At 67.6% G+C, this 55,193-nt stretch carries 58 protein-coding genes, 1 pseudogene and 1 riboswitch (2 of these 60 cut by a window edge); of the genes and pseudogenes, 28 read left to right on the forward strand and 31 right to left on the reverse strand.

Annotated features, from left to right (window positions below; genetic code table 11):
- A pseudogene (locus ACIG5A_RS31880) lies at positions 1-1,573 on the forward strand (thioredoxin domain-containing protein); it begins 482 nt to the left of the window's first position.
- Here the strand turns inward: ACIG5A_RS31880 and ACIG5A_RS31885 are convergent.
- The 4 genes from ACIG5A_RS31885 to ACIG5A_RS31900 form a co-directional block, all read right to left on the reverse strand.
- Positions 1,495-1,764, reverse strand: a complete 270-nt coding sequence (locus tag ACIG5A_RS31885; protein ID WP_397246853.1) for a hypothetical protein — start codon at positions 1,762-1,764, stop codon at positions 1,495-1,497. The pseudogene ACIG5A_RS31880 and the gene ACIG5A_RS31885 overlap by 79 nt on opposite strands.
- Before the next feature lie 53 nt (positions 1,765-1,817).
- Positions 1,818-3,428: an adenylate/guanylate cyclase domain-containing protein gene (locus tag ACIG5A_RS31890; protein ID WP_397246855.1), complete on the reverse strand. Its 1,611-nt coding sequence runs from the start codon at positions 3,426-3,428 to the stop codon at positions 1,818-1,820.
- Complete coding sequence (locus tag ACIG5A_RS31895; RefSeq protein ID WP_397246857.1) at positions 3,425-3,754, reverse strand: hypothetical protein; 330 nt, start codon at positions 3,752-3,754, stop codon at positions 3,425-3,427. Before ACIG5A_RS31895 ends, ACIG5A_RS31890 begins: the two co-directional genes overlap by 4 nt.
- Positions 3,755-3,834: 80 nt before the next feature.
- Positions 3,835-4,458 (reverse strand): hemolysin III family protein, encoded by a 624-nt coding sequence (locus tag ACIG5A_RS31900; RefSeq protein WP_397247967.1) that lies wholly within the window; start codon positions 4,456-4,458, stop codon positions 3,835-3,837.
- Positions 4,459-4,680: 222 nt separating this feature from the next.
- On the opposite strand from ACIG5A_RS31900, the gene ACIG5A_RS31905 reads away from it, so the two are divergent.
- Complete coding sequence (locus tag ACIG5A_RS31905; RefSeq protein ID WP_397246859.1) at positions 4,681-5,469, forward strand: isoprenyl transferase; 789 nt, start codon at positions 4,681-4,683, stop codon at positions 5,467-5,469.
- Between the two features lie 29 nt (positions 5,470-5,498).
- Positions 5,499-6,074, forward strand: coding sequence for a hypothetical protein (locus ACIG5A_RS31910; protein ID WP_397246861.1), 576 nt, complete (start codon positions 5,499-5,501; stop codon positions 6,072-6,074).
- Here ACIG5A_RS31910 and coaA read toward each other — a convergent pair.
- Positions 6,069-7,001, reverse strand: a complete 933-nt coding sequence (gene coaA / locus ACIG5A_RS31915) for a type I pantothenate kinase (RefSeq protein WP_397246863.1) — start codon at positions 6,999-7,001, stop codon at positions 6,069-6,071. The genes ACIG5A_RS31910 and coaA overlap by 6 nt on opposite strands.
- 171 nt (positions 7,002-7,172) lie before the next feature.
- Between coaA and ACIG5A_RS31920 the strand changes: the two genes are divergently transcribed.
- A complete protein-coding gene (locus ACIG5A_RS31920; protein WP_397246865.1) occupies positions 7,173-8,369 on the forward strand; it encodes a DUF885 domain-containing protein in 1,197 nt (398 codons plus the stop codon).
- Here the strand turns inward: ACIG5A_RS31920 and ACIG5A_RS31925 are convergent.
- Together ACIG5A_RS31925 and ACIG5A_RS31930 are read right to left on the reverse strand one after the other, a co-directional pair.
- Entirely contained in the window at positions 8,362-8,805 is a 444-nt protein-coding gene (locus ACIG5A_RS31925; protein WP_397246867.1) for a nitroreductase family deazaflavin-dependent oxidoreductase, read from the reverse strand. The two genes, ACIG5A_RS31920 and ACIG5A_RS31925, sit on opposite strands and share 8 nt — an antisense overlap.
- Positions 8,806-8,837: 32 nt before the next feature.
- A complete protein-coding gene (locus ACIG5A_RS31930; RefSeq protein ID WP_397246869.1) occupies positions 8,838-9,284 on the reverse strand; it encodes a PaaI family thioesterase in 447 nt (148 codons plus the stop codon).
- A gap of 97 nt (positions 9,285-9,381) precedes the next feature.
- On the opposite strand from ACIG5A_RS31930, the gene ACIG5A_RS31935 reads away from it, so the two are divergent.
- Entirely contained in the window at positions 9,382-9,939 is a 558-nt protein-coding gene (locus ACIG5A_RS31935) for a TetR/AcrR family transcriptional regulator (RefSeq protein ID WP_397246871.1), read from the forward strand.
- Between the two features lie 206 nt (positions 9,940-10,145).
- Positions 10,146-10,230, forward strand: a riboswitch (ZMP/ZTP riboswitch).
- Between the two features lie 106 nt (positions 10,231-10,336).
- Positions 10,337-11,632 (forward strand): serine hydroxymethyltransferase, encoded by a 1,296-nt coding sequence (gene glyA / locus ACIG5A_RS31940; RefSeq protein ID WP_397246873.1) that lies wholly within the window; start codon positions 10,337-10,339, stop codon positions 11,630-11,632.
- 84 nt (positions 11,633-11,716) lie between these two features.
- Here glyA and ACIG5A_RS31945 read toward each other — a convergent pair whose 3' ends face one another.
- Positions 11,717-12,373, reverse strand: coding sequence for a Uma2 family endonuclease (locus tag ACIG5A_RS31945; protein ID WP_397246875.1), 657 nt, complete (start codon positions 12,371-12,373; stop codon positions 11,717-11,719).
- Between the two features lie 284 nt (positions 12,374-12,657).
- Here ACIG5A_RS31945 and ACIG5A_RS31950 point away from each other — a divergent pair, with 284 nt between their 5' ends.
- Positions 12,658-13,404 carry an SGNH/GDSL hydrolase family protein gene (locus ACIG5A_RS31950; RefSeq protein ID WP_397246877.1) on the forward strand — a complete coding sequence of 249 codons (747 nt, stop codon included), beginning with the start codon at positions 12,658-12,660 and terminating at the stop codon, positions 13,402-13,404.
- A 143-nt stretch (positions 13,405-13,547) separates the two neighbouring features.
- Here the strand turns inward: ACIG5A_RS31950 and ACIG5A_RS31955 are convergent, their stop codons facing one another.
- From ACIG5A_RS31955 to ACIG5A_RS31965, 3 genes are all read right to left on the reverse strand, one after another.
- Positions 13,548-13,886, reverse strand: a complete 339-nt coding sequence (locus ACIG5A_RS31955; protein WP_397246879.1) for a hypothetical protein — start codon at positions 13,884-13,886, stop codon at positions 13,548-13,550.
- Positions 13,887-14,062: 176 nt separating this feature from the next.
- A complete protein-coding gene (locus tag ACIG5A_RS31960) occupies positions 14,063-14,821 on the reverse strand; it encodes an HNH endonuclease family protein (protein WP_397246881.1) in 759 nt (252 codons plus the stop codon).
- 67 nt (positions 14,822-14,888) lie between these two features.
- On the reverse strand, positions 14,889-15,311 hold the full coding sequence (locus tag ACIG5A_RS31965; protein WP_397246883.1) for a hypothetical protein: 423 nt from the start codon (positions 15,309-15,311) through the stop codon (positions 14,889-14,891).
- Between the two features lie 120 nt (positions 15,312-15,431).
- On the opposite strand from ACIG5A_RS31965, the gene ACIG5A_RS31970 reads away from it, so the two are divergent.
- On the forward strand, positions 15,432-16,109 hold the full coding sequence (locus ACIG5A_RS31970) for a TetR family transcriptional regulator (protein ID WP_397246885.1): 678 nt from the start codon (positions 15,432-15,434) through the stop codon (positions 16,107-16,109).
- Here ACIG5A_RS31970 and ACIG5A_RS31975 read toward each other — a convergent pair.
- Entirely contained in the window at positions 16,082-17,269 is a 1,188-nt protein-coding gene (locus ACIG5A_RS31975; RefSeq protein ID WP_397246887.1) for an FAD-dependent monooxygenase, read from the reverse strand. The two genes, ACIG5A_RS31970 and ACIG5A_RS31975, sit on opposite strands and share 28 nt — an antisense overlap.
- Before the next feature lie 109 nt (positions 17,270-17,378).
- On the opposite strand from ACIG5A_RS31975, the gene ACIG5A_RS31980 reads away from it, so the two are divergent.
- Together ACIG5A_RS31980 and ACIG5A_RS31985 are read left to right on the forward strand one after the other, a co-directional pair.
- The gene (locus tag ACIG5A_RS31980; protein ID WP_397246889.1) at positions 17,379-18,098 is read left to right on the forward strand and encodes a TetR/AcrR family transcriptional regulator; all 720 of its coding nucleotides are present in this window, start codon (positions 17,379-17,381) and stop codon (positions 18,096-18,098) included.
- A gap of 23 nt (positions 18,099-18,121) precedes the next feature.
- The gene (locus ACIG5A_RS31985; protein WP_397246891.1) at positions 18,122-18,544 is read left to right on the forward strand and encodes a limonene-1,2-epoxide hydrolase family protein; all 423 of its coding nucleotides are present in this window, start codon (positions 18,122-18,124) and stop codon (positions 18,542-18,544) included.
- Positions 18,545-18,547: 3 nt separating this feature from the next.
- On the opposite strand, the gene ACIG5A_RS31990 is transcribed toward ACIG5A_RS31985, so the two are convergent.
- Positions 18,548-19,240, reverse strand: coding sequence for a helix-turn-helix domain-containing protein (locus tag ACIG5A_RS31990; RefSeq protein ID WP_397246893.1), 693 nt, complete (start codon positions 19,238-19,240; stop codon positions 18,548-18,550).
- A gap of 367 nt (positions 19,241-19,607) precedes the next feature.
- On the opposite strand from ACIG5A_RS31990, the gene ACIG5A_RS31995 reads away from it, so the two are divergent.
- A complete protein-coding gene (locus tag ACIG5A_RS31995; RefSeq protein ID WP_397246895.1) occupies positions 19,608-19,808 on the forward strand; it encodes a ferredoxin in 201 nt (66 codons plus the stop codon).
- Between the two features lie 19 nt (positions 19,809-19,827).
- On the opposite strand, the gene ACIG5A_RS32000 is transcribed toward ACIG5A_RS31995, so the two are convergent.
- On the reverse strand, positions 19,828-20,100 hold the full coding sequence (locus ACIG5A_RS32000; protein WP_397246897.1) for a hypothetical protein: 273 nt from the start codon (positions 20,098-20,100) through the stop codon (positions 19,828-19,830).
- Positions 20,101-20,395: 295 nt separating this feature from the next.
- Here ACIG5A_RS32000 and ACIG5A_RS32005 point away from each other — a divergent pair, with 295 nt between their 5' ends.
- From ACIG5A_RS32005 to ACIG5A_RS32015, 3 genes are all read left to right on the forward strand, one after another.
- A complete protein-coding gene (locus tag ACIG5A_RS32005; RefSeq protein WP_397246899.1) occupies positions 20,396-21,796 on the forward strand; it encodes a PhoH family protein in 1,401 nt (466 codons plus the stop codon).
- Positions 21,797-22,078: 282 nt separating this feature from the next.
- Complete coding sequence (locus ACIG5A_RS32010; RefSeq protein WP_397246901.1) at positions 22,079-22,609, forward strand: LGFP repeat-containing protein; 531 nt, start codon at positions 22,079-22,081, stop codon at positions 22,607-22,609.
- A 106-nt stretch (positions 22,610-22,715) separates the two neighbouring features.
- Positions 22,716-23,570, forward strand: a complete 855-nt coding sequence (locus ACIG5A_RS32015) for an acyl-ACP desaturase (protein ID WP_397246903.1) — start codon at positions 22,716-22,718, stop codon at positions 23,568-23,570.
- A 319-nt stretch (positions 23,571-23,889) separates the two neighbouring features.
- On the opposite strand, the gene ACIG5A_RS32020 is transcribed toward ACIG5A_RS32015, so the two are convergent.
- Together ACIG5A_RS32020 and glpX are read right to left on the reverse strand one after the other, a co-directional pair.
- A complete protein-coding gene (locus ACIG5A_RS32020) occupies positions 23,890-25,293 on the reverse strand; it encodes a class II fumarate hydratase (RefSeq protein ID WP_397246905.1) in 1,404 nt (467 codons plus the stop codon).
- A 136-nt stretch (positions 25,294-25,429) separates the two neighbouring features.
- A complete protein-coding gene (glpX, locus tag ACIG5A_RS32025) occupies positions 25,430-26,473 on the reverse strand; it encodes a class II fructose-bisphosphatase (RefSeq protein WP_397246908.1) in 1,044 nt (347 codons plus the stop codon).
- 129 nt (positions 26,474-26,602) lie between these two features.
- Here glpX and ACIG5A_RS32030 point away from each other — a divergent pair, with 129 nt between their 5' ends.
- Complete coding sequence (locus ACIG5A_RS32030; protein ID WP_397246910.1) at positions 26,603-27,178, forward strand: DUF4245 domain-containing protein; 576 nt, start codon at positions 26,603-26,605, stop codon at positions 27,176-27,178.
- A 12-nt stretch (positions 27,179-27,190) separates the two neighbouring features.
- Here the strand turns inward: ACIG5A_RS32030 and ACIG5A_RS32035 are convergent, their stop codons facing one another.
- From ACIG5A_RS32035 to ACIG5A_RS32050, 4 genes are read right to left on the reverse strand one after another with little or no spacing between them, the layout of a single operon-like run.
- Entirely contained in the window at positions 27,191-27,535 is a 345-nt protein-coding gene (locus tag ACIG5A_RS32035) for a VOC family protein (protein WP_397246912.1), read from the reverse strand.
- The gene (locus ACIG5A_RS32040) at positions 27,535-27,774 is read right to left on the reverse strand and encodes an exodeoxyribonuclease VII small subunit (protein ID WP_397246914.1); all 240 of its coding nucleotides are present in this window, start codon (positions 27,772-27,774) and stop codon (positions 27,535-27,537) included. The genes ACIG5A_RS32035 and ACIG5A_RS32040 overlap by 1 nt, the downstream gene beginning before the upstream one ends.
- Positions 27,775-27,776: 2 nt before the next feature.
- Complete coding sequence (gene xseA / locus ACIG5A_RS32045) at positions 27,777-29,117, reverse strand: exodeoxyribonuclease VII large subunit (RefSeq protein WP_397247969.1); 1,341 nt, start codon at positions 29,115-29,117, stop codon at positions 27,777-27,779.
- 23 nt (positions 29,118-29,140) lie between these two features.
- A complete protein-coding gene (locus ACIG5A_RS32050; protein WP_397246916.1) occupies positions 29,141-29,764 on the reverse strand; it encodes a lipid droplet-associated protein in 624 nt (207 codons plus the stop codon).
- Between the two features lie 188 nt (positions 29,765-29,952).
- On the opposite strand from ACIG5A_RS32050, the gene ACIG5A_RS32055 reads away from it, so the two are divergent.
- Positions 29,953-30,957: a 4-hydroxy-3-methylbut-2-enyl diphosphate reductase gene (locus tag ACIG5A_RS32055; protein ID WP_397246918.1), complete on the forward strand. Its 1,005-nt coding sequence runs from the start codon at positions 29,953-29,955 to the stop codon at positions 30,955-30,957.
- 99 nt (positions 30,958-31,056) lie between these two features.
- Here ACIG5A_RS32055 and ACIG5A_RS32060 read toward each other — a convergent pair whose 3' ends face one another.
- Both ACIG5A_RS32060 and ACIG5A_RS32065 read right to left on the reverse strand, forming a co-directional pair.
- Positions 31,057-31,923 carry a DUF6542 domain-containing protein gene (locus tag ACIG5A_RS32060; protein WP_397246921.1) on the reverse strand — a complete coding sequence of 289 codons (867 nt, stop codon included), beginning with the start codon at positions 31,921-31,923 and terminating at the stop codon, positions 31,057-31,059.
- A gap of 57 nt (positions 31,924-31,980) precedes the next feature.
- Positions 31,981-33,168 carry a DNA recombination protein RmuC gene (locus ACIG5A_RS32065; protein WP_397246923.1) on the reverse strand — a complete coding sequence of 396 codons (1,188 nt, stop codon included), beginning with the start codon at positions 33,166-33,168 and terminating at the stop codon, positions 31,981-31,983.
- 272 nt (positions 33,169-33,440) lie between these two features.
- On the opposite strand from ACIG5A_RS32065, the gene ACIG5A_RS32070 reads away from it, so the two are divergent.
- Together ACIG5A_RS32070 and ACIG5A_RS32075 are read left to right on the forward strand one after the other, a co-directional pair.
- A complete protein-coding gene (locus tag ACIG5A_RS32070; protein ID WP_397246926.1) occupies positions 33,441-34,619 on the forward strand; it encodes an exonuclease SbcCD subunit D in 1,179 nt (392 codons plus the stop codon).
- 85 nt (positions 34,620-34,704) lie between these two features.
- A complete protein-coding gene (locus ACIG5A_RS32075; protein ID WP_397246928.1) occupies positions 34,705-37,899 on the forward strand; it encodes an AAA family ATPase in 3,195 nt (1,064 codons plus the stop codon).
- A gap of 48 nt (positions 37,900-37,947) precedes the next feature.
- Here ACIG5A_RS32075 and ACIG5A_RS32080 read toward each other — a convergent pair whose 3' ends face one another.
- Entirely contained in the window at positions 37,948-38,274 is a 327-nt protein-coding gene (locus ACIG5A_RS32080; RefSeq protein ID WP_397246930.1) for a hypothetical protein, read from the reverse strand.
- A gap of 337 nt (positions 38,275-38,611) precedes the next feature.
- On the opposite strand from ACIG5A_RS32080, the gene ACIG5A_RS32085 reads away from it, so the two are divergent.
- From ACIG5A_RS32085 to ACIG5A_RS32100, 4 genes are all read left to right on the forward strand, one after another.
- Positions 38,612-38,938 carry a hypothetical protein gene (locus ACIG5A_RS32085; RefSeq protein WP_397246932.1) on the forward strand — a complete coding sequence of 109 codons (327 nt, stop codon included), beginning with the start codon at positions 38,612-38,614 and terminating at the stop codon, positions 38,936-38,938.
- Complete coding sequence (locus ACIG5A_RS32090; protein ID WP_397246935.1) at positions 38,919-39,464, forward strand: DUF6879 family protein; 546 nt, start codon at positions 38,919-38,921, stop codon at positions 39,462-39,464. The genes ACIG5A_RS32085 and ACIG5A_RS32090 overlap by 20 nt, the downstream gene beginning before the upstream one ends.
- Positions 39,461-40,306 (forward strand): helix-turn-helix domain-containing protein, encoded by an 846-nt coding sequence (locus ACIG5A_RS32095; RefSeq protein WP_397246937.1) that lies wholly within the window; start codon positions 39,461-39,463, stop codon positions 40,304-40,306. Before ACIG5A_RS32090 ends, ACIG5A_RS32095 begins: the two co-directional genes overlap by 4 nt.
- Positions 40,307-40,418: 112 nt before the next feature.
- Positions 40,419-40,913, forward strand: a complete 495-nt coding sequence (locus ACIG5A_RS32100; RefSeq protein ID WP_397246939.1) for an SMI1/KNR4 family protein — start codon at positions 40,419-40,421, stop codon at positions 40,911-40,913.
- A 231-nt stretch (positions 40,914-41,144) separates the two neighbouring features.
- Here the strand turns inward: ACIG5A_RS32100 and ACIG5A_RS32105 are convergent, their stop codons facing one another.
- Positions 41,145-41,537 carry a hypothetical protein gene (locus tag ACIG5A_RS32105; protein WP_397246941.1) on the reverse strand — a complete coding sequence of 131 codons (393 nt, stop codon included), beginning with the start codon at positions 41,535-41,537 and terminating at the stop codon, positions 41,145-41,147.
- Positions 41,534-41,818: a hypothetical protein gene (locus tag ACIG5A_RS32110; RefSeq protein WP_397246943.1), complete on the reverse strand. Its 285-nt coding sequence runs from the start codon at positions 41,816-41,818 to the stop codon at positions 41,534-41,536. The genes ACIG5A_RS32105 and ACIG5A_RS32110 overlap by 4 nt, the downstream gene beginning before the upstream one ends.
- A gap of 180 nt (positions 41,819-41,998) precedes the next feature.
- Between ACIG5A_RS32110 and ACIG5A_RS32115 the strand changes: the two genes are divergently transcribed.
- Positions 41,999-42,703, forward strand: coding sequence for a hypothetical protein (locus ACIG5A_RS32115; protein ID WP_397246946.1), 705 nt, complete (start codon positions 41,999-42,001; stop codon positions 42,701-42,703).
- A 340-nt stretch (positions 42,704-43,043) separates the two neighbouring features.
- Here the strand turns inward: ACIG5A_RS32115 and ACIG5A_RS32120 are convergent, their stop codons facing one another.
- The gene (locus ACIG5A_RS32120; RefSeq protein ID WP_397246948.1) at positions 43,044-43,829 is read right to left on the reverse strand and encodes a DUF899 domain-containing protein; all 786 of its coding nucleotides are present in this window, start codon (positions 43,827-43,829) and stop codon (positions 43,044-43,046) included.
- A gap of 117 nt (positions 43,830-43,946) precedes the next feature.
- Positions 43,947-44,579 carry an HD domain-containing protein gene (locus tag ACIG5A_RS32125; RefSeq protein WP_397246950.1) on the reverse strand — a complete coding sequence of 211 codons (633 nt, stop codon included), beginning with the start codon at positions 44,577-44,579 and terminating at the stop codon, positions 43,947-43,949.
- A gap of 71 nt (positions 44,580-44,650) precedes the next feature.
- Between ACIG5A_RS32125 and ACIG5A_RS32130 the strand changes: the two genes are divergently transcribed.
- Positions 44,651-45,637 (forward strand): GlxA family transcriptional regulator, encoded by a 987-nt coding sequence (locus ACIG5A_RS32130; RefSeq protein WP_397246952.1) that lies wholly within the window; start codon positions 44,651-44,653, stop codon positions 45,635-45,637.
- Here the strand turns inward: ACIG5A_RS32130 and ACIG5A_RS32135 are convergent.
- The 4 genes from ACIG5A_RS32135 to ACIG5A_RS32150 form a co-directional block, all read right to left on the reverse strand.
- Entirely contained in the window at positions 45,634-46,179 is a 546-nt protein-coding gene (locus tag ACIG5A_RS32135) for a methylated-DNA--[protein]-cysteine S-methyltransferase (RefSeq protein ID WP_397246954.1), read from the reverse strand. The genes ACIG5A_RS32130 and ACIG5A_RS32135 overlap by 4 nt on opposite strands.
- Before the next feature lie 86 nt (positions 46,180-46,265).
- Positions 46,266-47,936, reverse strand: a complete 1,671-nt coding sequence (locus tag ACIG5A_RS32140) for a DNA-3-methyladenine glycosylase 2 family protein (RefSeq protein WP_397246957.1) — start codon at positions 47,934-47,936, stop codon at positions 46,266-46,268.
- A 67-nt stretch (positions 47,937-48,003) separates the two neighbouring features.
- Complete coding sequence (locus ACIG5A_RS32145; protein WP_397247971.1) at positions 48,004-48,195, reverse strand: YbdD/YjiX family protein; 192 nt, start codon at positions 48,193-48,195, stop codon at positions 48,004-48,006.
- A gap of 53 nt (positions 48,196-48,248) precedes the next feature.
- A complete protein-coding gene (locus tag ACIG5A_RS32150) occupies positions 48,249-50,570 on the reverse strand; it encodes a carbon starvation CstA family protein (protein WP_397246959.1) in 2,322 nt (773 codons plus the stop codon).
- 376 nt (positions 50,571-50,946) lie between these two features.
- On the opposite strand from ACIG5A_RS32150, the gene ACIG5A_RS32155 reads away from it, so the two are divergent.
- The 4 genes from ACIG5A_RS32155 to ACIG5A_RS32170 form a co-directional block, all read left to right on the forward strand.
- On the forward strand, positions 50,947-52,251 hold the full coding sequence (locus ACIG5A_RS32155) for an ABC transporter substrate-binding protein (protein WP_397246961.1): 1,305 nt from the start codon (positions 50,947-50,949) through the stop codon (positions 52,249-52,251).
- A gap of 125 nt (positions 52,252-52,376) precedes the next feature.
- Positions 52,377-53,255 (forward strand): carbohydrate ABC transporter permease, encoded by an 879-nt coding sequence (locus tag ACIG5A_RS32160; protein WP_397247973.1) that lies wholly within the window; start codon positions 52,377-52,379, stop codon positions 53,253-53,255.
- A gap of 146 nt (positions 53,256-53,401) precedes the next feature.
- Positions 53,402-54,226: a carbohydrate ABC transporter permease gene (locus tag ACIG5A_RS32165; RefSeq protein ID WP_397247975.1), complete on the forward strand. Its 825-nt coding sequence runs from the start codon at positions 53,402-53,404 to the stop codon at positions 54,224-54,226.
- Between the two features lie 119 nt (positions 54,227-54,345).
- Positions 54,346-55,193, forward strand: the 5' portion of a protein-coding gene (locus ACIG5A_RS32170) for a serine/threonine-protein kinase (RefSeq protein ID WP_397247977.1). Its footprint extends 664 nt past the window's final position; only the first 848 of its 1,512 coding nucleotides appear in the window; it begins with the start codon at positions 54,346-54,348; its stop codon lies beyond the right edge, outside the window.

Raw genomic sequence — 55,193 nt, forward strand, 5'->3', positions numbered from 1 at the left:
CTCGGCTCAGGTGACGGAGGCGCTGCGGGCGCAGGCGGCGGGGCTGCCGGATGCGGACCTGACGATTACCGCCGAGCTGCTCGATCACGCTGCGGCCGCGGTGCTGGGGGATGAGGACAAGCAGTACGGCGGTTTCGGTGGTGCGCCGAAGTTTCCGCCGTCGGCGCTGATGGAGGGGTTGCTGCGCGGGTACGAGCGGACCGGCGATCATGCGGTGCTCGATGTGGTTTCGCGTACAGCGGCGGCGATGGGGCGTGGCGGTATCTACGACCAGCTGCGTGGTGGGTTCGCGCGATACTCGGTCGACGCGGGCTGGGTGGTGCCGCACTTCGAGAAGATGCTCTACGACAACGCGCTGCTGTTGCGCGCCTACGGCCATCTGGCGCGGCGCACCGGATCCGAGCTCGCGCACCGGATCGCCAGGGAGACAGCGGAATTCCTGCTCGACGATCTGGGCACCACCGAGGGCGGGTTCGCCTCCGCGCTCGATGCCGATACCCATGTCGAACCGGGACAGCCCGGTATCGAAGGCGCTACCTACGTGTGGACGCCGGGTGAACTGATCGGTGAGCTCGGGCCGCTCGACGGCGCCTGGGCCGCGGAACTTTTCGGCGTGACGACGGCGGGTACCTTCGAACACGGCACCTCAGTGCTCACGCTCTACCGCGACCCCGACGACGTCGCCCGCTATGAGCGGATCCGATCGGCGCTGCGGGCGATTCGCGACAAGCGCCCGCAGCCCGCCCGCGACGACAAGGTGGTCACCGCATGGAACGGCATGGCCATCACCGCGCTGGCCGAGGCGGGAGCCGCACTCGGACAGGATGATTGGGTATCCGCCGCGGCCCGCTGCGCGCATTTCCTGCTGACCGAGCACGTGGTCGACGACCGCGTCCGCCGCGCCTCGCTCGGCGGCGCGGTCGGCGCATCGACCGGGGTCCTGGAGGATTACGCCTGGTTGGTCACCGGCCTGCTCGCACTGCACCAGGCGACCGGTGAGCTCACCTGGCTGCACAACGCACAACGCCTGCTGGACAAGGCGATTCAGCATTTCGCCGATCCTGATGCCTCCGGCAGCTGGTTCGACACCGCCGACGACGCCGAAGCGCTGGTCACCCGGCCACGCGACCCCGTCGACGGCGCAACCCCTTCCGGTACCTCGGCCCTCGCCGAGGCCTTGCTCACCGCCGCGGCGCTCAGCGGCACCGACCAGGCGATCCGCTACCGCGACCTCGCCGACCGCACCCTCGACCGCGGCGCGGTGGTCCTCGCCCGTGCCCCGCGCTCGGCGGGCCACTGGCTCACGGTCGCGGAAGCGGCGCTGCGCGGCCCCTTGCAGGTCGCCATCGCCACCCCGCCCGGCGACGAGGACGGCGCCCACCTGCTCGCCACCGCCCGTGCCGTCGCCCCCGGTGGGTCGGTAATCCTCGCCGCCGCACCGGATTCCGCTCCCTTACTCACCGACCGCCCCCTCCACGACAACACCCCAGCCGCCTACGTCTGCCGAGGCTCCGTCTGCGACCTTCCCGTCACCAGTACCCCCGATCTCCGCATCTCCCTCGACCGCCGCTGAACGGTGGTGCGGTCGAGCAGGATCAGTGGAGCGGCGGCTGCGGCGAGGCCCGCGCCGATCAAGTAGACCGAGGTGAGGGCCGCGCCGTTGGTGAGCATTGCGGCCGCCGGCACCGGGGTGATGCTGAACGAGATCATGTACGCCGCGGTGGTCAGGATGGTGATCGCGAAGATGCCCCACAGCATGCCCATGATGTGCCGGAGCTCGTCCGGTAGCGCGGCCGGGCAACCAACGAATGAGCGGGCTATTCGGTTGCGGCAGTGCGGATTTCGGTGACACCACTGCGTGGGGTGTCGGGGGTCGCGATGGTGATGGCCGGTTCGGCGGTGGCGCCGTTGGCGGCGGCACTCGGTCCGGTGTCGCCGACGTCGGTCCAGCACGGGGTGGGTTCCGGCATACCGCGGAGTCGAATGGTGTCGTAGAGGGTCCATTTGGCGCGCTCGTGGACGGCGGCGGCGTCGATGACGGCCCCGCTCACCAGGATTCGGCGTGGCACCTCCTTGGCCTCGGTGGTCAGGCGCGCCGCTTCGTTCACCGCGTCGCCGATGACGGTGAATTCGAGTCTGGTGTCGGCGCCGACATCGCCGGCGAACACCAGGCCGTGCGCGACGCCGATGCCGATATCGAGCTCACCCACCGCCACCACCTCGTCGCGGATGCGGCGGGCGGCGCGCAGGGCGGGGGTCGCGTTGTCGCGCAAGGCGATCGGCGCGCCGAAGATGCACAGCGCCGCATCGCCCTCGAACTTGTTGACCAGCCCGTTGTTCTCCTCGGTGGCCGCGACGACGGTGGCGAGTAGCCGGTTCAGCTTGGCGACGAACTCCTGCGGCGACATGGCGGTGGACAGCTCGACCGATCCGGTCACGTCGACGAACAGCGCCGAAACCGTCCGGACATCACCGGTCAGGTCGACGCCACCGGCCAGCGCCCGCTCTGCCACCTCGTTGCCGACGTGCCTGCCGAATACATCGCGCATCCGCTCGCGCTCCTGCAGATTCGCCGCCAATTCGTTGACCGAGTTCTCCAGCCGTCCGATCTCGCTGGTACTGCCGACCGGTACGCGTACGTCCAACTCGCCCTTGGTGATCCGGTCGAGCGCCCGGCGCAGCGTGCGCATCGGCGCGGCGACGGCGCGGGCCAGGAACGAGGTGGCGAGCGCGCCGACCGCGATGCCGACGACGGCGAGGTAGATACCGGTGCGAATGCGGTCGTGCTCCTCCGCCGCCGGATCGGCGAGTACCACGATCAGCATGAGCAGTGGCATCGCCCCGGAGACGGCCCAGGTGACCACGACTCGGACGAGCACCGAAGAACTCCAGTGCATGGTCGGGCCGAGCACGCCCGCCACCACGGGAATGGTCGGCCGGATGAGCCGATCGACGATCAGGAAGGTCAGCGCCGCCGATTCCAGTGCGCCGAGGGTGAACAGCGCCGTCGTCACCGCCGGATCGTTCTCGCGGGCCAGGTGCGAGAACACCGCGGCCGCGATGATCACACCGGGAATCCACAGCGCCAGTGCGCGCGCGGTGATGGCGATCGGCAGCCGCAGCAGCCTGCGCGCCTCGTCAGGGGTAGGCCTGCGTCCGTCGTCGAGCCAGCCGAAATAGCCCTTGCGGTCGCGGACCGCGAGCAGTACTCCGGCGAGCAGGCCGAGCATCGGATAGATGCCGACCACCGCCATGGCGCGCAGCCAGTGGGGACCGAGCCTGCCGAGGAATCCGTTGAGCCACAGCTGAGTGACGATCACGGCGAGGCCGCTGAAGTTGGCGGTGATCACCACCGCGGCCAGTCCGCTGCGGGCCCGCAGCGCCCAGACAACCATCCGGGTGATGGTGAAGTTGGTCCACTCGATCACGATGCTCGCCACCGGTTCCGGCGCACCGACCGCGGCGGGCGCGGCAGCGAGTGCCGTGCCTTCGCCGGGTTCGGCAGCGCGGTGCTGCCGAACGCAGCGATGAGGAACACGAACGAGCAGCTTAGAACCCACGCGTGCGTCGACATCGCTTTCGCGTCGATCCGATGGTGCATGTCGGCGAATTCACCGTCCGCCGAGGCGCCGTGTCCGGCACGGCCGAACTGCATAGCGGCTACGCCGACGTCGGCGGTCGGGCGGCCGCGAACGGCGTGATCGACCCGTGGCGGTGCGAGATGCGGCCGGTCGCGGATCGTCGTGTGTGTCATCGGATGTCGCCCTACTTCGCGAAACAGCTGGTCTGTCGACTCTATTGCCGACAGCGGCGAAATGCGGGCCGACCGGTTCGCTAGCGCAGCACGACCAGCCAGATCGCGACGTAGTGACAGAGCGCGGCCACTACCGTCGCGGCGTGGAAGAACTCGTGGTGCCCGAAGACGGTCGGCCACGGGTTCGGCCACTTCGTCGCGTAGAGGATGGCGCCGACGCTGTACATCAGCCCGCCGATGACGAGCAGGATGAGCGGCGCGATACCGACCTGCGCGTGCAGCTGTCCGGCCACCGGCACGATGGCCCACCCGAGCAGCAGGTACAGCGGCACCCCGACCCAGCGAGGCGCGGTGGGCCACAACAGTTTCAGCGCGACCCCGGCCAGCGCACCGGCCCAGACCACCGCGAGCAGCGTCTGTCCGGTGCGCCCGGGTAGGCCGAGCAGCGCGAACGGCGTGTAGCTGCCCGCGATGAACAGGAAGATCATCGAGTGGTCGGCCCGCTTCATCCTGATCCTGGCCTGCGCCGTGGCCCAGGTGACCCGGTGATAGATCGCGCTGATCCCGAACAGCAGGCAGACGGTGAGTCCGTAGACCAGGGTGGACCATCCGGCGGTCTTGGAATGCGTGCTCGCCGTGGCGACCAGCACCAGCACCGCGATCGCCGAGACGCCGACCGCCCAGGTGTGGATCCAGCCCCGCATGCGCGGTTTGATGCCCGCGACCAGGGCGCGACCGGATTCGACCGGGTTGCCCGGTTCGATCGGGTCGTCCGCGAGGGCCGCGTCCGCGGCGCCGGCCGATTCGGGCACGAGCAACCTCCCAGTGAAACTCTCCAGTAACCTACGGAACCGTAGGTTGGGCTCCGTCGACCACTGTACCGGCAATCGCGGCAGCTGCCTGGATCGTGCTTCTCGAGCGTAGGGTTGGTCGCCGTGGAGTTTCCCCGTCCGGTGCGTGGTCTGCCCTATCGCATCTACGAGGCCAGGCTGTCCAAGCAGCTGGCAGGCAAACAACATCCCCGCCACGTCGCGGTGATGTGCGATGGCAATCGCCGCTGGGCGCGGGAGAACGGTTTCACCGATGTGAGCCACGGACATCGGGTCGGTGCGCTGAAGATCGCCGAACTGGTCGGCTGGTGCCAGGCCGCGGGCATCGAGATGGTCACCGTCTATTTGCTGTCCACCGAGAACCTGCAGCGCGACCCGGACGAGCTGGAAACGCTGTTCGAGGTGATCACCGATGTCGTCGAGGAACTCTCGGCGCCGGAACAGAATTGGAGTGTGCGCATCGTCGGCACGCTCGACGGTTTTCCGGAGCTGATCGCCAAGCGCCTACGCACGGCCGCCGAGCGCACCGAGGGGCGCGACGGCGTGCACGTCAACGTGGCGGTCGGCTACGGCGGCAGGCAGGAGATCACCGACGCGGTGCGTTCGCTGGTGCGCCAGGAGATCGCCGCGGGGGAGACCGGCGAGGATCTGGTGCAGTCGATCACCGTGAATGCGATCGGTCAGCATCTCTACACCTCCGGTCAGCCGGATCCCGATCTGGTCATCAGAACCTCCGGCGAGCAACGGCTTTCGGGCTTCCTGCTCTGGCAGAGCGCATACTCGGAAATATGGTTCACCGAGGCATATTGGCCGGAATTCCGCCGGGTGGATTTTCTGCGCGCCTTGCGCGACTTCGCCGCACGCCATCGGCGTTTCGGCATCTGAATCACGACCATTCGCGTACCTTCCGGTCTGTGGACCAGACACCACCGCCGGACAGTGAGTACATCAGCTACGAGGAGTTCGGGAAGCGCTTCCTGGCGTACGCGGCCACCGAGGAGCGGATCGCCGGCGCCTTCGGTCAATTGACCGGCACCGCCTTCGATTTCGGCCCGATCGGGGTCGGGCCCGGCAAGCTCGCCAAGGCCGGCGCGCAGGTGCGGTTGGGCGCGCCGAGCGTGCGCCGCTACGTCGACGAGTTGATCTCGTTCGAGCTGATCATTCCGCTCGACGTGGACATGCTGATCGACCTGCTCATCGATCAGCACCGGTTCGACGTCGACGGCACCATCCATCTGCACCTCACCGCGCGGACCGCGGAACCGCTGCGCGTGGTCATCGATATCGCCGAACCGCGCCCGAGCGATGTCCGGATCAATGTCGCGACCGACACCGTGCGCGGTCAGTTGCTACGCATCCTGGCCAGCGTCGATCAGGAGATCCGCCGCTTCGTCGCGCGCTATATCGCCAAGGAGATCCGCAAACCGCATATCGCCGCGGCGCGCGATATCGATGTGGCGACCCGCCTCGACGCGGCCTGGCAGCTATAGCTTGCGCAGGCGCAGCCGGTTGATGCTGTGGTCGGCGTCCTTGCGCAGCACCAGGGTGGCGCGCGGCCGGGTCGGCAGGATGTTGTCGACCAGGTTGGGGCGGTTGGTGTTGTTCCAGATCTCCCTGGCCGCGGTGACCGCTTCCTCGTCGGTGAACCGGGAGTAGTGGTGGAAGTGCGCGTTCGGATCGGCGAAGGCGGTCGAGCGCAGTGCCAGAAACCGCTGCACGTACCAGTTTTCGATGTCCTCGATGCGCGCGTCGACGTAGATGGAGAAGTCGAACAGGTCCGAGACCATCAGCCGCGGCCCGGTCTGCAGCACGTTGAGACCTTCGACGATGAGAATGTCGGGCTGGCGCACGCAGTGCAGCTTGTCGGGCACGATGTCGTAGGAGATATGCGAATACACCGGCGCGCATACTTCGGCCGCGCCGGATTTCACCTCGGTGACGAAGCGCAACAACTTGCGCCGGTCATAACTTTCCGGAAAGCCTTTCCGGTGCATGATGCCGCGCCGGGTGAGTTCCGCGGTGGGATACAGGAATCCGTCGGTTGTGACCAAATCCACACGCGGATGGTGATCCCAGCGCGCGAGCAAGGCCTGCAGAACGCGCGCCGTCGTGGATTTCCCGACCGCGACACTGCCCGCGACGCCGATCACGAATGGCACCTGCTGATCGGGATGTTTCTCGCCGAGGAACGTCGCCGTCGCGGCGAAAAGCCGCTGGCGGGCGGCGACTTGCAGGTGGATGAGCCTGGCGAGCGGGAGGTAGACCTCGGCGACCTCCTCGAGATCGATCTGTTCGCCCAGGCCACGCAGGCCGATCAGTTCTTCCTCGGTGAGTACCAGGGGAGTCGACTTGCGCAGTGTCCGCCACTGCTTACGGTCGAATTCCACATAGGGACTCGGCTCGCTCATTCGTGCCACTTACCCGACGCTCCCTCGAGGCAAACACGGACATAGGTCTGACGTGTACAGGTCTGACTGAGGCCGCATGGCTGAATTCTGCTCTGCCCCATCATCGTGTGAAACGCGGGGTACCTCTACCGGTTGGTAACCGATCACAGGCAAGCCCCGTACCGACTAGTCTCGGCGATCATGCAAGCGCATCAACTCGTCACCGAGTACCTGCGGCTCGGATTGGCTTTCGACCGGCTCGAAGAAGGTTTTGTCGACGCATATACCGGTGATCCCGCGCTGCGTCGCGACGTACAGAACGCGCCGGCTCCCCAGCCGAGAGACCTGGCGCGCCGCGCCGCCGACCTGCGCAGCGGACTGGCCGAGGCCGGGCTGGCGCCCCAGCGCACCGAATTCCTGGACGTGCACCTGCGCGCGCTCGAGACCTCGGCGCGCAAGTTCGCCGGTGACGACATCGGTTTCGTCGACGAGGTGCGCGCCTACTTCGATGTGGACATCGCACCCGGCGACGAGCAGGACTACCGCGACGCGCACCGGCAGATGGACGAGGTGCTCGCGGGTGACGGCTCGCTGGCCGAGCGGGTGGCCGCGCACCGCAGGACCGACGAGATCCCGCCGGAGCGGCTCTCGGCCTGCGTGGAGGCGTTCTCCGGCGCGCTGCGGGAACTGGTGCGCGACAAGTACCCGCTGCCCGATCACGAGCACGTCACCTACGAGGTAGTCGGCGACAAGCCGTGGTCCGGGTTCAACTACTACCTGGGCAACTTCCACTCCAGGGTCGCCATCAACTCCGATCTCAAGCAGCACATGGCGCAGCTGCCGCACCTGATCGCGCACGAGTCCTATCCGGGCCATCACACCGAGCACTGCCGCAAAGAGGCCGGGCTGGTCGCGGCCGGACAGGCCGAGCAGACGCTGTTCCTGGTGAACACGCCGCAGTGCCTGATGGCGGAGGGGCTGGCGGATCTGGCGCTGCGTTCGATCGTCGGACCTGGCTGGGGCAAGTGGGCGCAGGAGATCTACGCCGATCTCGGCCTGCGCTTCGATGGTGAACGCGCGGAACGGCTTTCCACCGCATCGGCCGGACTGCTCGGCGTGCGCCAGGACGCGGCGCTGCTGCTGCACGACCGGCACCGCGACGCCGACGAGGTCGCCGAGTTCCTGCAGCGCTGGAGCCTGGTCACGCCGGATCGCGCCCGGCAGTCGCTGCGCTTCCTGTCCTCGCCGCTGTGGCGGGCCTACATCAGCACCTACGTCGAGGGCTACCGCCTGCTCGGCGGCTGGCTCGATCGCGCACCCGACGCCGACGACCGTGCCGACCGCTTCCGCCGCCTGCTCGACGAGCCGCTCACCCCCGGCGCGGTCCGCGCTATGTGAAGGTGATGCGAACCGAGATCGGGTCGCTCTCCAGCGCTTTGGCGACCCGGGCCGCGGTGGATTCGCTGACGCGACCCGCGGCCATGGCCTTGGCGCGGGCGACCACGTCGTCGTCGGGGACGAATGCGGCGGTGCCGGTGTACCAGCGATCGCCCTGGCGCAGCCGGACGTTCGGGTCGGCGCCGATGTTGCGTGCCCAGCCGGACCGGTGTCCGTGCTGGGAGATGAGCCATGCGCCCTCGTCGTCGATGGAGACGGTGACCGGAACCCGGCGCGGCTGACCGGATTTCGCGCCGACGGTCTCCAATTCGGCGATCAGCGAGGACCGGATGCCGATCCGGTCCAGTGCGGCCACGGCCGGGTTGGCGAAGTACCGGCCGAAGAAACGCTCGCGGCGGAACTTCTTCACCGCCGCTGCAGTGTTGCGTTCACCCATGGAAATGCTCCTTCGTCAGCGGTTTTCGGGTTTCAGCGGAAGATGACGCAGGTGGTGGTCGCGTGGGCGACCAGGCGTCCCTGTTCGTCGACGACGCGGCCCTCGGCGGTCGCGGTGGTGCGGCCGACGTGGATGGTGGTGCCGGTGGCGACGAGGCGCTGGCCGTCGGTGGGCACCGCGCGGATGTAGTTGATCTTCAGTTCCAGCGTCGTATAGCCGACGCCCGCGTCGAGGGTGGTGTGCACGGCGCAGCCCATCACCGAATCGAGCAGGGTCGCGCAGATGCCGCCGTGCGTGGTGCCGAGCGGGTTGGCGAATTCGGGGCGGGTCGTGAGCGAGAACACCACCTTGCCGTGCTCGAGCTCGTCGACCTCCATGCCGAGCAGGTCGCCGATCACCGGCGGGCGCTCCTCCAGCGTCATCGCGGCTCTGAGTAGTTCCAGGCCGGACATCTTGGTGGGGTCGATGGTCGAGGTCATGGATTTCCGTCCTTTCGATGAACCGATCGGTCCACATCTGTCATGATTGCAACATGAACCGATCGGTTCACACAAGGGTTGGCGAGGAGATGCACCCATGACCGAGGGGCCACGCGCTCGGCTGATCGAGAGCGCCATCGAACTGATCCGCGAACAAGGCGTGCACGCGGCGGGACTCTCCGCGCTGCTCGAACGCGGCAAAGCCTCGCGCAATTCGCTGTACCAGCACTTTCCGTCCGGCAAGAGCGAGCTGGTCGAGGCGGCGACCGAGGTCGCGGGTGCGCGCATGAGTCTGGTCATCGATCAGGTCACCGCCACCGGCAAGCCGGAACAGTGGCTCGGCGGGCTGGTCGGCTGGTGGCGGAAGGTGCTGGACAGGAGCCATTTCACGGCGGGCTGCCCGATCGTCGGCGCCGCGCTCGCCGAACACGAACCCGCGGTGCAAGCCGCGGCGGGCGCCGCCTTCGTCGATTGGAATCAGCGTCTCGCCCACGCCCTGTCCGAGCAGGGGATGCCTGCCGAGCGGGCGAAATCGCTCGCCAGCTTCGTGATCAGCGCGCTCGAGGGGGCGATCGTGCAGTCCCGCGCGCTGAAATCCACCGAGCCACTCGACGACGTGCTCGCGAACCTCACTGTGCTGCTGCGCGCCGGATAAGGCGTACCTCTGCATCCGCTCCGGCCGTGCGCAGGTCTGCGGGCGGGCTGCGCCCGGCAGTGTCGTTGGGGCGTACTTCCGCATCCGCTCCGGCCATGCGCAGGTCTGCGGGCGGGCTGCGCCCGGCAGCGTTGTTGGGGCGTACCTCCGCATTCGCTCCGGCCATGCGTGGCCTGCGACGGCGAAGTCGGCAGCGCCCGATAGGATGGTGGGACCGCGACTGGCGCACTCGAGGTGGAAGTAACCACCGGGAAGCACCCTCGCCCCGCACCGCGCGCCTGGGTGCCGGGCTCGAAGGCCTTGGGGTGCGTGCACTCGGGTCACGGAGGTTGCGATGCATACCGACACACAGAACCCCCTGATCGGCGCTGCGCCCGCGGTCAATAGACTCGATGACGTGACGCAGACGACCGCCTCTGTCAATACTCAGTCTCTCGGTGAGCTCGATCCGGAGCTCGCCACCGCGATGGCAGGCGAACTCGCCCGCGAACGCGACACCCTCGAGATGATCGCCTCGGAAAACTTCGTGCCGCGCGCGGTGTTGCAGGCACAGGGCAGCGTGCTCACCAACAAGTACGCCGAGGGCTACCCCGGCCGCCGCTACTACGGCGGTTGCGAGCACGTCGACGTGGTCGAGACGCTCGCCCGCGACCGGGCCAAGGAACTGTTCGGCGCCGAATTCGCCAATGTGCAGCCGCATTCCGGCGCGCAGGCCAATGCCGCGGTGCTGATGGCGCTGATGAACCCGGGCGACAAGCTGCTCGGCCTCGACCTCGCGCACGGCGGCCACCTGACCCACGGCATGCGCCTGAACTTCTCCGGCAAGCTGTACGAGGTGCACTCGTACGGTGTCAGCAAGGAAGATCACCGCATCGATATGGACGAGGTGCGCAAGACCGCACTCGCCGCCAGGCCGAAGGTGATCGTCGCGGGCTGGTCCGCCTACCCGCGGCACCAGGATTTCGCCGCGTTCCGTGAGATCGCCGACGAGGTCGGCGCCTACCTGTGGGTGGACATGGCGCACTTCGCCGGTCTGGTCGCGGCGGGCCTGCACCCCTCCCCGGTGCCGCACGCGGATGTGGTGTCCTCCACCGTGCACAAGACCCTCGGTGGTCCGCGCTCCGGCCTGATCCTGGCCAAGCAGGACTTCGCGAAGAAGCTCAACAGCGCGGTGTTCCCGGGCCAGCAGGGCGGTCCGCTCATGCACGCGATCGCCGCTAAGGCCGTCGCGTTCAAGATCGCCGCGGGCGAAGAGTTCAAGGATCGTCAGCAGCGCACGCTGTCGGGCGCGAAGATCCTGGCCGAGCGCCTCACCGGCGCCGACGTCAAGGACAAGGGCATCACCGTGCTCACCGGCGGCACCGATGTGCACCTGGTGCTCGTCGACCTGCGCGACTCGCAGCTCGATGGCCAGCAGGGCGAGGATCTGCTGCACGAGATCGGAATCACGGTGAACCGCAACGCCGTTCCGTTCGACCCGCGCCCGCCGATGGTCACCTCCGGCCTGCGCATCGGCACCGCCGCCCTGGCCACTCGTGGCTTCGGCGATGCCGAGTTCACCGAGGTCGCCGACATCATCGCCACCGCACTGGCCGGCACCTCCGACGTCGAAACCCTCAGCGTCCGAGTCACCAAGCTCGCCCAGAGCGTCCCCCTCTACCAGGGCCTCGAAGACTGGCGCCTGCTCGGCTGAGGTTCGCCCAGCACAACGAACGGCCGGTGCGCATGGTGCGCACCGGCCGTTATGTTTTCGAATCCGCTTGCCGCGGCACGGATTTCAGTCTTCGCGCCAACCCGTCCAGGTATCGGTCGGTATCGTCAGGCCGAACGGTTCAGGCAGGACGATCGGTTCGCCGAACTTCCAGCAGCGATGGCGCTCATAGCGCCCCACCTTGCGATCGGGCTCCGAGAACAAGGTTGCCGTGCAGACCCGAGGATCACGGTCGATCAGCAAGTCAAAGGGAACTCCCGTGGCGGCGTAGCCATTCCATTTCGTACGGCGGCGACGACGCAGGCCCGGTGGGCGGTCGTCGGCGGCGTTCGACGGTGAGGTCACCTCGACGGCGAGGCCGATCTGATCCGGGCGGATGAAGTCGGCATCCGCCGCCGTCAATTCGGCGTCGATGTCGCGGTCGATCAGGAACAGATCCGGGATGTATCCGTCCTCGATCTCGGCGAGACTCAGGTCTGAGTTCTGCCCTGATCGCCAGCGGAACGCTGGATCAAGCTTTGCCGCGAACAGCGATTCCTGAATGTCGCCGACCACCCGCCCGTGGCCGTATCGAGCACTCGGTGACACGACGATCTCCCCCCCGATGATCTCCACCCTGCTGTCGTCCGGAACATGCAAGTACTCGTCGAGCTCACCACGGACCCACATGGCAAACGCTGAGTCGGGCATCTTCAGAGGTCCGTGTACCACTGCGATCGTCATGATTGCCGCCCACCCTTTCGTCGAGTTCAGCATAGCCAACCGGAGGCCGCCTTCAACCGCCGAATTTCTCGGATGTGGACACCGATTGAGTCGGATTTTGTGAGGTCGAGGCCTTCTCGCATGATCTGTGCCACCCCCGTGCTCAACGGGCTCGCATCGGATAGCGAGAAAATTGCCGTCGCTGCGGCGAGTGGCGGCGGCAATCGGTAGGGCGTGTTCAGTACGGTAAGCGAAACCTGGAACGGGAGGGCTTGCTGGTGGGTCGGAGATGGTTGTGGGCGGGCGTGGCGATCGGGTTGATCGGCGGAGCGTTGGTTGAGGCGCCGACGGTCGGGGCCGAGCCGGTGGCGGGGGTGTATGTGGCGCTGGGGGAGTCGGGGGCGGCGGGGCCGCTGATTCCGGATCAGGTTGCGCCGCTGGGGTGTTTGCGGTCGGATCACAATTATCCGCATCTCACGGCCGCGGCGCTCGGGCTTACGCTGCGCGATGTCACGTGTTCGGGGGCGAAGATCGCGGATTTCTTTGCGCCGCAACAGATCATCGGTGGGGTGAATGTGCCGCAGCTGGATGCGGTGACGGCGGACGCGACCATCGTGACGGTGGATATCGGGATCAACGACTATGTCGCCGATGGTGGGACCGTTGCGATGATGACGCCGAAATACGGTGCACTGCTGGATGACATCCATCGGCGGGCGCCCCGGGCGAAGGTGATCGTGGTGAGCAAGATCGAGCGGATGCGCCCCGGTGGGTGCTTTCCCCGGGTGCCGATCGTGCCCGAGGAGGCGGACCGGATCGCCACGCGCGTACTGGAAGTGAACGAGATGGCCCGCGACCGGGCCGCCGCGCACGACGCGATCTATGTCGACACCTACACCGAAAGCGTCGGCCACGACCCCTGCGCCCCCGAACCCGAGCGCTGGGCCGAGGGGCCCATCCCCGAATCCCTCTCGGCCCCACTACACCCCAACGCACTGGGCCACCGCAACCAGGCCCGCATCCTCGAAGCCGCCCTCCGCGATCTGGTCTAATGATCATCAGGAACTGAGGTAAGTGACGGCCGAGAGCCGACTTACGTCAGTTCCTGATGATCTTCCGTCCAGATCCGACGCGGCGTGTCGAGGTCGGACAGCCGGGCACGGGTCGGGTGCCGCGCCCGGCGGGAAACGGTGGGTCAGGCGCCGGGGAACTGGATGCCCTTCTCGGCGGCCAACTTCGCCAGTTTCTCCATCTCGTCGATGGCCACCGCGACGTAGGCGCGCAGTGCGCCGTCGTCATCGCGGCGCAGCAGGTATTCGTAGTCGCATTCGGTCAGCCGAACGCCGTTGGCGTCGAAGAAATGCCAGCGCACGTGGACGCGGGTGAGGCGGGCGGTGAGATCGACCTGCTCGAGCAGCGTGTGATCGACGGTGGCCAAACCGAGTTGCTGGTAGAGCGGATAGGACGCGCGCAGCCCCTGCGCCATCTCCGCGGTGGTCGCTACGGTGCCGACGAACGCGTCGGTGACCATCATGCCCGGCGCACCCCACTGCGCGATCGAGCGATCGGCGTCGAACGAGCCGAGTGCCTCCTGGTACTCGACTAGATACGACTCGATCTCATCCCTCGTTGTCGTGCCATCAACTTATCGAGACCGCCGGATACGGATACACCGCATAGCGAATTCCGCTGCGCCTATTCACCATCCATTCAGCCGGGCGGGCACGCGTCGAGCAATTGGGCGAGCGCGTCGCGCTCCGGCGGCGTGACATGCAGCCCGTAGCGCGCCTTCACCCCGATCCACCGAGTGCCGTACTGACACCAATATTCCGGCCGCGGCCGCCACTGGTCGGGCGTCTTGCTGCCCTTGTCCTGGTTGGCCTGCTTGCCGACTACGAGCAGGTTGTCCACATCGTTGGCGATCCGCTCGCGCCGCTCCTGCGGCCAATCCCACGCGCCCGATCGCCAGGCGTCGCCGAGCGGAACCAGATGGTCGATCTCGATTTCCGAGGCCTTGAATCGGTTGTAGGGCAGCGGCATTCCGGTATACGGATCGTCGGTCACGCCGGACAGCACCAGGCACGGGTTGCGGTCGGCCATCCGCACCTCGCGCAGGTCGCGGCGCAGTACCGCGTCGCGGGCCGTGCAGCCGTTCGCCAGTGCCGGCTCGCCGCCGCGCCCCGACCACCCCGGACCGAACGCGTTGCGCGCGTAGGACTCCCAATGCTCGTTCCATGCGACGGTGAGTGTGTTCAGTAGGTCCCGCGCCTGGACGGCCGCGGGCGGAAACGGGGCCGACGGACTCGGCGGTGCGCTGCTCGCCTGCCGTTCGGACGCCGCGTCCCGGTGGTTGATCCACAGCGCGAACACGGCACCGGCGACGCAGGCCGCCAGCACCAGCGTCGCGGCGACCTTCCGCAGCAACCGCCGCCCCCGTGATGCGCGGCGCACCGGCCGACGTGTCGCCATCCGGGCAGGATATCGACCGGTGCGCCGCGCGGCGGGCAGGACGCGCGAACGATCGGCAACTCTGCGGTCAGAGCCGCGTCAGCTCGTCGCGCATCCGCTCGGTGATGACGCTCAGCACCCGGGCGGCCGTGGCCAGATCGGCTTCGGGGATATCGCCGTAGGCCCGGCCGACGACGGAACCCGTTGTGCCGCGCACCTTTCCGATGAGCGCATGGCCCGAGTCGGTGACGGCGACGCCGGAGTCCAGCGGGGTCAGCAACTCGGCGGCGAGCAGTGCGGTCACCGCGGCGTCGATGAGTGCCGCGTCCACCTGGGTGGCATGGGTAACCCGAGCAACCAGCTCGGCACGCTCGACGGCCTCGCCCGCGGCCACGTTCAGGGTGATCCATTGCTTCTCGTCGACGCCGGTGCCGCCGAGCGCGCGCAGCAGTAGCGCGGTGTGCGCCTTCTCCACCTGGCCGATGATCGACGGGTTGAGGGTGGTTGTCATGTCGAGCTCCTTACGTTCAGCTGCTGTACCTCATTCTGGTACTCAGTCTCATTTGATGTTAAGTGCAGTTTGAGTGTGAAGACTCTTCGTGTATGAGTCCGACTCGGATAAGATTGATTCGTGCCCGCCTCATCCAGCGCCGATCGCTCGCTGCCGCTGCGCGAGCGCAAGAAGCTGCGCACCCGCAGGACGCTCGCCGACGTCGCACTCCGGATGTTCACCGAAAAGGGTTTCGACGCAACGACTCTGGATGAGGTCGTGGATGAGGCGGAGGTCTCGCGCAGTACGTTCTTCCGTGTCTTTCCGGCCAAGGAGGCGGTGGCCATCGAGGCCGAGACCGAACTCTGGTCGAGCTATCTGACGGCGCTGGCCGAGCGCGAGCTATCGGGTCTGATCCTCACCGAGCTATGCGACACGCTGATCGAAACCGCCGAGGGCTTGGCCGTGGACTGGACCGGTCGCTACATCGCGACCAGGAAGCTGGCGCTCGCGGCGCCCGCCGTACTCGCCTATATCGAGCACTACCGCACGGGAGTGGAGAAGCAGGTCGCCGCGTGCCTGGCCGAGAAACTCGGCCTCGAGCCCGGTGACCTGCGATTACAGGTGCTCGCCGAACTCACGACCACCGCGTGGAGTGTGACCGGCCGTGAGTGGATCCAGCGGGAGGGTGCCGGCGGTCGCCCCGCGTTCGTCGACCGCCTGCGCGAGGCCTTCGTCGCCATCCCGGCCAGCCTCGATCTGTCGGCCGGGGGCCGCGCGCCATCGGGCGCTCAGTTCGCGCCGACCAGTGCCGGGTAGTCCCGCAGATCGATGTTGTTCTTGGCGTCCACGCTGGCCTTGAACATCATGTCGAACAGGAACGAGCCGAGGAACCAGTTGCGGAACTTCAAGCCCCACGCGGTTTTCGGCGCGAGGAACCGTCCGGCGTTGGCGCTGCCCGCCATCTTGGCATAGCGGCGCATGATCTCGCTGTAGCGGGCGAAGGCGACGGTGTGATCGCCCCCGGCGAGCGCGAGTTCGCCCGCGATGACGTAGGCGCCGACCATCGCGGCTCCGCTGCCGAAGCCGCCGAGCGTATTTCCGTAACCCGCGTCGCCGACCAGTGCGATCCGGCCCTTGCTGTAGCTCTTCATCTTTCGCACCATGCTGACCGAGTCCAGGTACAGATCGTCGAGCTCGTCGATGTCGGCGAGCATGTTGGGTACTTCCCAGCCCATTCCGGCGAAGGTCTCCTTGACGATCCGCCGCTGGGCCTCGACATCGCCACGGGCATAGTCGAGTTCGGGTGCGGCGAAGATGAACCAGTGCTGCGCCTTCTGGCCGCCGGAGCTGGCGAACCGGCCCGGGGTGTTGTGCGCGTGGGCGGTGATGCGCTGCGGCGCGCCTTCCGGCTTCACCGCCCACGGGCTCGCCCCCGCGACGCAGTAGTAGTGGCCGAGGTACTTGACCATTTCGCGTTCCGGCCCGAATGCCAAACGCCGTACCCGCGAATGGATTCCGTCGGCACCGAAGACCAGATCGAACTGCCGTGGCGCGCCCTTCTCGAATTCGACCCACACGCCGTCGTCGGTCTCGGTGAGCCCGCTGATCGAATCGCCGAAGATGTATTCGCAACTGCCGACGGTCTTTTCATACATGATCCGGGCCAGATCGCCGCGCAGGATCTCCACATCGCCACCCGTGAAGTCGCCGGACATGAAGGCGACCTGTTCGCCCTTGTCGTCGACGAACACGGTGTCGGTGGTGCCGGTGCGGTGCGCGTAGATGTCGTCGACGATGCCCATCCGCTCCAGCACCGTCCGGTGGGTCTCGCCCTTGAAGTCGACGGCCTGGCCGCCGGTGCGCAGTGCCGGTGCGCGCTCGATGACGGTGACGGCGTACCCGTAGCGGTTCAGCCAGTAGGCCAGGGCGGGCCCGGCGATGCTCGCGCCGGAGATGAGAACGGTGTTGGTGCGCATGATGACTCCTCCAATTCTGCGTCCGATGGATTCTGTTTCCATCGGACACGAATCAGAGTATGGTAGACACAGTTACGAGTCAAGTCGTCGTTCAGAAAGGATTTCGCCCATGCCGTCACCGACGACCGTCGAACTGCTCTGGGGCACACAGCAGCGCCCCAAGCGCGGGCCCAAACCCGCGCTCACGCTGGAGGGGATCGTCGCCGAGGCCATCGCGCTCGCCGACGCAGAAGGGCTGGCCAACCTGTCCATGCAGCGCCTGGCCGAGCGGCTCGGTTTCACGAAGATGTCGCTCTATCGCTATGTGCCTGGCAAGGAGCAGCTCACCGCGCTGATGCTGGATACCGCGCTCGGCGGGCCGCCGGAACTGCCGACCGCGCGGTCGAAGTCCGGCGAGGCCCCGTGGCGGATGGCGCTGCGCCGCTGGACCGAAACGCTGTACGAGCGGTTCACCGCCCATCCGTGGTCGCTGGAGGTGGCGGTCGGCGCGCGTCCGCTCGGCCCCAACGAGATGGCCTGGATGGAGGCCGCGCTCGTCGCGCTGAGCGATTCCGGCCTGACCGCCGCCGAGCGGCTCGACACCATCGTGCTGCTGACCGGGCATTCGCGCAGCCTGGTCGCGCAGGTGAAGATCGACGACTCGGTGGCGTTCGAACAGCAGATCGCGAGCCAGCTCGCCGACATGATGACCGCCGCCGGTGATCGCTATCCGGCGGTGCGCGCGGCCTTCGCCGAGCCCGGCGCGGTGACCGGCGGCGACGGTGCACTGACATTCGGTATCGACCGCATTCTGGACGGCCTCGCGGTGCTCATCGACAGCCGCCGCTGAGCTCGGCGGAATACCCTCGATACATGACCGAGGAACTCGAACTGCAACAGGATTCGATCACCACGGTGCGGGAGTTCTTCGCCGCGCTCGAGATCGGCGCCGTCGACGAGGCGCTGGAACTGCTCGACCCCGACATCATCTGGAAGAACACCTCGCTGCCCGATGTCGGCGGCGGGCTGGCGCGGCGCATCCTGCGCGGGCTGAACCGGGACTGGCTCGGTTTCGCGGCCGAGATGCACCACATCGCCGCCGACGGTGACGTGGTGCTCACCGACCGCACCGACTACCTGCGGCTCGGCCCGCTGCGCATCGCGTTCTGGGTGCAGGGCACCTTCGAGCTGCGCGACGGCCGAATCGTGTTGTGGCATGACCACTTCAGCTGGGAGAACTTCCTGCGCGGCACGGTGGTCGGCGTGGTCCGCGCCGCCATATCGCGGGGCAAGTAGCGGTCAGGGCCGGGCCGAGAGCTGCTGCCAGCGCTCGACCGAGTCCACCATGTCGCGGCCGATGAACTCGAGAAATTCGCTCATCGGTCGCAGGCGCGCCGCCGCGGGCGAGGTGGCGCCGAGCAGCTCGAGTGCGCGCCTGGCCGCCGCGGCGAGCGAGTCGACCTGCCGCGCGCTGGCCAAACTGGCTCGGACCCAAGCATCTTCGTCGAAGACGTAGCGATCGCGGCGGCTTCCCGCGTCGCGCTCGCGGCGGATCAGCCCCTGCGGTTCCAGCATGCCGACGGCCGCCGAGACGGTGGCCGGGCTGACCTGAAGGCGCTGCGCGAGTTCGGCCGCCGTGAGACTGCCTGCGTCGCAGGTGTACAGCGCGGTCAGCAGGCTCGCGGCGGTGCGCGGCATGCCGGTCCGCATGATCTCCGTGGTGAACTGCTCGAGACAGTCGCGCATCGCCGCGTCGCCGATCTCGGTCACCGGTGCGGCGGCCGCGAGCCTGCGCCTGCGGGCGCGCCGCTCGGTCGCCTGGTGCGCGCGCTCCGGATGGTAGCGATTCGGGCCGCCGTTGCGGCTCACCTCCCGGCTGACGGTCGAGGTCGGCCGATCCAATTGCCTGGCTATTTCGGCATATCCGACGCCCTGTGCCAGTTTGTTCGCGATGTGCTGGCGATCTTGCTGGGTCAGCCTGCCACCTGGCATCCGGCCTGTCTCCTTCGGTTCGTAGCGCGGTCTGTCGTGCGCTGTGCACGCAGTATGCGTTCGCCGCCGATCTCATTGCAACCGGATAGTGGTCCGTGCGTTCGGCGGCAGTGTCATTGCAATGAAGATTCGAATTCGAGCTGCAAGAACCTACAGGAGAGATGATTCCGCGTTGACCCCTTGTCGAATGCAACGTAGCGTTCGGTCGAGGCCGAAGCCTGCTCGATCGGCGGCGGTCGGCGGCAGGCTCGCGTCGAGACGCGAGTTATGTTGCCCGCCTTGGTGAATCGCGTTTCGGCGCTACGCTTGGCGGTACCGTTCGAAAGGGCGCCGACGTGGCGCCGAGTCACCCGGTAGGAGGGTCCGGATGGAGATCACTGTCGACCGCCAGATGTGCATCGGCGCTGGCATGTGCACGCTGACCGCGCCGGAGGTGTTCGATCAGGACGACGACGGCACGGTCGTGCTGCTCGACGGCGCGCCGCCCGCGCAGCACGAGGCGGCCGCGCAGGAGGCGGAGCAGGTGTGCCCGTCCGGCGCGATCACACTGCTGCGACGGAAGTCCTAGCGCCGCAGCGGCGTTCGAATCAGGAGTGGGCGACGAGGTAGTCCAGGTAGTACGGCCGCAGCTGCTCGGCCAGCTCGCCGTCGCCCGCGTGGATGTAGTCGTCGATCAGCGTGCCGATGTACTTGATATCGGCTTGGCTCTCGCCGAGATTGCCCGCCTCGACCTCGGCGACCGGAATCCGCTCCATCAGTTGCCACAGGTACTTCAGGTCGCCGCGGCGCACGGCCAGCTTCACCGCGCGGTCGTGCAGCTCCTTGGACGACAGCTTCTCGAGTTCCTCGTTGACGGCCATATCGGCGACTCTATCCGTTCGGCTCGCCGCTGCCGCGGGGCCCGGGTTTACGACAAATTCACGGACACGCCTCCCGGTGCGAGAGCGCGGACTCCGGTTCGCCGGTAGCGTCGGGTGTGCGGGCCGCGTCGGTGTGGCTCGTACGGGAGGTCCTGACCGTGACTGAGCTATTCAGTACGAGAGGGCCGGCACCCGGCCCTCGTGGCATCTGACGGCAACGTCGGATCCCACTCAGGACGGACCGGTCCAGCGAGATGGTCTGTGCGGGTGCCGCGCGGACGCAAAGGAGCCCACCGTGACTGCTGCACGCTCCGTTTCCGCTCCCTCGGTGAAATCCCGCTCTACCAAGAAAGGGACCACCGCTGTCGATTCCGACAACAAGGGGGCCCGCCCCTCGCACGCTGATCTGAAGTCCTTCGTCATCGATACCTCGGTGCTCCTGTCCGACCCGTGGGCCGTCACCCGGTTCGGCGAAAACCATGTGGTGCTACCGCTGGTGGTCATCAGCGAACTCGAAGGTAAACGTCATCACCACGAACTCGGCTGGTTCGCGCGTGAGGCATTGCGCATGCTGGACGATCTCAGGCTGCAGCACGGCAGGCTGGATCAGCAGGTGCCGATCGGCACCGAGGGCGGAACGCTGCAGGTAGAACTGAATCACACCGATCCAGCGGTCCTTCCGGTCGGGTTCCGCACCGACACCAATGATTCCCGCATCCTGGCCTGTGCGCTCAATCTCGCGGCCGAGGGCCGCCAGGTGGTGCTGGTGTCCAAGGACATTCCGCTGCGCGTCAAGGCGAGCGCGGTGGGTTTGCACGCCGACGAGTACCACGCACAGGACGTGGTCACTTCGGGCTGGTCCGGCATGGTGGAGCTGGACGTGAGCTCGGCGCAGATCGATCAGCTGTACTCCGAGAACGTGCTCGACCTCGACGAGGCCCGAGAACTACCGTGCCACACCGGCATCCGGTTGCTCGGCGCCAGCTCCAGCGCACTCGGCCGGGTCACCCCGGACAAGCGGGTGCAGCTGGTGCGCGAACGGGAGGCGTTCGGCCTGCACGGCCGCTCCGCCGAACAGCGCATCGCGCTCGACCTGCTGCTCGACGAGAGCGTCGGCATCGTCTCGCTCGGCGGCCGGGCAGGCACCGGTAAATCCGCGCTGGCGCTCACGGCAGGCCTCGAAGCGGTGCTCGAGCGCCGCACCCAGCGAAAGGTGGTGGTGTTCCGTCCGCTGTACGCGGTCGGCGGCCAGGAGCTCGGCTATCTGCCCGGCTCCGAGAGCGAGAAGATGGGCCCGTGGGCGCAGGCGGTCTTCGACACCCTCGACGGGCTGGCCAGCCGCGAGGTGCTGGAGGAGGTGCTCAGCCGCGACATGCTCGAGGTCTTGCCGCTCACCCACATTCGCGGGCGCTCGCTGCACGATTCGTTCGTCATCGTCGATGAGGCGCAGTCGCTGGAACGCAATGTGCTGCTGACGGTGCTCAGCCGTCTCGGCACCGGTTCGCGGGTGGTGCTCACCCACGATGTGGCCCAGCGCGACAATCTGCGGGTCGGCAGGCACGACGGTGTCGCCGCGGTGATCGAAAAGCTCAAGGGGCACCCGCTTTTCGCGCATATCACGCTCACCCGCAGCGAGCGCTCGCCGATCGCGGCACTGGTCACCGAGATGCTGGAGGAATACGGGCCCAACGCCTGATCGCGAACCGCGGCGCGAGCTCAGGGCCCGGAGGCGGTAGCGCAGCGTGACCACGCAGGGCCCAGGGAGTGCCGCCAATTCAATACAGCCCGGGGATGAGCTAATACCCAGGGTGTGTTTCACCTCACAGCAGGCCGGGTAGTATCCGCCGCGATACCTGTTAGGCGCCGCCCCGGCGAGTCGTTGTCCGATTCGCCGGGGCGTTGCCGAACGACGGCCTAGGCTACGCGCGACGCCTCGCGTCCGGGGGCGCTTTCGGTAGCCACTTTCGAGAGGATGGAAATGCACCACGCTCTTCGATCGGCTGGATTCATCGCCGCGGCCGCGGCGGCCTCGCTGCTGCTCGTCACCGGCTGCAGCAAGAAGGATGACGACAAGAACACCTCCTCCGCTTCCATGACCACCACCGCGGCGAGCCACGGTGAGGAGCACATGTCCGGCGGCGCCGGCGAGGAGACGAAGATCGCCACGCAGGGCGGCGAGATCGCCGTCGCCGGCAACATCTTCGACAAGTACGTCCAGGCGGGCGGCCCGACCGGCCCGCTCGGCCTGCCGACCAAGATGGCCGAGAGTGGCCCGAATGACGGCAAGTGGCAGGAGTTCACCGGCGGCACCATCGCCTGGAGCAAGGACGGCGGCGCCCACATCGTGTGGGGCGCGATCGGCGAGACGTGGGAGCAGAACGGTGGTCCTGCGGGCAAGTGCGGCTACCCGACCAGCGACGAGAAGGACATCACGGGCGGCAAGGAGAGCGACTTCACCGGCTGCACCATCTCGTGGAAAGACGGCCAGACCACCGTCACCCCGAAGTAGGGACTCGTCACGGCGTCCGGGATGGCACACTTGCGATCCCGGACGCCGGTTCACAATTCCTGTTCGTAGATCCCCGCTTCGCGGGCCCAGCCGCTAGGTTGTGTGAGTGCAAAATCTCTTGACCGACCGTGAGTTGTTGCAGTCGCTCGCGGATGAGGTGGAACTGAACCTGCGTCGGCACACCGCCGTCGCCGACGGGTGGCAGCCGCACGACTACGTCCCGTGGGACGACGGCCGCAACTTCGCTTTCCTCGGCGGAACCGACTGGGCGCCGGAACAATCCGAGCTCGGCGAGGTCGCCAAGCTGGCGCTCACCGTCAGCGTGCTCGTCGCCGACAACCTGCCCTCGTATCACCGCGAGATCGGCAAGTATCTGCGCACCGGCGCGTGGTGGCGCTGGGTCGGCCGGTGGACGGCCGAGGAGAACCGGCACGAGATCATGATCCGCAATTACCTGATGACCACCCGCTCGGTGGATCCGGTCGAGCTGGAGCGGATGCGGATGGCGCATATGACCACCGGCTTCCGCCGCCCGGCCATGCATCTGCTCGATGTGCTCGCCACCTGCGCGTTCGAGGAGGCCGCCGCCGCGATCCGGCATCGCAACACCGCGGCGCTCGAGGAGAACTCGATGGTCACCGCGATGGCGAACGTGATCGCGGCCGACGACGAACTGCAGGCGGTGTTCTTCGCCAACCTGGTCGCCGCCGGACTGGACCTGGCACCCGATCAGGCCATGCGCGCCATCGCCGATCGCGTCGCCGACTTCAAAGTGCCCTCGGTGCTGCTCGCCGACGGCCGCACCAGCGACGAGGTGCTCGCCGCGGCGGGCATCTACGACCGGGCCGACGAGGCCGAACTGGTCTTCAAGCCGCTGCTCGAGCGGTGGGGCGTCTTCACCCGCACCGATTTCGGTGAGGAAGGCGAGAAGGCGCGCGCCGAACTCGCCCATTTGCGCTGAGTTGTAGCTTCCAGCTCTTCCGGATGACCGGTGCGTCGAACGATGCGCCGGTCATCCGCCTTTTTCGCGGTCGCACCCACATTCAGTGAAACGCATCACATTTTGCTGCCGATTAACTGGATGTCCGCAACTTGCGGCTGCAAGAAAGGAAAGAACAATGGTCACTGCAATCTTGCTCGGTCTCCTTGCTCTGGGAGGCGTCGGTGTGTCGGCCTTTTTGACCGCACTTGGCATCTTTATTTGATGCATTCACGGCGGGTGTGGCGGCGATAGCGCCGCCACACCCGCGTTCAGGTGTAATCCATTGGCAGTCAGGTGATTACTTGCCGTCTTCCACCTTTGCCATGGACAGCACGTCCAAGCGGCGGTCGAGTTCTTCCACTGTGAGCTTTTCGTCGATCAACCCGCGGTCGATAACCGTCTGGCGAATCGTCTTCTTCTGCTTCAGCGCCTCCTTCGCGACGGCCGCCGCTTCCTCGTAGCCGATCGCGGAATTCAGCGGGGTCACGATGGAGGGGGAGGATTCGGCAAGTGTGCGCAGGTGGTCGACATTGGCGACCAGGCCGTGCACGCACTTATCGGCGAACAGGCGGGAGACGTTGGCCAGCAGTCGAATCGACTCGAGCAGGTTGCGCGCCATCACCGGGATGTAGACGTTGAGCTCGAAGGCGCCGCCCGCACCGGCGAAGGCCACCGTCGCGTCGTTGCCGATCACCTGGGCGGCGACCTGGGTAACCGCCTCGGGCAGTACGGGATTCACCTTGCCCGGCATGATCGAGCTGCCCGGCTGCAGGTCGGGCAGCTGGAGTTCGCCGAGGCCGGTCAGCGGGCCCGAACCCATCCAGCGGATATCGTTGGCGATCTTGGTGAGGCTCACCGCGATCGTGCGCAGCGCACCGGACGCCTCGACGAGGCCGTCGCGCGCGGCCTGCGCCTCGAAGTGGTCCTTCGCCTCGGACAGCGCGTCGATGCCGGTCGACTTCACCAGTTCCGCAACGACTTTCGTGCCGAAACCGGCGGGCGCGTTGAGCCCGGTGCCGACCGCGGTGCCGCCGATCGGCAGCTCGCCGAGGCGGGGCAGGGTGGCGAGCACGCGCTCGATGCTCGCGCTCAGCTGACGGGTGTAGCCGCCGAACTCCTGGCCGAGTGTCACCGGCACCGCGTCCATCAGATGGGTGCGGCCGGACTTCACCACGGTGCGCCATTCGGTGGACTTGTCCAGCAGCGCGAGCCGCAGGTGCTCCAGTGCGGGAATGAGATCCTTGACGGCGGCCTCGGTGGCGGCCAGATGCGTTGCGGTGGGGAAGGTGTCGTTGGACGACTGTGACATGTTCACGTCGTCGTTCGGGTGCACGGTGACGCCGTTCGCCTTGGCGATGGACGCGATCACCTCGTTGGCGTTCATATTCGAGCTGGTGCCGGATCCGGTCTGGAACACATCGATCGGGAACTGATCGTCGTGCAGGCCGTCGGCGATCTCGGTGGCCGCCGCGACGATCGCGTCCGCCTTCACCGGATCGAGTAGTCCCAGATCCTTGTTCACCTTGGCACACGCCGCCTTGAGCAGGCCGAGCGCGCGAATCTGCGCGCGCTCCAGGCCGCGTCCACTGATCGGGAAGTTCTCCACGGCCCGCTGCGTCTGCGCCCGCCAGAGCGCGTTCACCGGAACCCGAACTTCTCCCATCGTGTCGTGCTCGATCCGGTACTCCGTCTCCTCCGTCATATTTCCGACCCTATGCCCGCGAGCAGCGTGATGGGGCTGCCACGCCTGAGGTCCTTCGCACACCGGCAGCGCGGAATAAGAAGAGCCGCACAGGCGAACGCCTGTGCGGCTCGATCAGCACGCAGGGGTTGTCAGGTCAGGGCAGCGGCGGGTTCGCGTCCTCGTCGCCGATGAAGTCGACCGACGAGTATTCGCGGAGCTTGGTGAGGCGGTGGTACGCGTCGATCATGCGGACGGTGCCGGACTTGGAGCGCATGACGATCGACTGGGTGGAGGCGCCGCCGCCGTAGTAGCGGACGCCGCGCAGCAGGTCGCCGTCGGTGACGCCGGTGGCACAGAAGAAGACGTTGTCGCCGGAGACCAGGTCCTCGGTGCCGAGCACGCGGTCCAGGTCGTGGCCCGCGTCGATCGCCTTCTGCCGCTCCTCGTCGTCCTTGGGCGCGAGCATGGCCTGTAGTTCGCCACCCATGCAGCGCATGGCGGCGGCGGCGATAATGCCCTCGGGGGTGCCGCCGATGCCGACCAGGATGTCGGTGCCGGAATCGGGGCGTGCCGCGGCGATCGCGCCCGCGACGTCACCGTCGGAGATCAGCCGGATCCGCGAGCCCGCGTCACGCACCTGCTGGATCAGGTCGGCATGCCGCGGCCGATCCAGGATGCAGACGGTGAGATCGGACTTCGACAGGTTCTTCGCCTTGGCGACGCGGCGGATGTTCTCCGCGATCGGGACCGAGATATCGATCACGTGCGCGGCGTCGGGGCCGACCGCGATCTTGTGCATGTAGAACACCGCCGACGGATCGAACATCGCGCCGCGCTCGGCGACCGCGAGCACCGCGATCGCGCCGGGCGAGCCCTTCGACATCAGGGTGGTGCCGTCGATCGGATCGACCGCGAAATCGACCTCGGGACCGGTGCCGTCGCCGACGAGTTCGCCGTTGTACAGCATGGGCGCCTCGTCCTTCTCGCCCTCACCGATCACCACGATGCCGCGCATGGAGACCGAGCTGACCAGTTGGCGCATGGCGTCGACGGCCGCGCCGTCGCCACCCTCTTTGTCGCCGCGGCCGACCCAGCGCCCGGCGGCCATCGCACCGGCCTCGGTGACGCGGACGAGTTCGAGCGCGAGGTTGCGGTCCGGCGCCTCGCGGCGGCTGGCTGCGGGCGAAGATGCCGTCATTACGGTGTGCCTCCTACGGTCGTTGCTACTGGTGATTGTCTCAGAAGCGCGACCGTTCCCGTTCATGCACTGCCGTTCCAGATCGGCCGCCATCAAGGGACCGTCAAGACCGTGGTGGATACTGAGTTCGTGCCGAACCAAAAGCCACGGATCCTCAACGACTACCGCGATCTGCTCTGGTCGCTGCTCCCGTTGGTGCTGATCGCGGTGGTATTCGCGGGACTGGCCAGCCAGTGCAGCTTTTCCGCGAGCGGCCCGACGCAGGGGCAGATTCCGCACTTCGACGTGAACGCGGCGCTGAAGGACGACGCGCGCACCATGCCGTTCCCGGTGCGCAATCCGGCTGTCCCCGCCGACTGGACGCCGAACTCCGGCAGCCGCAACACCATCACCGGTCCCGGCGGCGGCCCGATCAGCACTGTCGGCTTCATCACCCCGCAGAGCAACTACATGCAGCTCACCCAGACCAGCGCCACCGAGGAAGCGCTCGCGCGCTTCCTGCTCGGCTCGCGCTACGGCAGCGGCACCGAACTGATCGCGGACCAGAAGTGGATCGTCTACGCCGAGCAGGGCGAGGAGACGGCGTGGATCGCCGACTTCGGCCAGTCCCGGGTGTTGATCAAGGGTGCGGGCAACGAGGCCGCGTTCAAAACCCTTGCCCAGGCGGTCACTTCGGTCCAGCCACTGCCGGGTAAGGCCAAGTAGGCGACCGCCGATTCACCGGTGGCTCACCACGTTGACGATGGTGCCGCTGGGGTCGCGCGCGAAAAACCGGCGCACGCCCCATGGTTCGTCACGCAGGGGATAGACGATGTCGGCGCCCGCCGCGGTCATCGCCGCGTGCACCGCGTCGACGTCCGCCACCTCGACGCTGATATCCGGTTGCGGCGCTTCGGTATCCGCGTCGACGAGGAGCACCTGGGCGGTGGGATTGGACGGCGAGGCCATCGTCACCACCCAGCCCAGATCCATCGCCTCGGTGAAGCCGAGCAGCTGATAGAACTCGCGGCTGCGCGCCATATCGGCGGTGCGGATATCCGGGGTCGCGCGGCGGATGGTCACTACTGATCCAGGTCCGTGCGGGACAGCGCGTCCTCGACGCGCTTGCGCGCACCCGCGAGATGTTCCTCACAGCGGGTGGCCAGCGCCTCGCCGCGCTCCCACAGGGCGAGCGATTCGTCCAGGTCGAGGCCGCCTTGCTCGAGCATCTTTACGACATTCACCAGTTCGTCGCGGGCACGCTCGTAGCCGAAGGTCGCGATCTCGGCCAGTTGGTCGGCGTCCTTGCCGGGGTCGGCCAAGGTCAGTTCCCTCCTGATTCGGTGGTGGTCAGCTTGTGCGTACCCAGCTGCTGGGTACCGAGCGCGGCGGCGGTGATCGCGCCGTCGGCCACCCTGATCCGCAGCTGGCTGCCCGCGGGGGCGTCCTCGATGGTGCGCACCACATGCCGTTCCTGACCGTTGACGCGCTGCACGACAGCGTAGCCACGGGCCAGCGTCGCGGCCGGGCCCACCGCCGTCAGTTTCTCGCGCAGATGCGTGGTCGCGGTGGATTCGGTGCGGATGAGCTGCTCGGCGGTCCGGCGCGCCGCGGCCCGCAGCCGCTCGACTTCCTCGGTGCGCCGGTCGATTTCGCGCAGCGGATCGGCGAGTACCGGGCGCGAGCGCAATTGGCTCAGCGCCCGGGTCTCACGGTCGACCCAGCCGCGCAGTGCGGCGGCGGCGCGTTCGCGCAGGTCGCGCACGCCGGCCAGTTCGGCGGCGGCGTCGGGCACCACGCGCTTTGCGGCATCGGTGGGGGTGGCGGCGCGCAGGTCGGCGACGAGATCGCAGAGCGGGTTATCGGGTTCGTGGCCGATCGCGCTGACGATCGGGGTGGTCGCGGCGACGATCGCGCGGCACAGCGCCTCGTCGGAGAAGGGCAGCAGATCCTCGACGCTGCCGCCGCCGCGGGCGAGCACGATCACGTCGACCTTCGGGTCGCGGTCGAGTTCGGCGATGGCGTCCAGGATCTGGGGAACCGCGGTCGGGCCCTGCACGGCGGTATTGCGGATCTCGAAGCGCACCGCGGGCCAGCGGTTCGTGGCGACGCTGAGCACATCGCGTTCGGCGGCGCTCGCGCGGCCGGTGATGAGCCCGATGGTCTTGGGCAGGAACGGAATCGGGCGCTTGAGCCGGGGATCGAAGAGTCCCTCGGCGGCGAGCAGCGCCTTCAGCCGCTCGATGCGGGCGAGTAGTTCGCCGATGCCGACCGGGCGAATCTCGGTGACGCGCAACGAGATCGTGCCGCGACCGGTGAAGAAGGTGAGTTTGCCGTAGACCACCACCCTGCTGCCTTCCTGCAGCGGGACAGCGGATTTGCGGATCAGGTCCGGATCGCAGGTCACCGAGAGCGACATGTCCGCGGACGGATCGCGCAGCACAAGAAACGCGGTGCGGGTGCCGGGCCGCAGATTGATCTGGGTGATCTGGCCCTCCACCCAGATGCTGCCGAGCCGATCGATCCACTGCATGACCTTGACGGCCACGGAGCGCACGGGCCACGGCTGCTCGGGGGAGCTGGCCGGGGAGCCGGGCTTGGGTTGGCCAGAGGTCTCCCGGCCGGCCGTCGACGGCGAAGCCTCGGGCTCGGGCCCGCCCCCCATCGAATCGCTGCGCGATGCTGGACTCATTGAGCCTGCACAGTAGCGATCCGATTCGTCAGCATGGTCACGAACGCCGCCCGGTCGCGGGTCTGCCGCTCGTAATCCAGCAGCGCGGTCAGATCATCGACGGTCAGCATGCGCAGCCTGGCGCGCAACTGGGCCAGGGTCATATTCGCGTAGTCGTAGCGGGTGGCGACCTCGGGCTCGGTGATTTCCGGTGCGGCGGTGGCGCTGTCGGCGTCGTCGGCCGAGGTGTCGGCTGCTGGCGCTACCGGCTCGGTCTTGACCTGCGCGTGGCCGTTGGTTTCGGTGGCGCGGTCGGTGTCGTCGGCGGTGTACAGGTCGAAACGGCTGGTCCGGCCCGCCGTCGGGTAGTCGGCGCCCGTGGTGTGCTCGACGTCGATGTCTTCGTCGAAGGTGGCCCACTCCGGCTGTTCGACCGGGGTGTTGGACAACTTGTCGAATACGGCGTCGCCCTTGAGCGCGAGGCTGGTCACGAACTGCTGGACGTGCATGGTGGTCTGCAGCATCTGGCTGATCGCGGTGATCGGGAGATTCATTGCCGCCGTGGGTAACCGGCGGGTTTCTTCGAGGGCATACACGGCGGCGCCTGCGGCGACGCGGGCCAGGAACGGTGGTCGAAACATGGTCCTAGCCTGCCCGAAACGAGGTGTTATGCAAAGACGAGTTGTCACGCGAGTGATTCTCGCGCGGATATCCGCGCGAATACTACTGCGGCACGAGCTCAGGCCCCGGAGGCGGTAGCGCAGCGTAACCACGCAGGGGGCAGGGAGTGCCGCCATTGGATATTGCTCGCGCACGTATTCTTGTCTTCATGTCTTCGGCCATCCCCTTGAACGTCGGAATCGCCCGCTCGGCCGGTTCCGGAACCGCCGACGCACGCAAGCGGGTACTGCTAGCCGAACCGCGCGGCTACTGCGCGGGCGTCGACCGTGCCGTGGAGACCGTGGAGAAGGCGCTCGACAAGCACGGCGCACCCATCTACGTGCGCAAAGAGATCGTGCACAACCGGCACGTGGTGGAGACGCTGCGCGAGCGCGGGGTCGTGTTCGTCGACGAGACCGACGAGGTGCCCGAGGGCGCGGTGGTGGTGTTCTCCGCGCACGGCGTCTCGCCCGCGGTGCACGAGTCGGCGGCCGCGCGCAATCTGCACACCATCGACGCCACCTGCCCGCTGGTCACCAAGGTGCACCAGGAGGCGAAGCGGTTCGCCCGTGACGACTACGACATCCTGCTGATCGGCCACGAGGGCCACGAGGAGGTCGAGGGTACCGCCGGTGAGGCGCCCGATCACGTGCAGCTGGTCGACGGTCCCGATTCGGTGGACCGGGTGAGCGTGCGCGACGAGTCCAAGGTGATCTGGCTGTCGCAGACCACGCTCTCGGTCGACGAGACGATGGAGACGGTGAAGCGGCTGCGCGAGCGTTTCCCGAATCTGCAGGATCCGCCGAGCGACGACATCTGCTACGCCACCCAGAACCGTCAGGTCGCGGTGAAGGCGATGGCGCCGGAATGCGATCTGGTGATCGTGGTCGGCTCGCGCAACTCGTCGAATTCGGTGCGGCTGGTCGAGGTCGCGCTGAACGCGGGCGCGAAGGCCTCGTACCTGGTCGATTTCGCGCGCGAGGTGGATCCGGCCTGGCTGGACGGCGTGCGCACGGTCGGCATCACCTCCGGCGCCTCGGTGCCGGAGATCCTGGTGCGCGGTGTGCTCGACATGCTGGCCGAGCACGGATTCGGTGAGGTGCAGCCGGTGACGACCGCCAACGAGACGCTGGTGTTCGCGTTGCCGAGGGAGCTGCGCACCACCAGCCGCTGAGGGGTTGGTGCGTCGGCAAGCGTGGGCCGCGTCGGCAATCAGCTGCGTCAGTGATCGTCCGCGCCGGTGATCGGCAGCGGCGATGAGTTGTCGTCGGTATCAGTAGTCGTCGACGTCGCGGCGCTGTGTGCGGCTCGAATCGCGGTCGCGGTAGCGGACATTCGGCCGGGGATGCGGCGGCATCTCGCCGCCGCGGGCGCGCGTCGCGGTGCCGCGCGGCTGATCGCCCTCGGTGCGGGGCGACGCCGCGGCGGGCCTGGCGGCGCGGCTGCGGCCCTCGCGCGGGTAGCCCCCCTTGGCCACGCGCGGCGGCGCGTCGGCGACCTGTGCCGCGGGGCGCCGGTTCATCCGAGGCAGATGCTGTTCGGTGGGCGGGTCGTCCAATTCCGGTGTCGACGGCCGTGGCCTGCGGCGGGGTGGCTGCTCGGACGCGGTATCGGCGTCGGCGCGACCGGCGCGCGCGCGTTTCGGTGCTGTGCGGCCCCAGCTGTCCCGGCGGCGCGTCTGCTTCGCGCGCTCGGCCGAGTCGCCGCGCCGATGTAGCAGGATCCGGACGGCGCCGATGAGGCCGACGAGCACGGTGGCGATCGCCATCCACGGGAACCGGTGCACCAGCGGGATCGCCAGGTTCAGCAGGATGTCCTTGGGCGCGAGCGAGGTACGTCCGGTCAGCTGCATATAGGCCAGTGGCACCGCGAAGAGCAGCAGCAGCGGCGGCAGCACCATCGTGGTGAACAGCCCTCGATAGCGCACCGCCAGCACGGCGAGCACGCAGCCGAGGATATACAGCGTGGCGAAGGTGAGGGTCAGATCCTCACCTTCGCCGCTGGCATCGATGACGAAGCCCAGAACCGTGCAGGCAACCGCGATCAAGACCGCCGCGCCGGCCGGGACACCCGGGACCGACGGCAGGATCGAACGATGCGGCGCGGGCACCCGGGATCGCACACGTTGGGAAGCAGCCACGATATGAACACTAACCGCCGCCGCGCCCGTCGGTGTTATGGCACGGCGGTGCCTGGGCTAATCGCCGGCGTCGGCGAAGCCGACGGCGCGCGGCCACGAATCGACCCGATGGATTGCTGGCACCTCCTGTTCAGCTATTTCCAGATCGTGCAGTTTGCGCGCGGTGACCATCACCCGCGATTCCACCGAGGCCACCGTGTAGTTGAAAGCGTCCACCGCCTTGCCGAGTTGAGCGCCGAGCCGGTCCAGGTGCCTGCCGGTCATACCGAGCCGCGCGTACAGCTCGCGGCCCAGTTGCTGGACGGTAGCCATATCGCGGGACAGTGCCTCCTGCCGCCAGCCGAACGCGATCGTGCGCAGTAGCGCGATCAACGTGGTCGGCGTCGCGAGGATCACGTTTCGGCCGAATGCGTACTCGAGCAGTCCAGCGTCGGTGGTGAGCGCCGCGTCCAGGAACGGGTCGCCCGGCACGAAAAGCACCACGAACTCCGGCGCCGGATCGAAGGCCGCCCAGTAGGCCTTGTCGGCCAATTGATCGATATGCGAGCGCAGGTGTTTGGCGTGGCGGGTGAGCGATTCGGCGCGCACGTCGGGATCGTCGGCGGTGCTCGCGTCCAGGTAGGCGGTGAACGGCACCTTGGCGTCCACCACGATCTGCCGGTCGCCCGCCAGATGCACCACCAGATCGGGGCGGACCGTTTTCACCCGCCCCGTCGGCTCCGCCTCCTGCCATCCCCCTCGGCCGTCGCCGTCGCCGCGCGCCGCTCTGGTCACCTGGGTGTCGAAATCGCAATGCCTGGTCATACCGGCCAATTCGACGACCCGCTCCAGTTGGATCTCGCCCCACCGCCCGCGCACCTGTGGCGCGCGCAGCGCGGCGACCAGCTGGCTGGTCTGGCTGGTGAGCTGATGGGAGGTGCGCTGCATGCCCGCGACCTGTTCGCGCAGACTCGAATACGCGTTGATGCGGTGATGCTCGACCTGCTGGATGTGCTGGTTCAGCGCGCCGACCGCCTCGCGCAGCGGTTCGACCATCGCCCCGATCGCGTGCGAATGCCTGCGCGCCGAGTCTTCGCTCGCGGCGCTGAGCGATTGCCGGAGCAGGTGCTCGTTGTCGGCGGCGGCGGCCAATCTCGCCTCGGCGGCCGTCGCCCGATGTCCCGCGCGGGCGGCATGCCCTAGCCAGCCGAGACCGATCCCGGCGGCGAATACCAGCACAAGCGCGAACAGCATCGGTGCGGTCATGGCAGAGATGCTGCCGCACCCCACCGACAAGAACGCGACGCCGAGCAACCACGCAGCGCCGTGTCGAGCAAACTCGACCGACCGGCACCCTTTGTCGGATATGCGAATTGCTCCACCCCGAGGTCGCAACGGGTGCAACACCGTTGACGAACGGACGCGATGCGAAACACAGTGGAGGCCGCAGCGAACACGCCGGGCGGAAGTGCGGCAAACCCAACACGAACGGCCGGGCGATTGATACGTGTCGGTCCTGTGGCCTACGGTTTCGCGACATGCGGATGCTGCACACCTCGGACTGGCACATCGGGCGCACATTCCACGGGGTCGATCTGCTCGCCGACCAGGCCGGTGCGCTCGCCGCGATCGCGGAGCTGGTCGCCGCGGCCGCGGTGGACGTCGTCGTGCTGCCCGGCGATGTGTACGACAGGTCCATCCCGAGCTCCGACGCGATCGCGGTGTGCAACCGGGGGTTCGAGGCGATCAGGGCCGCCGGTGCGGTGATCGTCGCCACCTCGGGTAACCACGATTCACCCGCGCGGCTCGGCGCGGGCGCCAGCTTCGCCGCGGCGGGCGGGCTGCATCTGCGCACCACCGTCGCCGACTGCGCGCGGCCGGTACTGCTCGCCGACGACCACGGCGAGGTGGCCTGCTACGGCATTCCGTATCTGGAACCGGAGATCACCCGCGCCGAACTCGGTGTGCCGCAGGCGCGTTCGCACGCCGAAATCCTCGCCGCGGCGATGGACCGGATACGGGCCGATATCGCGGACCGGCCCGGTGCGCGCACGGTGGTGCTCGCGCACGCGTTCGTCGTCGGCGGCGAGGCGACCGGATCGGAGCGATCCATCTCGGTGGGCGGGGTGGAGACGGTGCCGATGTCCGCGTTCGACGGCATCGACTATGTGGCGCTCGGACATCTGCACTCGCCGCAGACGCTGTCGGAATCGGTGCGGTACTCCGGCTCGCCGCTGCCGTATTCGTTCGCCGAGAGCTCCCACCGCAAGGCCGTGTGGATCGTCGATCTCGACGCGACCGGCCTGCGTGCCGTCGAACGCCACGACCTGCCGACGGTGCGCGGCCTGAGCAAGCTCACCGGAACACTGGACGAGCTGCTCGGCGACCCCGCGCACGCCGCCGCCGAAGCCGACTACGTCTCCGCGGTGCTCACCGACCAGGCCCGCCCGGTGGACGCGCTGCGCAAGCTGCGCGAGCGCTTCCCGCACGCGGTGCACGTGGAATGGATACGCCCAGACGGCAACTCGGAGTTGCGCTACCGTGAGCGCGTGCACGGCCGCCGCGACACCGAGGTGGCGCAAAGCTTCCTCACCGACGTGCGCGGCGAACCCACCGACGGCGAAATGGCTTGGCTGGAAAGGGCTCTCGCCGCGGCGGTGGCAGAGCGGGAGCCGATCACGGTGCCGCAAGACCCGGCCGGGGAACTGACGGCATGAGCGACGCGAACGCGCGGCGCGCCTCCCGCATCGCGGGCCCGGCACTGGCGAGACTCGACGGAAATCCCGTCGACAGAGGTATCGCATGAGGTTGCATCGGCTGGAGATGACAGCGTTCGGGCCGTTCGCCGAAGCCACTGTCGTCGACTTCGACGTGCTCGGGGCCGACGGGCTGTTCCTGCTGCACGGGCAGACCGGTGCGGGTAAAACCACCGTGCTGGACGCGATCGCGTTCGCGCTGTACGGGCGGGTGCCCGGTGCGCGCGGGGAGAGTAAGCGGCTGCACTCCGATCACGCGCCGGAGCAGACGCCGCCGCAGGTGGTGCTCGAGGCGACCCTCGGCGGGCGGCGGGTGCGGCTGACGCGTATTCCGGAATTCGAGCGGCCCAAGCTGCGCGGCACCGGGATGCGCACCGATCCGGCCAAGGCGACGCTGGCCTGGCTGGACGGGCGCGGTGAGAACCTGTCCCGCATTCCGGATATCGGCGACGAGATCGTCCGCCTGCTCGGCATGAGCGCGGACCAGTTCTTCCAGGTGGTGCTGCTGCCGCAGGGCGACTTCGCGCGATTCCTGCGGGCGGACAACGAGGATCGCGAGAAGCTGCTCGAAAAGCTCTTCGACACCGAACGTTTCGGCAGCGCGGAGAACTGGCTCGCCGACAAGCGCCGCGCCTCCGCCGCCGATGTCGACGCGCGCAAGCAGGGCATCGACCGGCTGATCGCGCAGATCGGGGTGGCGAGCGGTGCGGGCGCCACCGAGACCGTCGGCCCGCTGGAGGCGGTCGGCTGGTCGCAGGACCTGCTCGCCACCGCGCGCGCCGACCTCACCACGACGGCCACGGAAACCGAACGCTGCCAACAGGAATCGGCCACCGCGAACACCCGCGCCGAGGAACAGCGCCGCCTGCACGAGCTGCGCCGCCGTATGACGACCGCCCGCGCGCAACTCGACGACTACGCCGCCACCGCCGGTCACCGCGCCGCCATGCACGCCGAACTCGACCTCGCGCGCCGCGCCGAACCGGTCTCCGCCGCCATCGACGAGGCGCGCGCGGCGGTCATGCTGGGCCGCCGCCGCGACGGCGAAAGTCGCAGCGCGTCACTGAAACTCGCGGCCCGCATGCGCGAACCCGCCGGTGCCGATCTCGGCGGCCTCGAACTCGTCCGAGACGAACCCGCCGAGTCCGGTGCCCAGGCGGTTCCCGTCGTGTGTGCGGACGCCGATCTGGATGCGGCGATCAGGCGGTGGAGTGCGCAGATCGGTTCGCTCGACGACGTGCGGGCCGATGCGGTGACCGCGAATACGCTGACCGTCGAATCGGCCGGGCTGCGCGACGAGGACACCGCGCTGACCGGCCGGGTGGCGAAGCTGATCAAGCAGCGCGAGCAGTTGCCCGCATCGATCGCGAGCATCGAGGCCAAGGTGCGCGAGGCCACCGCGGCCGCCGCCACCGTGCCCGGGTTGACGGCGGAGGTCGAACGGTTGCAGGCGGCCGCGACGGCCGCGGTCGAACTCGCCTCGCGCCGAACGACCCTCGACCACGCGCGGGTGGAGCTGGATACCGCCCGCGCCGCGCATTTGGACGCCAAGGAGCGGGTGCTCGACCTGCGCGAGCGCCGATTGCACGGTATGGCAGCCGAATTGGCCGGTCAGCTGGCCGACGGCGAGCCGTGCACGGTCTGCGGGTCCGCGGACCATCCGGCACCGGCGCGCCCGGGCTCGGCCGCGGTGTCGAAGGACGCCGAGGACGCCGCCGCCGTCGCCGAGCAGGCCGCCGAGCAGGCGCGGGACCGGGTTCTCGACCGAATCACCGGCCTGGAGAAGGAGATCGAGGCGCTGATCGCCCGCGGTGGCGATACCGACCGTGTCGAGCTGACCGCCGCCCTGCGCGCCGCCACCGACCGCTACCAGGACACCATCGAACTGGCCGAACTGGCCAACGGCCTCACCGCCGAACTGACCCGCCTGCGCGCCGACGAGACCCGCCTGCAGGACGAACTCCGCGACTGCGACTCCCGCCGCAGCACCGTCCTCGCCCGCATCGCCGCCACCGAAGCCCGTCTCGCCGAACTCACCGCCCGCCTGCGCGCCGCCGCGGGAGCCGACGAAACCATCGACCGCCGCCGCACCCGCCTCACCACCCTGATCGCCGAGGCAACCACCCTGCGCGACGCCCGCACCGAAGCCGCCGCCGCCGGTGACGCGGTCACCGTCGTCGCCGACCGCGTCGAAAGCCTCGCCCGCGCAGCGGGATTCGTGCCAGAAGGGATGACCGCACCGCGCGGGATCGCGGCTGGCGATGACGCAGTCGTACCTGGAATCGCCGCGCCTGAAGCCGATACCGGTGCACCGGCAGCGACCAGCTCCGATACGGCCGGGCCCCGCGTAGGTGCGCGCGACGATGTGGCCCTCCTGACCGCCTACGCGAGAGTGGTTACCGCGGCGTCGCGGACCGCGCAGCGGCAGCAGGAGATCGACAAGGAGCTGGTCGCCGCGGATCGTGCGCGTGCGCATGCCGAAGCGGTGCTGGCGGAACCGGAGATTCGAGCCGCCGCCGTGGCGCAACCCGGTGATCTCGCCGAACTGGAGTCCCTTGTCGTCGCGGCCCGTGGCCGTCTCGACGTGGCGGTGGCCGCGCATGCCGAGGCGAGCAGGCGGGTCGGCTTGCTGGAGGATCTCGGCGGTCAGTTGTGGGCCGCCGTCGACCGGATCGCCCCGGTGCAGCGCGCCCACGAGGAATTGGCCGGTCTCGCCGAGGTGGTCGCCGGTCGCGGCGAGAACAACCGGCGAATGTCGTTGCGCTCCTACGTTCTTGCCGCCCGCCTCGAAGAGGTGGCCGTGGCCGGATCGGTCCGGCTGCGCCGAATGTCGGGCGGCCGTTACGAATTCGTGCACAGTGACAAGGCGGGCCCGCGCGGCAGGCGCGGCGGCCTCGGCCTCGACATCCGCGACGACTACACCGGCGCCATCCGCCCCGCCAAAACCCTCTCCGGCGGCGAAACCTTCATGGCCTCGCTGGCTTTGGCCCTCGGCCTCGCCGACACCGTCGCCGCCGAATCCGGCGGCATCGTCCTGGACACCCTCTTCATCGACGAAGGCTTCGGCGGCCTGGACGCCGACACCCTCGACGCGGTCATGACCGTCCTCGACGAACTCCGCGAGGGCGGCCGCGTAGTAGGCGTCGTCAGCCACGTAGACGAAATGCGCCAACGCATCCCCAGCCGCCTCCACGTCCGCCGCGGCCGCACCGGCTCCCACCTCCAAACCACCGTCGCCTGACGTCAGCGATACGGGGGTCAGCGGCGCATGCCCCCGGTGTTGCCACCGTCATGCTCCATCGGCGCGCAACGCCCATCGGGCGTAGGTCGCCTCGGGAGAGACCGTCACCACGTCACACACTCGCACCAGCTGGTCGGGTATCACTCCACCGAAATGCGCTGCGCCGGGAACGATCACCGCGTCTGCGTCCGCCCGCTCGACCGCGGTGATCAACTGCGCCACGGCATCGGGGGTCCGTGCATCGAATACGATCGTCTTGGCCAGCTCATATCCGAGTCGCCGTGCGACACTTCCGATCTGCGTCTCATCCCATACCTGGGACACCCCGGAGACATCCCGGCGTAGATAGCCGATCGCAGCGGGCCGCGTACTCATCGCTTCACTCCATTCATCGTGCGCTGCAACAGGTCTCGATACAATCCAACGTTAGCGGCAGCTCTGACGACCGCGGCTCGGCGTCGGCCGTTGACATGGACGGACCCGTCCGTGCCCAGCCCGCCGTCTCGTTGGGTAGCAGTCGCTCGTTGGTTGGCGGCCCGGGGCCAGGCCGACCGATACCGGCCCCAAGCGCTGAAATGACGGTATGAGCGGCGGAGGTCCGGCGGCTATGAGATTTCCCGAGATTTCTCCACTTTGCCAAAGCCGTTCATGTGGCCCACGTGTTGGACGACAATCGATCTGCACCAGGAAATCTCAGGTAAGGAGCAGGAGCATGCAACTTCGATTTCTCGGCGGCGACAGCAAGAGTGGTGGATCGCCGACCCTCTATGCGAGCGATCAGGGGAGCTACGTCGTACAAGGCTGGCGCACAGATACCTGCGACACGATCGAGATACCGCACGGGCTGATCCGGTACGTGCAGCCGGATACTTGCCTGGGCGCAGTCTTGCGCGATACCGGGCATGGAACATTCATGCTGACCGGGCTACCGGTGACCGATCCTGACGCGTTGGCACAGATGAAGGCTCCTGCTCATGAGGCCAGCGTGGAAGTTCCGATAGGACAGGAGATTCGACCAGATGCAGCATCTAGCCGGTGACGATTTCGAACGATTGTTCCTGGAGTGCAAACGAGGTGCATTTCGACTGGAGACCCAGGATTCATACTCGGAGCCCGAGGAGGACGAACCGTTTCGGAAGTTCCTGGCAGGGGAGCCCGACCCGCTCGATTGGGCTGCGCCATGGGACGCTCTGATGCGAGATGTCACCGGTAGTGGCCGAACTGTGGAGCGGGTTCGTGTCGTAACGGTGCCGCACAGTGACTACACCCGGTTCCTGCTGTCGACCACCGCGGACAGCCTCGCGTCCGGTGAGCACATCCGATGGCTGCCTCGCCATCTCACTCGAGCGGAAGACACTGCGCCCGGGGACTATTGGTTGTTCGATGACGACGTAGCGGCGTTCCACCTCTTCACCCCGGCGGGGGAGTGGACAGGCGTAGCCGTCAGCACAGACCCGGTCATCGTCGGCCACTGTTGTGCCGTCCGCGATCGGTTACGGCCGCAAGGGATTCCGCACCTCGAGTACATCGAGAGTAAGTACGTCACTTCTACTGTGCAGTTGTGACAGGCGTAGACGAAGCACGCGAGAACCTGGGTGCCAGGCTGCGCGAACTCCGGCGCGACGCCGGACTCGACGGGCGACAGCTCGCCGCGCTTGCGGGCTGGCGCCCGCCCAAGGTCTCGAAGATCGAACACGGCCGTCAGACGCCGAGCGAGAACGACATCCGAGTCTGGTGCGCCCACACCAAATCTGAGCTGCAAATACCCGACCTGATTGCCTCGGTTCGCAACATCAATGCCGCATACCTGGAGTGGAAGCGTGTCGTTGCCAGTGGGCATAAGCGTCGTCAACAGCAGTCGGTGTCGTTGGAAGCCCACATCGAGCTGATTCGTGGATACGACCCTGACGTATTTCAGGGATTGCTGCAAACCCCCGACTATGCGGCCGCAGTGCTCCGCGCCAGCGTGGATCTCTACCAGGTACCCGATGACATACAAGCAGCGGTGGTCGTTCGAATGGAACGACAGCAGGTCCTTCGTACCGGTATCCATCGCATCCACTTCATCGTCGACGAGCGGGTGCTGACAACGACCGTAGGCAACGACCAAATAATGATCGGACAACTTCAACACGTACTGGAACTCATGGACCTGCCCCGCCTGGTATTCGGAGTGGTCCCCCGCTACGCCGAATACCGTGTCCCCGCAACAAACTTCCTGATGTATGACCGCCGACTCGTCCAGGTCGAAACCGTCACCGCCGAACTGACGATCACCCAACCCCGAGAGATCATCCTGTACGAGAAGACATTCCAGGTGTTGTCGAGCCAAGCCGAGTACGGCGAAGCAGCCTGGGCGTTGATCAGAACCGCGCTGGACCGGCGGCGCGACCTCGGCCGGGGGTGAAACCTTACTGCCGCACCAAAAACCTACCAGTGCAAGACAATACGTTGAAGGGGGAACCGACACGTGGGAGCCCGTGGATGCGGCATCGTGCGCTGTTCGTAGGATTCGGGGTGTGGCGAGATCGGATCAGGTCATGACATCGTTCTGGGGCGACTCCGACTATGGAGTCTTCCCTCAGCTCACCGATGAAATGATCCGTGATGCGGAAGATGAGCTAGGCCTCACGTTGCCCACCTCGCTGGTGCGGCTCTTGCGAATGCAGAACGGTGGTGTGGTCGGTGATCAGTGGAATGCGTTCCCGGTGCCCGTGCCGACATCGGGTGGTGACGATTACGTGCCGTTCGACGGGCTCATGGGCATCGGTGAGCAAGGTGAGCTGACATCGATATTGGATACACCGTATCTAGTCGAGGAATGGGGTCTTCCCGCTCCGATCGTGCTGCTCGACGGTGACGGGCATTACTGGATTGGGCTCGACTACACAGATTGCGGCCGTCAAGGCGAACCATCCGTGGCGTTGTTTGATACAGACGAGGGGACATCGCTCTGCCTGGCTTCCAACTTTGAGAAGTTCCTGGAAGGTCTTACTGCGGCCGACGCTGTGTAGGCGCCGACCGGATCGCGCCCTTTGGTGTCCTATTTCCCCGGCTGGTCGAACTACTGGCCCTGAGCTCCTCGGCCCAGACTGCGAACTGTTCCCATGTGATTCGCATTGGATTCGTCTTCCGGCCGAACTTGCGTCGCCAGGTCAAGCTCCCTTTGACACCGACAAGCAGCCCTCCGCGCTGGTTCTGTCTCTAAAACGTGGCGCGGGAGAGCGTCTCGGAACCATGATGCGTTACGGCAGATCCTCGGCGATGAGTCCCTCCGCTATGAACATCGGTTTGCGATCCCATGAGGTGATGATCGTTCGGTCCTCGCGACGGGCGATCAGTGCGACGTGGGCGGCGGCGACGTCGTCGAGTCGCTTCATCAGTTGTTCAACGTCGGGGACGTCGGATTCGTTGAGTGGTACCTCGCGGAACACCGCCGTTCGGGCGAGGAACCAATCCAGTTCGGCGGCTTGGCCTGGTGTCAGGCATTCCTGCATCGCGCGCGAGCGCACCGTGGAGGGAATGATGATCGGGTCCGGCTCGTCGGCGGTGATCGTGATCAGAGCCAGTACGTACTGGCTCGGCCAGCCGCTGGCGGCGTCGGTGAGAGCGGGAACATCGAAGATGTAGCCGCTCACTCGCCGCGGACCCTGCGCTCCGTGTCTATCGCGGACAGCAGTTCGGCATCGCCGGGCGCGGCAGGCTTGTGTGCTGCGCGGCGGGCCCAGGCCAAAGCCTTGTCCGAGGGGGATCCATACCGTTGCTGAATTAGAGCGATGTCGTCATCGCGCGCCAGCCGCTGGGCGACCGCGGTGGTGACGTACGCCGACACGCTGGCGGCCTCGCCGTGTGCGACTCGGGCTCGAACGCGAGCCAGGTCGCCGTCATCGATAGTGACCGTGACCTTGGTAGCTCCCATGTATCCCAGTATGGCAAAAGTATGGAAGCTGTGTGAACAGTGCCGACGTCGCGTCAGTGGTCGTGTCAGGTCGGCGTCAGGTCGGTGACAGGCGGGGTGGTGAAGGTGGTCCAGGTGAACAGGGCAGCGGCGAGGCCGCTGGTGCCTGACGCCCCCGCCGAACCAGAGGAAAGCACCGCCATGTCGACAGTCGCCAGGACCACCACGATCGCCGCCGTATTGATCACCGCCACCGTCGGATTCGGTGCGGCCACCGCGCATGCCGCGCCCGCTGCCCCGGCCCCGGTTGGTTACACCGCCACCACCGATGCGAAATCCACTACCATCACCGTCGACTCCGGCGCGCTCACCGTCGCCGACGGCGCGTTCACCATCACGGCCGCCGACGGCACCATGCTGGCTGGAACCGAATTATCCTTCCGCGTAGACGATTTCGTCTTTCCGATCGCCGCCGAGATCACCGGCCGCACCGCCGTGCTCACCCCGAAACTGGATCCGGCCGCCGCGTCGTATCGGCCGATCGCATTGCCGTTCGAGGATCAAGCCGGATGGCGCACACCCTATGAGCGAGAGCAGGCGGCCTGGGCTCGGATGGCCAGCACCATCGGACTCGGTGTCAGTGTCGGCGCTCTGGTCGGTGGGATCGGCGGTGCGGCGGTGGGCTGCGTGCTCGGTGCGCTTGCGGGCGGCACGGTTGCGGCCGCCACCCTCGTCGGGCTGTTCGGGCCGTTCCTTCCGGCCGCGGCCATCGGCTGTCTGGGCGGTATCGCCGCGATCGGCGCACTCGGCACGCTCGCCGGCCAGCTCCTGATCACCGCCCCGATCGCCATCGCCGCTGCCGCCCAATACTTCACCACCATCAACTCCGCCTTCCCGGGGAAATGAGCCGGCCTGCGGAGCAATACCGCGCCGGACAGCATCAGATCAGCGAGGGCGGACAGGTGAGCCCAAGGCATCATGGCGCCTGGCATCGGGAAGGCGAAGTGCAACACGAGCATTGAGCTGCTCATTGCCGCGGTCATAATCCAGGCATCGAGGGAAGGGTGGGTCCACAGGTGCCAGGCGCACCACAGGCAGCCCAGCGACATCAGTGCTGGCAGGACCACCAACCACACTGCGGTGCAATGGGTTCCATCGCAGGCGGCATGCAGGACCGAGGAGAGGAGCGACAGGCCCGCTCCGGCCCGGCCCACTCGGGACCGAGCCGGAGCCGACGGGGAGTCCATCACCGCACCGGATGTGCGCAGCAGTCGTGCGGCGCTTCCTTCTTCTGGCGGCCGGCTTCGCCCCTGTCGATGGCGCCGGCGACCTTGCCCAGCCAGTCCGACGCGGTTTCGTCCACCGTGGCGGCGTACTCGTCGTGCCAGTTCCACCATTCGTAGGCCGGTGTCTGGGGGTACCCCTCGGGTGAATCCTCCCAGTTCTCCTGGCGGCCGAGGGCCGTCATATCCAGGTAGCTCCAGGTGTTCCCGAAGTACTCGTCGCCGCGGCGGTTGATGAAATACGTGCGATACACCCGATCGCCTTCGCGGATGAAGGCGTTGGTGCCGTGCCATTCATCGACGCCGAAATCCACGTCGAACGCATCGGTGAGGCTGTACCAGGGGATCCCCGACCAGCCCATGCGGGCCTTCACCTGCTCGATCTCGGGTTGCGGTGCGCGCGAGACGAATACGAGTGTGGTGTCACGGGCGTTCAGGTGCGCGAGATTGCCCACGTGGTCGGCGATCATCGAGCAGCCACGGCAGGCGTGCTCGGGCCAGCCGAGCACGCCGGGCTCGAAGAATGCGCGGTAGACGATCAGTTGGCTGCGGCCGTGGAAGAGGTCGAGCAGGCTCACCGGGCCTGCTGGTCCGTCGAACCGGTACTGCTTGTCCACGGCCACCCACGGCATGCGTCGGCGGCGGGCAGCGAGCGCGTCGTGGGCCCGCATCACCTTCTTCTCCTCGGTCAGCAGCTCCAGACGCGCTGCCTCCCACTCGTTGTGCGAAACGATCGGTGGTGTCTTCATAGCGATATTCCTGCCCAGTAGCGCGTCAGCGCCTCGATGTAGCAACTCAATGGTTGCAATAGTATTGCAACCATTGAGTTGCGTCAATCGTGGCTCGTGGTCATCGAACGACCGCAATCACCCCCGCCACAGCGACGCGGCCGCCGCACGTTCCATGCTGGTCACCACGTGGTCCCTGCGTTCGCGCAGCAGCGCGCCGCCGACGGAGTACGGAGAGCCCGCCTCGGCCGACCGAGCAGCGTGCGCGACGATCGCGTCGACGACCGAGCGCGCCATGTTGAGACGGGGATAGTCGGCGTGGATTCCCTTCCCCCAGTGTTCGACGATCTCCGCCCTGTGCCCGAAATCGATGCCTATCCCGCCGCGGGTGAGATAGGCGAGCACGCCCCGCCGCTCGGCGAGGCCGGCCGAGGCATGCAATGCGATCGCCTCCCATACGCGATCGATATCGCGCTCGGCGACACCGTGTTTGCGCAATAGTTCCGCCGCCAGGTCCGCGCCTTCCACCTCGAACCGGGCTTGCCCCTTCGCCAGCGCGCCGATGCCCAAGTCGTGCAGTACGGTCGCCGCGAACAGCAGATCGCGATCGTAGGCGGTGTCGGCCAGTAACCCCTCGTGGGCGGCGAGCAGCTGTGCGAAGAAGAAACTGCGCAGGCTGTGATTGACCAGCGACGGCGTACTGGAGGTCCGCACGGTGGCGAGGATGTCCTCGGCCAGCGGACCGGAAGGCAGATCGAGCGAAAAGTCCATATGTGCAGGCTAAGAACCCGATCGCCTAGCCGAACAGCGGCACGGGAGCCACCTATCGCTACTATCGTGCCATGTCCTCGAGCGGTCGGCACCGCATCGTGGTGTTGGCGCTGCCCGGCGTGCTTTCCCTCGATCTCGGCATCCCGACGCAAGTCTTCGACGGTGACCCGCACTATCGGGTCACCGTCTGCACCGACCTATCGGCCGGGCCCGTCCACAGCGATGGCTTCATCGTGTCCGCGTCCGCCGGACTCGAGGCGCTGCGCGACGCCGACACCCTCGTCCTCCCCGGCTTCCGTGACCCGCACCGCCCGATTCCGGCCGTGGTGCTCTCGGCGATTCGCGCGGCATCCGCGGGCGGAACGCGGCTGGTCTCGATCTGCACGGGAGCGTTCGCGCTGGCAGCCGCGGGGCTGTTGGATGGACGCCCCGCGACGACGCACTGGCAGCAGGCCGGATTGCTGCAGCGGCGGTATCCCCGGATCGATGTCCAGCCCAACCTGTTGTACATCGACGACGGCGACATACTCACCTCGGCGGGAGTGACCGCGGGACTCGACCTCTGTCTGCACATCATCCGGAAAGACCACGGTGCCGCCGCCGCGAACACTCGCGCGCGGGTACTCGTCGCGCCACCCCATCGCCGCGGCGGTCAGGCACAGTTCATCGAACGATTTCGACCGGCCGCAGCCGGCGACGACCTCGCACCGATCCGGGCCTGGATGCTCGGCAATCTGGCCCACCGCCACAGCATCGATGACCTCGCACGCCGCGCGCACATGTCGCGTCGCACCTTCATCCGCCGCTTTCAGCAGGAGACAGACGCCTCGCCGATGGCATGGCTCACCGCGGCCCGCGTCGACTGGGCCCGCGAGCTGTTGGAAACCACCACTACTCCGGTCGAGCGGATCGCCCGCCTCAGCGGACTCGGCAGCCCCGCGGCCTTCCGCGCCACCTTCCACCGCTACGTCGGCACCTCGCCCGCAGGCTACCGAATCACCTTCCAGGCGCCGAGTCCGGAATCGCCGCAGCCACCACGAGATTCAGACGGGACCTAGGAGTCCAGGCGTTGGACTCCCGCCTCGTGATCGAGCAGCCAGCGCTTCACCGGCAGACCCCAGCGGAAGCCGCCGAGCGCGCCGCCGATGCGGAAGATACGGTGGCAGGGGATGAAGAGGGCGGCGGCGTTGCGGGCGCAGGCGTTGGCGGCGGCGCGGGTGGCGTCGGGGCGGCCGGAGATGGCGGCGAATTCGGTGTAGGTGATCGGGCTGCCCGCGGGGACCTTGCGCAGGACTTCCCAAGCGTGCAGGAGGAATTCGCCGGAGTGCTGACGGACCGGGATGTCGTCGATCGCGGTCAGGTCGCCGCGGTGATAGGCGGTGATGGCGTGGCCGATCGCGCCGAGCGAATCTCGTTGCCGCAGTGCGGTGGGGCGCAGGCTCGGGTGGATGAGTCCGCGTAGATTCTCGGCGTCGGTGGTCCAGCCGGACGCGAGCACCGCGCCGTCGGTGTCGACGAGGGCGGTGAACGGGCCGATCGGTGTCTCGACGGTTGCGAAATCGGCGGTGCGGGAGACTGATTCGGTTGCGCGTGCGGTCATGTGCTCGATGCTCGCTTTCCTTGTCCGAGAATAGGTACGGCCTGCCGCCGGTCCAGCGATACCCGGCCGTTGTGGTTCATGACGGTTCAGCCCCGAGCGCGTGCGGCGGCGACCGGTCGCTTCTTGGTCGCGGCGGGCGCCCGCCCGGCCAGCGCGGTCTTCCACAGGTGCATGGACAGATACGACCGCCACGGCGCGTACCTGCCGGTGTCGGTGAGGTCGAGCCCGAGCAGCGCGGCCCCTTGGCGCACCACCAGATCGGTGCCGAGCAACACGTCCGGGTCGGCGAGCAGCCGCATCGTGACATAGTCGGCGGTCCACGGCCCTACGCCGTCCAGCGCGAGCAGTTCGCGGCGCAGATCGGTGGCGGTGCGGCCCTGATGCAGCACGAGTTCACCGGAGGCGAGCGCCGCCGCCGCGCCGACGATCGATCGGATCCGCCGCGCGGGCCCGGTCAGCACCTCGGCGCCGCGTTCGGCGATGGTCGCGGCCGTCGGGAACAGCAGGGGGACAGGCCCGTCGACGCGATCGCCGAGCGCCTCGACCAGTCGCGCGGTGTGCGTCGCCGCCGCCGATACCGAGATCTGCTGTCCGATCATGGTGCGCAGCAGCAATTCCGGACCGTCGAGGCATCCGGGCACGCGAATACCCGGCGTGAACGCGGGTTGGGGAACGGTGGTGTCGAAGGCTCGATTCGCCATGGCCGCAACGGCATCGGAGGCGATATCGGTGCCGGGGCTCGTCTCCTCGGCGGCCGGGCCGATCAGTCCGCCCGCACCCGAGGCGGCGAGCACCTCCGCGAGCCGCTGCGCCGATTCCGCGCGGGCGAGCCGCTGGGCCGCGGTGACGCCGAGCGCCTCATCGATGCCGACCGGATCGGCGTCGAGGTCGAGCAGATGCCGCACCCTGGCGACCGTCGGCGCCAGATCCCGCATGTCGAGCAGCGCGAGTTCGGCGCGCACGTGATCGCGCTGGAAGCTCAATCGCACCGTCGCATGACCGTGCGGTGTCCGTAGATTGCGGGTGTAGGCGCGGTCCTCCCAGAGCTCCATGCCCGGCGCCACGTGGGCGGAGAGGAACCATTCCAGCCAGGTCCGGTCCAGCGGTTCGCGGAACGGAAGGCGAAGGGTGAGTGCGCCGTTGGCCGAGCGTCCGTTCGGGTCGGGCGTCGGATCCTTGCGTGCGCGCTGCGCCTCCGTGCGCATGGTGGTCGGGCTGACCGCGAAGACTTCGCGCACGGTGTCGTTGAACTGCCGGATGCTGGCGAAGCCCGCCGCGAACGCGATATCCGACATCGGCATGGCCGTGGTCTGGATGAGCAGTCGCGCGGTGTGCGCCCGATGCGCGCGGGCCAGTGCGAGCGGTCCGGCGCCTAGTTCGGTGGTGAGCACCCTGGTGAGCTGACGCTGGGAATAGCCGAGCGTCGCGGCCAGCGCGGGCACGCCGCCGCGCTCGATGACGCCGTCGCCGATCAGCCGCATCGCCCGCGCGGCCAGGTCGGCCCTGGTGTTCCACAGCGGGGAGCCGGGCGCCGCGTCGGGCAGGCAGCGGCGGCACGCGCGGTAGCCCGCCTGCTGCGCGGCGGCGGCGGTCGGCAGGAAGCTGACGTTGGCGCGTTTCGGCGTGATGGCCGGACACGAAGGGCGGCAATAGATTCCGGTGGTTCGCACCGCGGTGAAGAACTGCCCGTCGAACCGCGAGTCACGCGTCGACACCGCGCGATAGCAGCGCTCGAAATCCAAAGCCGTGATGGTCACGCCCACCACAATGTCAGCTGCCGAGCGGCCGTGCTAGCGGAAATCCGCCACTAAACCCCGTGCTGGTTCAGCAGCAGCGGTTCTGCGGGTTGTTGTCGGCGTCGTCGTGCCTGCGCCGCCAGTACTCGCGTTCGCTGGGGATTTCGCAGCCGGGGTGGTTGCGCCGCAGATGGTCGACGTAGCGCTGGTAGTCCTGCCCGCCGATGATCGCGTTGTACCAGCCGAGCAGGGCGCGCGCACCCGTACCGACGCGCCGCAGGACGGCCGGTCGTGGTGACCGGCCGTCCTGCGGCACAAGGGGTTCGGACATCGCTAGTGCGCGTGCGCCGCGCCGGGAGCTCGGACCTTGCCCGCCGCGATGAGCTCATCCCATTCCTTCTGCACTTCCTTTTCGGCAGGGGTGGGCAGGAATCCGCGCGGCGCGAAGATCTTCGACGGCTCGTCCTCGCTCTCGCTGCTCGGGCCGCCGCCATTGCGGAAGGCGCGCACCGCGACCAGCACGCCGACGATCGCGACGATCAGCACCAGCACCGCGAACACGATCGAGAGCGTGCCCTGGATGAAGGTGTTGCGGATGATCTTCTCCATATCGGAGATGGCCTTGTTCAGCGCGTCCGCGTCCTTCACCCCCTCGGGCAGCTTGCCCGAGTCGCGCAGCGCGACCCACTTGTCGTGCTTGGCGATGGTGTCGCTGTGCAGCTTCCAGTAGCCGACCTTCGCGTCGCCGGAGAAGATCTTCTGGAACGACGCGGTCATCGTCACCGTCAGATCCCACACCAGCGGAACCGCGGGTATCCACGCCCACTTGGCCAGGCCCTTCTTCACCACGATCACCATGACAACGGTGAGCGCGATGGCGGCGAGCAACTGGTTGGAGATGCCGAACAGCGGATACAGCGTGTAGATGCCGCCGAGCGGATCGGTGACGCCCATCAGCAGTACCGAACCCCAGGCCGCGACCACGAGCGCCGAGCACAGCCACGCGCCGGGCCGCCACGACGGATCCTTGAACTTGGCGGCGGGACCACCGAGGTTGCCGAGCGAATCCGACAGCATGAAGCGCGCGACACGGGTGCCCGCGTCGATGGTGGTGAGGATGAACAGCGCCTCGAACATGATCGCGAAGTGGTACCAGAAGGCCTTGAGCCCGGTGCCGCCGAGGAAGTTCGACAGCACCTGGGACATGCCGATCGCCAGCGTCGGCGCGCCGCCGGTGCGCGAGTAGATGCGGTCCTCGCCGACATCCTTCGCGGCCTGCGTCAGTTCGGCGCCGGTGATCGGGCTGCCGCCCAGATTGAGCCCGTTGACCTTGGCCGCCGCGGCGTCGGCGGTGGTGAGGCCGCCGGTGTTCATCGCGAAGTACAGGTGCTTATCGATGATGCTCGCGGTGATGATCGCCATGACCGCGACGAACGATTCCATCAGCATGCCGCCGTAGCCGATCATCCTGGCGTGCGACTGCTTCTCCAGCAGCTTGGGCGTGGTGCCGGAGGAGACCAGCGAGTGGAATCCGGACAGCGCGCCGCAGGCGATGGTGATGAACAGGAACGGGAACAGGCTGCCCGCGAAGGACGGTCCTGCGCCGGTGTGCGCGAATTCGGAGACGGCGGGCGCCTTCAGGATCGGCATGGTGACCACGACGCCGACGGCGAGCAGCACGATGGTGCCGATCTTCATGAAGGTCGACAGGTAGTCGCGCGGTGCGAGCAGCAGCCACACCGGCAGCACCGAGGCGATGAAGCCGTAGATGATCAGGAACCACGCGATGGTGGTGCCGGACAGCGTGAACAGGGTCTGGCCCCAGTGCGCGTGCGAGACCCAGTTGCCGGAGATGATGGCGAACAGCAGCAGCGCGACGCCGATCGCGGAGACCTCGCCGACCTTGCCCGGCCGGATGAAGCGCAGGTAGACGCCCATGAACAGGGCGATCGGGATGGTCATCGCGATGGAGTAGACACCCCAGGGGCTGCCGCCCTCGAGCACGCCGGTCGTCTTGTTCGGGGTGGCGGCGAGCGCGCCGACCACGACGATGCCGAGCACCGCGAGCAGGATCATCATGATCACCAGCACGGCGACGATCGCCGCGATGCCGCCGACGACACCGAGCTCGTCGCGCGCCATCTGGCCGAGGCTGCGGCCGCGGCGGCGGGTCGAGGCCCACAGCACCAGGTAGTCCTGCACCGCGCCGGCGAACACGACGCCGAACACGATCCACAGCGTGCCGGGCAGGTAGCCCATCTGCGCCGCGAGGACCGGGCCGACCAGCGGGCCTGCGCCCGCGATGGCGGCGAAGTGGTGCCCGAACAGCACCCGCCGGTCCATCGGCATGTAGTCCTTGCCGTTTTCCAGGATTTCGGCGGGTGTCGCCTGGTCGTCCCTGGGCTTGACGATCTTGAACTCGATGAGTCTCGAGTAGAGCTGGTAGGCCAGCACGTACGTACATACCGCCGCGACGACGATCCATACCGCGTTGACGTTCTCGCCCCGCGCGATGCCGAGCACGGCCCACGCGACAGCGCCGACAATGGCGATTGCGAGGAATATGCCCTTCTTGCGTGGGCTGATCGGCGAACGGTCCACGACACCCACGGGAGGTAAGTCGGGATCAGTCCGGAGGTATTCGATGGTCGCCATGCGAACTACTCTCCCGTGAAATCGAGCTGGTCTTGCTGAAACGATGACAACGTAGCGGAACTGAAGCGCGCTCGAGCCTGACTTAGTGAAGTCTGAACATTGGGCTGCGGATCGGGCTGGTCGCGACGGCGCGAGCTGTACGTTTCTCCAACGGATGACCGCGCGCCGCCGACTGTGTCTGTGCGCGGGCGGGTACGGGTGGTCCGCATGGCGCAGCTGCCCGGCCGACCGTTGTTCACGGTCGCCGGTGTCCGCTCGTGCGAGTTCGCGTGTTCGCCTCGCACTGTCGTGTTGCCATCCGTATGCTGCCATGCTGGCTCGGGTCACCGACGACCGGCCGCCGAGGTTCACGTATCCGCCTGCCGTGGAGGAGTTCGTGTCACCCGTTCGCCGCCGCACCCTACTCGGCTCGGCGCTGGCCGCGCCGCTGCTCGCGACCACGCCGTTCGCCGGCGGCTGCGGCAGCGCCGACGACGACGCGGTGACCTTCTTCTTCCAGGCCCGCCCCGAAGAGGCACGGGTGCGGATGCGGATCATCGACGAATTCCGGAAGATCCGCCCGGACATCAGGATTCAGGTCATCCAGTCCGGTCCGGATCCGCTGCAGCAGATGCTCACCTACTGCGCGGGCGGCAAGTGCCCGGACATCATGATGGCCTGGGAGCTGCTCTACGCCGGGCTCGCCGAGCGCGGTGTGCTGCTCGATCTGCGCACCATGCTCGACCGCGATCCCGAATACGCCGCGGCCCTGCGCGCGGACAGCTATCCCGTTCTCTACGACACCTTCACCTATGCGGGCGGGCAGTACGCGCTGCCCGAGCAGTGGTCAGGGGTGTTCCTCTACTACAACCGGCGGTTGTTCGCCGAGGCCGGGCTGACCCCGCCCGCGCGCTGGTCCGAGGCGTGGAGTTTCGCCGAATTCCTCGATGCCGCACAGGCACTCACCCGGCGCGACGCCGGCCGCACCCGGCAGTGGGGTTTCGCCGACGCGTGGGTGCCCTACTTCTCGGCGGCCTGCTTCGGGATGAACAACGGCGTCGACTGGTTCACCCCGACCGTCGACCCGGCGCGCACCAATATGGCCGATCCGCGCTTCGCCGCGGGGTTCCAGTTCTACGCCGACCTTGCGGTGCGGCATCGGGTGGCGCCGAAAGTGGCCGACCAGCAGTCGGTTTCGGCGCCCGACCTGTTCCGGCGCGGCCGGGCGGCGATGGCGATGGGCGGGCACTGGCTGTACTCCGAGTTCGCCGGGCAGGACGGGCTGGACATCGACCTGACGGTGCTGCCTGTCGGCCCGCACGGCGGGCCCGGTGCGATCACCGATGTCGGGTCGACGGGGCTGTCCATCGCGGCGGACAGTCCGCGGATCGAGCAGGCGTGGGAATTCGTCAAATTCGCGACCGGGCCGGTCGGGCAGGCGATCATCGCGGCGTCCGGGTTGTTCGTGCCGGTGCTGCGATCCGCCATGGGCTCAACAGGTTTCGCCGAGGCGCACCGTGAGGTCCGCAATCTCGCGGTGCTGACCGAGGGGCCCGCGCATTCCCGGCCGCTGCCGATCACCCCGGCCTGGGGCAAGGTCTCGGCCCTGCTGGAGCGCGGCGGCAACCGGATTCTGCGCGGTGCGGCCACCGCCGCCGCCCTCGACCCGTCCGATATCGACGCCGTACTGGAGGTCAAGTGACCGGACCGCCCATGCTCGACCGACGGGGGCCGTGCGCGGAAAGGCGGAGACCGGTCGCGTCGGGCGCGGTGACGGCCGAGTCGCGGCGGAGGCGCGGCGGTGCGCGATCCGGCGTACCGGGATCGCTGGCCCGCCGGCGGGAGCGGGCCGGATGGTGCTTCGTGGCACCGAATTTGGTGGCGGTGGGGGTGTTCCTGCTGTTCCCGCTGGGCTTTTCGCTGTACCTGAGCCTGCACTCGTGGGATCTGTTCAGCGCGCCGCAGTTCGTGGGCGTGGCGAACTACCGGCGGTTGTTCGCCGATGATCCGCTGTTCCTCATCGCGCTGCGGAATACGGCGCTGTTCACCGTGCTGACGCTGGTGCCGACGGTGGGCATCGGGCTGGGGGTTGCCGCGGTGCTGAACCGGAAGTTGGCCGGTATCGGGATCTTTCGCACGCTGGCCTTTCTGCCGCTGGTCGCGTCGACGGTGGCGATGGCGGTGGTGTGGCGGTTCATCTTCACCACCGATGACGGGCTGCTGAATATCGGGCTCGGCTGGATCGGTATCGATCCGGTGCCGTGGCTGACCGATCCGGACTGGGCGCTGGTGTCGTTGAGCATCGTCACGGTGTGGAAGAGCGTGCCGTTCGCCACCGTCATCCTGCTGGCCGCCATGCAGGGCGTGCCCGAAACCCTGTACGAGGCAGCGCGTATCGACGGTGCGGGTGCGTGGCGGCGCTTCCGGTCGATCACGGTGCCGCTGATTCGCGGCGCGCTCTCGTTCGTCTTCGTGATCACCATCATCAACTCGGTGCAGGCCTTCGATCAGGCCTATGCGCTCACCGGCGGCACCGGCGGCCCGGAGACCGGCACCTACCTGCTCGGAATCATGTTGTTCCAGCACGCCTTCGGCTTCTACGAGGTGGGGTACGCGGCGGCACTGGCCTGGGTGATCTTCGCGATTCTGTTGCTGCTGACGGTGGTGCAGTTGCGGCTGTCGCGTCGCGAAGCCGTGGACCTGTGAAGGGCCGCGGGGGCGAAACCTGGCCTGCGGCACCGGGTGCCGATGCAGGCAATGCCCAACTCGGCTCCGGCGGGCCGCCGACAGCGCGTGCCGCGATGGATGCGCAGGTGGCGCCGGCGCGGACACTCAGCCGGGTCGACCGGGCGATCGCGCGCCGGACGATACGCGGGATCGCGATCTATGTGTCGTTGATCGGGGTGGCGTGGTGCGCGCTCGCGCCGATCCTGTGGGCGCTGTCGGGATCGTTGAAGCGGGACGGCGAGATCACCGAGCCGACGCTGCTCCCCGCGCGACCGCAGTGGTCCAACTACGGCAAGGTATTCGAGCTGTTGCCGCTCGGGCGGATGCTGCTCAATACCGCGGTGTACGCGGTGTGCGTGACCGCGGGGCAGGTGTTCTTCTGCTCGCTGGCCGGATACGCGTTCGCGCGCTTGCGGTTCCGCGGCCGTGACACGCTGTTCCTGGCTTACCTCGGCACGCTGATGGTGCCGTTGACGGTCACCGTGATCCCGCAGTTCCTGCTGATGCGCACGCTGGGCTGGGTGGACACACCGTGGGCGATGATCGTGCCCGGCCTGTTCGGCAGCGCCTTCGGTACCTATCTCATGCGGCAGTTCTTCCGCACGCTGCCACGGGAATTGGAGGAGGCGGCGATCGTCGACGGATGCTCCACCTGGCAGATCTACTGGCGAGTCCTGCTGCCGCATACCAGGCCCGCGCTCCTGGTGCTCGCCGTGCTCACCTGGATCACCGTCTGGAACGATTTCCTCTGGCCGCTGATCATGATCCAGCGCAACGACATCGCCACCGCCACACTGGGTTTGGTGCGATTGCAGGGGCAGTACTACAGCGACTGGCCGATTCTGATGGCCGCCGCGGTCGTCATTCTGCTGCCGCTGCTCGCGGTGTACGCCCTCGCACAGAAGTACTTCGTCAGCGGAATCGCGCAATCCGGCCTCGGCGGGCGATGACGAAACTCGAGCCGTCGGTGTTGTAAAGCCGGTACAAGCTGGGGGAGTAATCGGTTCGCACTCGGCAGCCGAATGGTCGACGATGGCTCTGATTGCCGGATCAGCGTTGTGGAGTGAGGATGCTACGTAGCGGTGAGATGTTCGCCGACTATGTGATCGAGCGTGAGCTCGGTCGCGGGGGTATGGGGACGGTCTACCTGGTGCGTCATCCACGGTTACCCCGGCTGATCGTGCTGAAAGTGCTGAATCCCGAACTGTTCTCGGATGCCGAGAGCCGGGCCAGATTCGAGCGGGAGGCCGAACTCGCCGCGCGACTGGATCATCCGAATATCGTCTCGGTGTACGACCGCGGTGCGGTGGGCGAGCAGCTGTGGATCGCCATGCAGTACGTGGAGGGCCCCGACGCGTCGAGGATTCCCCTGCCGATGCCGGCGGACCGGGCCGTGCGCATTATCGAAGAGGTGGCCGAGGGCCTGGACTACGCGCATCGCAAAGGTGTGCTGCACCGCGACGTGAAACCGGCGAACATCCTGCTGGACAACACCATGGCCGATCGGCCGGAGCGGGTGCTGCTCGCCGACTTCGGCATTGCCAGGCTGCGGGACGACGCCGGCCACCTCACCCGCACCGGGACCTTCACCGCGACGCTGGCCTTCGCCTCGCCGGAACAGCTGTCCGGCGCCTCCCTCGACGCGGGCGCCGACCAATACTCGTTGGCCTGCACGCTCTTTCGATTCCTGACCGGTCACGCGCCGTTCGAGGCGGAACATCCGGCCGTGGTGATGCAGGGGCACCTCTACGACGCCGCCCCGATCGCGACGGCGATCCGGCCCGAGCTGTCACCGGGTTTGGACGCGGTACTCACCAGGGCGATGGCGAAGCGGCCGGAGAATCGCTTCGCCTCCTGCGCCGAATTCGCCGCGGCGGCACGCAGGGCGCTCACCGAGTGGGCCGAGCCGGACACCAC

The sequence above is a fragment of the Nocardia sp. NPDC052566 genome (assembly GCF_044547285.1).
GTDB lineage: Bacteria > Actinomycetota > Actinomycetes > Mycobacteriales > Mycobacteriaceae > Nocardia.

Coding starts and splice junctions, on each gene's coding strand:
- ACIG5A_RS31885 (WP_397246853.1), bottom strand. CDS start 1,764: ATGGGCATGCTGTGGGGCATCTTCGCGATCACCATCCTGACCACCGCG.
- ACIG5A_RS31895 (WP_397246857.1), bottom strand. CDS start 3,754: ATGACACACACGACGATCCGCGACCGGCCGCATCTCGCACCGCCACGG.
- ACIG5A_RS31900 (WP_397247967.1), bottom strand. CDS start 4,458: ATGCGGGGCTGGATCCACACCTGGGCGGTCGGCGTCTCGGCGATCGCG.
- ACIG5A_RS31920 (WP_397246865.1), top strand. CDS start 7,173: ATGCAAGCGCATCAACTCGTCACCGAGTACCTGCGGCTCGGATTGGCT.
- ACIG5A_RS31925 (WP_397246867.1), bottom strand. CDS start 8,805: ATGGGTGAACGCAACACTGCAGCGGCGGTGAAGAAGTTCCGCCGCGAG.
- ACIG5A_RS31930 (WP_397246869.1), bottom strand. CDS start 9,284: ATGACCTCGACCATCGACCCCACCAAGATGTCCGGCCTGGAACTACTC.
- ACIG5A_RS31935 (WP_397246871.1), top strand. CDS start 9,382: ATGACCGAGGGGCCACGCGCTCGGCTGATCGAGAGCGCCATCGAACTG.
- ACIG5A_RS31945 (WP_397246875.1), bottom strand. CDS start 12,373: ATGACGATCGCAGTGGTACACGGACCTCTGAAGATGCCCGACTCAGCG.
- ACIG5A_RS31955 (WP_397246879.1), bottom strand. CDS start 13,886: ATGATGGTCACCGACGCGTTCGTCGGCACCGTAGCGACCACCGCGGAG.
- ACIG5A_RS31960 (WP_397246881.1), bottom strand. CDS start 14,821: ATGGCGACACGTCGGCCGGTGCGCCGCGCATCACGGGGGCGGCGGTTG.
- ACIG5A_RS31965 (WP_397246883.1), bottom strand. CDS start 15,311: ATGACAACCACCCTCAACCCGTCGATCATCGGCCAGGTGGAGAAGGCG.
- ACIG5A_RS31975 (WP_397246887.1), bottom strand. CDS start 17,269: ATGCGCACCAACACCGTTCTCATCTCCGGCGCGAGCATCGCCGGGCCC.
- ACIG5A_RS31980 (WP_397246889.1), top strand. CDS start 17,379: ATGCCGTCACCGACGACCGTCGAACTGCTCTGGGGCACACAGCAGCGC.
- ACIG5A_RS31985 (WP_397246891.1), top strand. CDS start 18,122: ATGACCGAGGAACTCGAACTGCAACAGGATTCGATCACCACGGTGCGG.
- ACIG5A_RS31990 (WP_397246893.1), bottom strand. CDS start 19,240: ATGCCAGGTGGCAGGCTGACCCAGCAAGATCGCCAGCACATCGCGAAC.
- ACIG5A_RS31995 (WP_397246895.1), top strand. CDS start 19,608: ATGGAGATCACTGTCGACCGCCAGATGTGCATCGGCGCTGGCATGTGC.
- ACIG5A_RS32000 (WP_397246897.1), bottom strand. CDS start 20,100: ATGGCCGTCAACGAGGAACTCGAGAAGCTGTCGTCCAAGGAGCTGCAC.
- ACIG5A_RS32010 (WP_397246901.1), top strand. CDS start 22,079: ATGCACCACGCTCTTCGATCGGCTGGATTCATCGCCGCGGCCGCGGCG.
- ACIG5A_RS32020 (WP_397246905.1), bottom strand. CDS start 25,293: ATGACGGAGGAGACGGAGTACCGGATCGAGCACGACACGATGGGAGAA.
- glpX (WP_397246908.1), bottom strand. CDS start 26,473: ATGACGGCATCTTCGCCCGCAGCCAGCCGCCGCGAGGCGCCGGACCGC.
- xseA (WP_397247969.1), bottom strand. CDS start 29,117: ATGGGGGGCGGGCCCGAGCCCGAGGCTTCGCCGTCGACGGCCGGCCGG.
- ACIG5A_RS32050 (WP_397246916.1), bottom strand. CDS start 29,764: ATGTTTCGACCACCGTTCCTGGCCCGCGTCGCCGCAGGCGCCGCCGTG.
- ACIG5A_RS32055 (WP_397246918.1), top strand. CDS start 29,953: ATGTCTTCGGCCATCCCCTTGAACGTCGGAATCGCCCGCTCGGCCGGT.
- ACIG5A_RS32065 (WP_397246923.1), bottom strand. CDS start 33,168: ATGACCGCACCGATGCTGTTCGCGCTTGTGCTGGTATTCGCCGCCGGG.
- ACIG5A_RS32070 (WP_397246926.1), top strand. CDS start 33,441: ATGCGGATGCTGCACACCTCGGACTGGCACATCGGGCGCACATTCCAC.
- ACIG5A_RS32075 (WP_397246928.1), top strand. CDS start 34,705: ATGAGGTTGCATCGGCTGGAGATGACAGCGTTCGGGCCGTTCGCCGAA.
- ACIG5A_RS32080 (WP_397246930.1), bottom strand. CDS start 38,274: ATGAGTACGCGGCCCGCTGCGATCGGCTATCTACGCCGGGATGTCTCC.
- ACIG5A_RS32085 (WP_397246932.1), top strand. CDS start 38,612: ATGCAACTTCGATTTCTCGGCGGCGACAGCAAGAGTGGTGGATCGCCG.
- ACIG5A_RS32090 (WP_397246935.1), top strand. CDS start 38,919: ATGCAGCATCTAGCCGGTGACGATTTCGAACGATTGTTCCTGGAGTGC.
- ACIG5A_RS32110 (WP_397246943.1), bottom strand. CDS start 41,818: ATGGGAGCTACCAAGGTCACGGTCACTATCGATGACGGCGACCTGGCT.
- ACIG5A_RS32115 (WP_397246946.1), top strand. CDS start 41,999: ATGTCGACAGTCGCCAGGACCACCACGATCGCCGCCGTATTGATCACC.
- ACIG5A_RS32120 (WP_397246948.1), bottom strand. CDS start 43,829: ATGAAGACACCACCGATCGTTTCGCACAACGAGTGGGAGGCAGCGCGT.
- ACIG5A_RS32125 (WP_397246950.1), bottom strand. CDS start 44,579: ATGGACTTTTCGCTCGATCTGCCTTCCGGTCCGCTGGCCGAGGACATC.
- ACIG5A_RS32130 (WP_397246952.1), top strand. CDS start 44,651: ATGTCCTCGAGCGGTCGGCACCGCATCGTGGTGTTGGCGCTGCCCGGC.
- ACIG5A_RS32135 (WP_397246954.1), bottom strand. CDS start 46,179: ATGACCGCACGCGCAACCGAATCAGTCTCCCGCACCGCCGATTTCGCA.
- ACIG5A_RS32150 (WP_397246959.1), bottom strand. CDS start 50,570: ATGGCGACCATCGAATACCTCCGGACTGATCCCGACTTACCTCCCGTG.